General features: G+C 70.6%; 45 protein-coding genes and 1 pseudogene (2 of these 46 running past the window's edge). 26 read left to right on the plus strand and 20 right to left on the minus strand.

Annotated elements, in window-relative coordinates:
- From LG388_RS18265 to LG388_RS18285, 5 genes are all read left to right on the plus strand, one after another.
- Positions 1 to 658 carry the 3' portion of a D-glycerate dehydrogenase gene (locus tag LG388_RS18265; RefSeq protein WP_225784137.1) on the plus strand. It extends 260 nt beyond the left edge of the window, so only the last 658 of its 918 coding nucleotides appear in the window; the start codon falls outside the window, past its left edge; the stop codon is at positions 656 to 658.
- 23 nt (positions 659 to 681) lie between these two features.
- Positions 682 to 2,154 carry an NAD-dependent succinate-semialdehyde dehydrogenase gene (locus tag LG388_RS18270; RefSeq protein WP_225784138.1) on the plus strand — a complete coding sequence of 491 codons (1,473 nt, stop codon included), beginning with the start codon at positions 682 to 684 and terminating at the stop codon, positions 2,152 to 2,154.
- Positions 2,155 to 2,180: 26 nt separating this feature from the next.
- Positions 2,181 to 3,068: an NAD(P)-dependent oxidoreductase gene (locus tag LG388_RS18275; RefSeq protein ID WP_225784139.1), complete on the plus strand. Its 888-nt coding sequence runs from the start codon at positions 2,181 to 2,183 to the stop codon at positions 3,066 to 3,068.
- Positions 3,069 to 3,224: 156 nt separating this feature from the next.
- On the plus strand, positions 3,225 to 4,322 hold the full coding sequence (locus tag LG388_RS18280; RefSeq protein ID WP_225784140.1) for an isocitrate/isopropylmalate dehydrogenase family protein: 1,098 nt from the start codon (positions 3,225 to 3,227) through the stop codon (positions 4,320 to 4,322).
- Positions 4,323 to 4,352: 30 nt separating this feature from the next.
- Complete coding sequence (locus tag LG388_RS18285; RefSeq protein WP_225784141.1) at positions 4,353 to 5,318, plus strand: tripartite tricarboxylate transporter substrate binding protein; 966 nt, start codon at positions 4,353 to 4,355, stop codon at positions 5,316 to 5,318.
- A gap of 173 nt (positions 5,319 to 5,491) precedes the next feature.
- On the opposite strand, the gene LG388_RS18290 is transcribed toward LG388_RS18285, so the two are convergent.
- Entirely contained in the window at positions 5,492 to 7,999 is a 2,508-nt protein-coding gene (locus LG388_RS18290) for a penicillin acylase family protein (protein WP_225784142.1), read from the minus strand.
- A gap of 133 nt (positions 8,000 to 8,132) precedes the next feature.
- Between LG388_RS18290 and LG388_RS18295 the strand changes: the two genes are divergently transcribed.
- Complete coding sequence (locus LG388_RS18295; protein ID WP_225784143.1) at positions 8,133 to 9,221, plus strand: IS5 family transposase; 1,089 nt, start codon at positions 8,133 to 8,135, stop codon at positions 9,219 to 9,221.
- 301 nt (positions 9,222 to 9,522) lie between these two features.
- Here the strand turns inward: LG388_RS18295 and LG388_RS18300 are convergent, their stop codons facing one another.
- From LG388_RS18300 to LG388_RS18335, 8 genes and pseudogenes are all read right to left on the minus strand, one after another.
- Complete coding sequence (locus tag LG388_RS18300) at positions 9,523 to 9,813, minus strand: helix-turn-helix domain-containing protein (RefSeq protein WP_225784144.1); 291 nt, start codon at positions 9,811 to 9,813, stop codon at positions 9,523 to 9,525.
- Positions 9,814 to 9,866: 53 nt separating this feature from the next.
- Complete coding sequence (locus tag LG388_RS18305) at positions 9,867 to 10,334, minus strand: hypothetical protein (protein WP_225784145.1); 468 nt, start codon at positions 10,332 to 10,334, stop codon at positions 9,867 to 9,869.
- 182 nt (positions 10,335 to 10,516) lie between these two features.
- Positions 10,517 to 12,028: a tripartite tricarboxylate transporter permease gene (locus LG388_RS18310; RefSeq protein ID WP_225784146.1), complete on the minus strand. Its 1,512-nt coding sequence runs from the start codon at positions 12,026 to 12,028 to the stop codon at positions 10,517 to 10,519.
- A 34-nt stretch (positions 12,029 to 12,062) separates the two neighbouring features.
- Positions 12,063 to 12,548, minus strand: a complete 486-nt coding sequence (locus LG388_RS18315; protein ID WP_225784147.1) for a tripartite tricarboxylate transporter TctB family protein — start codon at positions 12,546 to 12,548, stop codon at positions 12,063 to 12,065.
- A 242-nt stretch (positions 12,549 to 12,790) separates the two neighbouring features.
- Positions 12,791 to 14,161, minus strand: a complete 1,371-nt coding sequence (locus tag LG388_RS18320; RefSeq protein WP_225784148.1) for a HAMP domain-containing sensor histidine kinase — start codon at positions 14,159 to 14,161, stop codon at positions 12,791 to 12,793.
- Positions 14,158 to 14,868: a response regulator transcription factor gene (locus LG388_RS18325; protein WP_225784423.1), complete on the minus strand. Its 711-nt coding sequence runs from the start codon at positions 14,866 to 14,868 to the stop codon at positions 14,158 to 14,160. Before LG388_RS18325 ends, LG388_RS18320 begins: the two co-directional genes overlap by 4 nt.
- Before the next feature lie 215 nt (positions 14,869 to 15,083).
- Positions 15,084 to 16,874 (minus strand): annotated as a pseudogene (gene recJ, locus LG388_RS18330) (single-stranded-DNA-specific exonuclease RecJ); the annotation flags it as partial.
- Positions 16,871 to 17,845, minus strand: coding sequence for a hypothetical protein (locus tag LG388_RS18335; protein ID WP_225784150.1), 975 nt, complete (start codon positions 17,843 to 17,845; stop codon positions 16,871 to 16,873). The pseudogene recJ and the gene LG388_RS18335, both read right to left, overlap by 4 nt.
- Before the next feature lie 99 nt (positions 17,846 to 17,944).
- Between LG388_RS18335 and LG388_RS18340 the strand changes: the two genes are divergently transcribed.
- From LG388_RS18340 to LG388_RS18360, 5 genes are all read left to right on the plus strand, one after another.
- Positions 17,945 to 19,201 (plus strand): lipoprotein-releasing ABC transporter permease subunit, encoded by a 1,257-nt coding sequence (locus tag LG388_RS18340; protein ID WP_225784151.1) that lies wholly within the window; start codon positions 17,945 to 17,947, stop codon positions 19,199 to 19,201.
- Between the two features lie 85 nt (positions 19,202 to 19,286).
- A complete protein-coding gene (lolD, locus tag LG388_RS18345) occupies positions 19,287 to 19,955 on the plus strand; it encodes a lipoprotein-releasing ABC transporter ATP-binding protein LolD (RefSeq protein ID WP_304956854.1) in 669 nt (222 codons plus the stop codon).
- Between the two features lie 290 nt (positions 19,956 to 20,245).
- Complete coding sequence (gene gdhA / locus LG388_RS18350) at positions 20,246 to 21,589, plus strand: NADP-specific glutamate dehydrogenase (protein WP_225784153.1); 1,344 nt, start codon at positions 20,246 to 20,248, stop codon at positions 21,587 to 21,589.
- A gap of 140 nt (positions 21,590 to 21,729) precedes the next feature.
- Positions 21,730 to 23,031 carry an amino acid deaminase gene (locus LG388_RS18355; protein ID WP_225784154.1) on the plus strand — a complete coding sequence of 434 codons (1,302 nt, stop codon included), beginning with the start codon at positions 21,730 to 21,732 and terminating at the stop codon, positions 23,029 to 23,031.
- A gap of 172 nt (positions 23,032 to 23,203) precedes the next feature.
- Entirely contained in the window at positions 23,204 to 23,599 is a 396-nt protein-coding gene (locus tag LG388_RS18360) for a nuclear transport factor 2 family protein (protein ID WP_225784155.1), read from the plus strand.
- A 10-nt stretch (positions 23,600 to 23,609) separates the two neighbouring features.
- Here the strand turns inward: LG388_RS18360 and LG388_RS18365 are convergent, their stop codons facing one another.
- From LG388_RS18365 to LG388_RS18385, 5 genes are all read right to left on the minus strand, one after another.
- Positions 23,610 to 24,368, minus strand: a complete 759-nt coding sequence (locus tag LG388_RS18365; protein ID WP_225784156.1) for an SDR family NAD(P)-dependent oxidoreductase — start codon at positions 24,366 to 24,368, stop codon at positions 23,610 to 23,612.
- A 185-nt stretch (positions 24,369 to 24,553) separates the two neighbouring features.
- Positions 24,554 to 25,600: a VWA domain-containing protein gene (locus LG388_RS18370; protein ID WP_225784157.1), complete on the minus strand. Its 1,047-nt coding sequence runs from the start codon at positions 25,598 to 25,600 to the stop codon at positions 24,554 to 24,556.
- On the minus strand, positions 25,597 to 26,646 hold the full coding sequence (locus LG388_RS18375) for a DUF58 domain-containing protein (RefSeq protein WP_225784158.1): 1,050 nt from the start codon (positions 26,644 to 26,646) through the stop codon (positions 25,597 to 25,599). The genes LG388_RS18370 and LG388_RS18375 overlap by 4 nt, the downstream gene beginning before the upstream one ends.
- Positions 26,647 to 26,661: 15 nt before the next feature.
- On the minus strand, positions 26,662 to 27,693 hold the full coding sequence (locus LG388_RS18380) for a MoxR family ATPase (RefSeq protein WP_225784424.1): 1,032 nt from the start codon (positions 27,691 to 27,693) through the stop codon (positions 26,662 to 26,664).
- 55 nt (positions 27,694 to 27,748) lie between these two features.
- A complete protein-coding gene (locus tag LG388_RS18385; protein ID WP_225784159.1) occupies positions 27,749 to 28,741 on the minus strand; it encodes a S1C family serine protease in 993 nt (330 codons plus the stop codon).
- Between the two features lie 106 nt (positions 28,742 to 28,847).
- Between LG388_RS18385 and LG388_RS18390 the strand changes: the two genes are divergently transcribed.
- The 8 genes from LG388_RS18390 to LG388_RS18425 all read left to right on the plus strand — a co-directional run bounded on the left by LG388_RS18390 (position 28,848) and on the right by LG388_RS18425 (position 43,822).
- Complete coding sequence (locus LG388_RS18390) at positions 28,848 to 29,732, plus strand: TatD family hydrolase (RefSeq protein WP_225784160.1); 885 nt, start codon at positions 28,848 to 28,850, stop codon at positions 29,730 to 29,732.
- A gap of 133 nt (positions 29,733 to 29,865) precedes the next feature.
- Positions 29,866 to 30,465, plus strand: a complete 600-nt coding sequence (locus LG388_RS18395) for a hypothetical protein (protein WP_225784161.1) — start codon at positions 29,866 to 29,868, stop codon at positions 30,463 to 30,465.
- Positions 30,466 to 30,747: 282 nt separating this feature from the next.
- The gene (locus tag LG388_RS18400; protein WP_225784162.1) at positions 30,748 to 38,364 is read left to right on the plus strand and encodes an ExeM/NucH family extracellular endonuclease; all 7,617 of its coding nucleotides are present in this window, start codon (positions 30,748 to 30,750) and stop codon (positions 38,362 to 38,364) included.
- A 135-nt stretch (positions 38,365 to 38,499) separates the two neighbouring features.
- Complete coding sequence (locus tag LG388_RS18405; protein WP_225784163.1) at positions 38,500 to 39,072, plus strand: DNA-deoxyinosine glycosylase; 573 nt, start codon at positions 38,500 to 38,502, stop codon at positions 39,070 to 39,072.
- Positions 39,072 to 39,869, plus strand: coding sequence for a spermidine synthase (locus tag LG388_RS18410; RefSeq protein WP_225784164.1), 798 nt, complete (start codon positions 39,072 to 39,074; stop codon positions 39,867 to 39,869). The genes LG388_RS18405 and LG388_RS18410 overlap by 1 nt, the downstream gene beginning before the upstream one ends.
- On the plus strand, positions 39,866 to 41,653 hold the full coding sequence (locus LG388_RS18415; protein WP_225784165.1) for a GspE/PulE family protein: 1,788 nt from the start codon (positions 39,866 to 39,868) through the stop codon (positions 41,651 to 41,653). The genes LG388_RS18410 and LG388_RS18415 overlap by 4 nt, the downstream gene beginning before the upstream one ends.
- A gap of 156 nt (positions 41,654 to 41,809) precedes the next feature.
- Positions 41,810 to 42,298, plus strand: a complete 489-nt coding sequence (locus tag LG388_RS18420) for a tripartite tricarboxylate transporter TctB family protein (RefSeq protein ID WP_225784166.1) — start codon at positions 41,810 to 41,812, stop codon at positions 42,296 to 42,298.
- Positions 42,299 to 42,310: 12 nt separating this feature from the next.
- Positions 42,311 to 43,822, plus strand: a complete 1,512-nt coding sequence (locus LG388_RS18425) for a tripartite tricarboxylate transporter permease (protein WP_225784167.1) — start codon at positions 42,311 to 42,313, stop codon at positions 43,820 to 43,822.
- A gap of 658 nt (positions 43,823 to 44,480) precedes the next feature.
- Here the strand turns inward: LG388_RS18425 and groL are convergent.
- The 3 genes from groL to LG388_RS18440 form a co-directional block, all read right to left on the minus strand.
- Entirely contained in the window at positions 44,481 to 46,127 is a 1,647-nt protein-coding gene (groL, locus tag LG388_RS18430) for a chaperonin GroEL (protein ID WP_225784168.1), read from the minus strand.
- Between the two features lie 50 nt (positions 46,128 to 46,177).
- On the minus strand, positions 46,178 to 46,468 hold the full coding sequence (locus LG388_RS18435) for a co-chaperone GroES (RefSeq protein WP_225784169.1): 291 nt from the start codon (positions 46,466 to 46,468) through the stop codon (positions 46,178 to 46,180).
- A gap of 217 nt (positions 46,469 to 46,685) precedes the next feature.
- Entirely contained in the window at positions 46,686 to 47,618 is a 933-nt protein-coding gene (locus tag LG388_RS18440; RefSeq protein ID WP_225784170.1) for a YihY/virulence factor BrkB family protein, read from the minus strand.
- A 401-nt stretch (positions 47,619 to 48,019) separates the two neighbouring features.
- Here LG388_RS18440 and gntA point away from each other — a divergent pair, with 401 nt between their 5' ends.
- From gntA to LG388_RS18475, 7 genes are all read left to right on the plus strand, one after another.
- The gene (gntA, locus tag LG388_RS18445) at positions 48,020 to 48,712 is read left to right on the plus strand and encodes a guanitoxin biosynthesis heme-dependent pre-guanitoxin N-hydroxylase GntA (protein WP_225784171.1); all 693 of its coding nucleotides are present in this window, start codon (positions 48,020 to 48,022) and stop codon (positions 48,710 to 48,712) included.
- Entirely contained in the window at positions 48,709 to 49,323 is a 615-nt protein-coding gene (locus LG388_RS18450) for a DUF1989 domain-containing protein (protein ID WP_225784172.1), read from the plus strand. Before gntA ends, LG388_RS18450 begins: the two co-directional genes overlap by 4 nt.
- The gene (locus tag LG388_RS18455) at positions 49,316 to 51,181 is read left to right on the plus strand and encodes an ATP-dependent DNA helicase RecQ (RefSeq protein ID WP_225784173.1); all 1,866 of its coding nucleotides are present in this window, start codon (positions 49,316 to 49,318) and stop codon (positions 51,179 to 51,181) included. Before LG388_RS18450 ends, LG388_RS18455 begins: the two co-directional genes overlap by 8 nt.
- 272 nt (positions 51,182 to 51,453) lie before the next feature.
- Positions 51,454 to 52,017: a DNA-3-methyladenine glycosylase gene (locus LG388_RS18460; RefSeq protein ID WP_370630196.1), complete on the plus strand. Its 564-nt coding sequence runs from the start codon at positions 51,454 to 51,456 to the stop codon at positions 52,015 to 52,017.
- Positions 52,014 to 52,670 carry a DUF72 domain-containing protein gene (locus tag LG388_RS18465; protein ID WP_225784175.1) on the plus strand — a complete coding sequence of 219 codons (657 nt, stop codon included), beginning with the start codon at positions 52,014 to 52,016 and terminating at the stop codon, positions 52,668 to 52,670. The genes LG388_RS18460 and LG388_RS18465 overlap by 4 nt, the downstream gene beginning before the upstream one ends.
- Positions 52,598 to 53,092, plus strand: coding sequence for a ferritin-like domain-containing protein (locus LG388_RS18470; protein WP_225784176.1), 495 nt, complete (start codon positions 52,598 to 52,600; stop codon positions 53,090 to 53,092). Before LG388_RS18465 ends, LG388_RS18470 begins: the two co-directional genes overlap by 73 nt.
- A 77-nt stretch (positions 53,093 to 53,169) precedes the next feature.
- Complete coding sequence (locus tag LG388_RS18475; protein ID WP_225784177.1) at positions 53,170 to 53,751, plus strand: DUF4142 domain-containing protein; 582 nt, start codon at positions 53,170 to 53,172, stop codon at positions 53,749 to 53,751.
- A 73-nt stretch (positions 53,752 to 53,824) separates the two neighbouring features.
- Here the strand turns inward: LG388_RS18475 and LG388_RS18480 are convergent, their stop codons facing one another.
- The 3 genes from LG388_RS18480 to ligD all read right to left on the minus strand — a co-directional run.
- Positions 53,825 to 54,637, minus strand: a complete 813-nt coding sequence (locus LG388_RS18480) for a DUF2243 domain-containing protein (RefSeq protein WP_225784178.1) — start codon at positions 54,635 to 54,637, stop codon at positions 53,825 to 53,827.
- Between the two features lie 2 nt (positions 54,638 to 54,639).
- On the minus strand, positions 54,640 to 55,056 hold the full coding sequence (locus LG388_RS18485) for a hypothetical protein (RefSeq protein WP_225784179.1): 417 nt from the start codon (positions 55,054 to 55,056) through the stop codon (positions 54,640 to 54,642).
- A 130-nt stretch (positions 55,057 to 55,186) separates the two neighbouring features.
- Positions 55,187 to 57,671, minus strand: the 3' portion of a protein-coding gene (gene ligD, locus LG388_RS18490) for a DNA ligase D (RefSeq protein WP_225784180.1). 47 nt of this gene lie beyond the right edge of the window; 2,485 of the gene's 2,532 nt are visible here — the last part of the coding sequence; its start codon lies beyond the right edge, outside the window; the stop codon is at positions 55,187 to 55,189.

Below are 57,671 nucleotides of genomic sequence, written 5' to 3' on the forward strand. Positions count from 1 at the left end.
CAGCGATGCCTGCGCGGAGATCGCGCTCATGCTGCTGCTCAATGCCTGCCGCCGCGGCTTCGAGGCCGACCGGCTGGTGCGCAGCGGGGCCTGGCAGGGCTGGGCGCCCACGCAACTGCTGGGCATGGGCCTGGTGGGCAAGCGCCTGGGCATCTTTGGCATGGGGCGCATCGGGCGTGCCATCGCGCAACGCGCGCAGGCCTTCGGCCTTGCGATCCACTACCACAACCGCTCGCGCCTGGAGCCCGTGCTGGAGGCTGGCGCCATCTATCACGCCACGCTGGAGGGGATGCTGGCGCAGAGCGACATCCTCATGATCGCGGCGCCCGGCGCGCCTTCGCTCAAGGGCACGTTCAACGCCGAACGGCTGGCCCTGCTGCCGCGCGGCGCCGTGGTGGTGAACATCTCGCGCGGCGATCTGGTCGACGACGCGGCGCTGATCGCTGCCCTGCAAAGCGGCCAGGTGCGCGGTGCGGGGCTGGACGTGTTCGCGAACGAGCCGCGCGTGCATCCCGGCTACCGCAGCCTCGACAACGTCTTTCTCTCCCCGCACATCGGCAGCGCCACGCACGAGACGCGCGATGCCATGGGCTGGCTGCTCATCGAGGGCATCGCCGCGCTGCAAAGCGGCGAGACACCCGACAACCTTCTTCGCTGATCTTTTTCCAACGAGCGCTTCTCATGAAACTGCAACATCCCGATCTCTTCCGCCAGCAATGCTTCGTGGGCGGCCGCTGGGTCGACGCCTCCGATGGCGCGACGCTGCCGGTGAGCAACCCGGCCGACGACAGTGTGATCGGCACCGTGCCGCGCCTGAGCGCCGAAGACGTGCGCGCCGCCGTGGATGCGGCCAACCGGGCCTTGCCGGCCTGGCGCAACACGGCCGCCAAGGAGCGCTCGCGCCTGATGCGCCGCTGGTTCGACCTGTGCATGGCGCACCAGGACGACCTGGGCCTGCTGCTCACGCTGGAGCAGGGAAAGCCGCTGGCCGAGGCCAAGGGCGAGATCGCCTACGGCGCCAGTTTCATCGAATGGTTCGCCGAAGAGGCCAAGCGCGTGTACGGCGACGTGATCCCGGCCGCGGCCATGGACCGCCGCATCGTGGTGCTCAAGCAGCCGGTGGGTGTGGTCGCGGCCATCACGCCGTGGAACTTCCCCAACGCGATGATCACGCGCAAGGCCGGCGCGGCGCTGGCGGCCGGCTGCACCATCGTCATCAAGCCGGCCTCGGCCACGCCCTACTCGGCACTGGCGCTGGCCCAGCTGGCGCAGGAGGCCGGCATCCCCGCCGGCGTGCTCAACGTGGTCACGGGCTCGGCTTCCACCGTGGGCGGCGAACTCACGGGCAACCCGGTCGTGCGCAAGCTGTCCTTCACGGGCTCGACCGAGATCGGCAAGAAGCTGATGGAGCAGTGCGCGGGCACGGTGAAGAAGGTGTCGATGGAACTGGGCGGCAACGCGCCCTTCATCGTCTTCGACGACGCGGACCTCGATGCGGCCGTGGCCGGCGTGATGGCCTCCAAGTTCCGCAACGCCGGCCAGACCTGCGTGTGCGCCAACCGCATCTTCGTGCAGACCGGCATCTACGAGCGCTTCACCGCCAAGCTCAAGCAGGCCGTGGAGGCCCAGGTGGTGGGCAACGGCCTGGAGCCCGGCGTGAACCTGGGCCCGCTGATCGACGACGCGGCCGTGGCCAAGGTGCGGGAGCACATCGACGACGCGGTGGCACTGGGCGCCAGCATCGTCACGGGCGGCCAGCCGCACCGGTTGGGTGGGCGCTTCTTCACGCCCACCATCCTGGCCGAGGTGTCGCCCAAGTCCAAGCTCATGCAGGAAGAGACCTTCGGCCCGGTGGCGCCGCTGATCCGCTTCGAGACCGACGAGGAGGCCGTGGCCATGGCCAACGACACGCCCTTCGGCCTGGCCGCGTACTTCTACACGCAGGACTACGCGCGCGCCTGGCAGGTGGCCGAGGCGCTGGAGGTGGGCATCGTCGGCCTCAACGAAGGCCTGATCTCGACCGAGCTGGCGCCCTTCGGCGGCATCAAGGAGTCGGGCGTGGGCCGCGAGGGCTCCAAGTACGGCGTGGACGACTACCTCGAGATCAAGTACGTGTGTGCCGGCGGGCTGGGCCAGGCGCTGGCGGGCCGCTGAACATTCATCCCATCACGGAGACAGACATGAAAGACAAGAAGATCGGCCTCATCGGCGTCGGACTCATGGGCCATGGCATCGCGAGCAACATCGTCAAGCACGGGCATGCGCTGGCGGTGCTGGAGCATGAAGGCAACCAGCCGCTGGATGCCTTGAAAGCCGCCGGCGTGCGCACTTTCACGACCGCGAAGGACCTTGCCGCGGCCGTGGATGTGCTGCTGCTGTGCGTGACGGGCTCGCCGCAGGTCGAGGCGGTGCTGCTCGGCGACGAGGGCGTGCTGCAGGGCATGCGCCCGGGCTCGGTGATCATCGACTGCTCCACCGCGATCCCGGCCTCGACCGAGCGGCTGGCGAAAGTGGTAGCCGAGGCCGGCGGACGCTTCATGGATGCGGCCATGACCCGCACGCCCAAGGAGGCGGCCGAAGGCCGGCTCAACCTGCTGGTGGGCGCCGACGAGGCGCTCTTCGCCGAATGCCGGCCGCTCCTGGCCTGCTTCGCCGAGAACATCACGCACTGCGGGCCGGTGGGTGCGGGGCACCGCATGAAGCTGCTGCACAACTACGTGTCGCTGGGCTCGGTGTCGCTGATCGCCGAAGCCGCGGCCTGCGCCCAGCGCGCGGGTGTCGCGCCCGAGGTCTTCGTCGACGTGCTGGCCAAGGGCGGCGGCGGTGGCACCGCGCTGGAGCGGCTCAAGCCCTTCCTGACCCAGCAAGACCCGAGCGGCCTGCGCTTCACGATGTCGAACGCGCTCAAGGACCTGGGCTACTACACCACCATGGCGCAGGACAGCCAGGCCGCGCGCACGATTGCGGAAGGCGTGCGCCAGACGCTGGCGCAGGCGGTCGACAGCACGGGCGGCCAGCGCCTGCTGCCTGAACTGGTCGCGGTGCTGGCCGCGCGCGACGCGGGCTGAGGGCGCCGCGCGGCAGCAGCTCGTTCCAGCACTGCCGCTTCCGGTCATTTCATCCCTCCCGTCCCTCCTGCCACGCGTGGCCCTCGCCGCCGCGCGGGCATTCCTCTTTTCCCCGCGCAGCCTGCAGGCTGCGTGCTCACCTGGAGAACCGGATTCATGTCCCTGTATCAAATCGCCACCATCGACGGTGACGGCATCGGACCCGAGGTGTGCCAGTCGGCCACCCGCATCCTGGCTGAAGCCTGCGGCAGCGACCTGTTGCACTTCACGCGCTGCGACGGCGGCGCCGCCCACTACGCGCGCACCGGCCATGTGCTGCCCGACGACACCTTCGCGCTGTGCCGCAAGTCGGCCGCCATCCTGCACGGCGCGGCCGGCCTGCCGGGCGTGACCTACCCCGACGGCACCGAGGTCGGCAACGACCTGCATCTGCAGCTGCGCTTCCGGCTCGACCTGTATGCCAACGTGCGGCCCGTGCGCCTGTGGCAGGGCGTGAAGTCGCCCCTGGCGGGCTGGCAGGCCGGCCAGATCGACTACGTGATCGTGCGCGAGAACACCGAGGGCCTGTATGCCAGCCGGGGCGGAGGCATCAACCTGCGCGGCGAGGTGGCGACCGACACCATCGTGGTGACGCGCAAGGGCGTGGAGCGCGTGGCGCGCTTCAGCTTCGGGCTCAGCCGCAAGCGCCACGGTGCGCCGCGCGACGGCAAGCGCCGCGTGACCGTCTGCGACAAGGCCAACATCCTGCGCAGCTACGCCTTCTTCCGCGCCGTCTGCGACGAGGTGGCGCGCGAGCATCCGGATGTGGAGATCGACTACGCCTATGCCGATGCGATGACCGTGCATCTGGTCAAGCGCCCCGACTTCTACGACGTGATCGTGGCCGAGAACATGTTCGGCGACATCATTTCCGACCTGGGCGCCGCCACCATCGGCGGCATGGGCCTGTCGCCGTCTGCCGAACTGGGCGAGCACCATGGCCTGTTCCAGGGCGCGCACGGCTCGGCCCCCGACATCGCGGGCCAGAACCTGGCCAGCCCGCTGGCCACCATCCTGTCGGGCACGCTGATGCTGCAGTGGCTGGCCGAGCGCCATGGCGACGATCGCCTGGCCGTGGCCGCGCGCCGCATCGAGACCGCCGTGGGCGAGGTGCTGGCACACGGCGACGCCGTGCCGCGCGACCTGGGCGGCACCGCCACCTGCACCGAAGTGACCGAGGCCGTGCTGCGCCGCCTGGACCGCGCCGCCGGCTGATTGCTTCCAAGAACACAAGGAGACATTGAGATGCGCAAGACGCTCACCCGGCTCGCCACTGCGGCCCTGTCCTTCTTCCTGCTGTCCGGGGCCCAGGCCGCCGGCCCCATCACGATGATCGTGACGGTGCCGCCCGGCGGCTCTTCCGATGCGCTGGCGCGGCTCACCGCGACGGCGCTCGGCGCCCGGCTCAACCAGTCCGTCGTGGTCGAGAACGTGACCGGCGCGGGTGGTCTGGTCGGCATGCAGCGCTTCCTCAAGGCCAAGGCCGATGGCAGCACGCTGCTGTTCATCAACCAGTCGCTCGCCATCCTGCCGCACCTGTACAAGCAGGCCGGCTACTCGGCCGTGAACGACGTGGCGCCCGTGGGCATCGTGGCCAAGGTGCCGATGGTGCTGTCGGTCAGCAATGCCAGCGGGGTGCAGGATCTGTCGGGCCTGATCGGCCGGATGAAGAGCACGCCGGGCGCGCTCAACTTCGGCTCCGGCGGTCCGGGCACCACCGCGCATTTCGCCGAGGCGCTGTTCATGCAGCAGGCCGGCGTGCAGGGGCAGCTGGTGCAGTACCGCGGGTCGGGACCGGCCTTGACCGATCTCATGGCCGGCACGATCCAGGCCGTGATCGACCAGACCGTGACCATGCTGCCGCTGCACAAGGACGGCCGCGTGCGCGCCCTGGCGGTGTCGGCCGCCGCGCGCGTGCCGCAAAGTCCGGATGTGCCCACCTTCGCCGAGGCCGGCCTGCCGGCCTTCGACCTGGCCATCTGGAACGGCGTCGTGGCGCCCAAGGGAACCCCGGCGGCCGAACTGCAGCGCCTCGAGCAGGCCCTGTCCGCGGCAGTCGCCGAGCCGGCCTTCAAGGCGCAGATCGAAAGCATGGGCGCGCAGGCGCCCTCCGCGCAGGAGAGCGGTTCGGGCCACTTCCGCCAGTTGATCCAGCAGGACGCGGGGCGTGTGGCCGATCTGGCCAAGACCGGGGTGTTCGTCGCCAACTGAGCCAACGGAGGGCAGCGCTCAGCGTGTGGCCCCACTGCGGCAGGCGGCTGCGCGTCGGGCGCGCGTGCTTCGACCGGTGGCAAACGCAGGCCCGCCGCCGAGACCCCTGGAGGCCATGGCGGCGGGCATGACGATGAAGAGGCCGGCAGGGCAGGCCGGCCAGGCGTCCGGGGCTACTCGCTCAACGAGGTGCTGCGCAGCGACGGATCGCCGGTGATTTCCGCTTCCGAGAACGGTACCTTGAGCCACTGCCCCTGGCTGTACGCCTTCGTGTAGTCGGCGTTGTGCGGCGAGGCCGGGTCGTCCGACTGCGAGAAGGTCAGGAAGGTGTGGGCATCGACACCGCCTTGGGGGAAGCGCACCACCTGCATGTAGCTGTTGCCGTTGGGGTTGGCGTCCATGCTGTAGCCGCCCTTGTCCAGCCGGTTTTCCGAGCATGCGATGGTGAAGTAGCCCGGGCCGCCGCAGCCGCCGTACAGCGGAATCTTCTGGCCGCCGCGGGTGGCGAACAGCAGGTCGCCGCGCCGGGCGTCGACGCCGAAGCCGCTGGCTTCCACGCGCGCGATGGCGGCGCCGAAGGCCTGCTGCAGCTCGGGGCCCGCCGTGCTCTTGAGCCCGCGCGGCGTGTGGATCGGATCGCTCGCGCTGAAGGGCACGCTGTACAGCGTGGCGGCCGGCAGCAGTGCGGCGCGGGCCCAGAATTCGTCCCACACATGCGAGCCACGGGCGTCGGCGGTGCCCGTGTTGTCCCAGGCCTGCAGCGCGGCGCAGGCGGGGCCGGTGTCGACGTTGCGGCCGATGGTTTCGCGGGTCTGCGGGTCCTTGTCGACGGCGATCTGCGGCGTGGCGCACACCAGCTTCAAGGCCTCTTCCTTGAACAGTTCGGCCGTGAGCACGCGGCTGTTGAGCACCATCCGCTTCACGACGTCCGCCGTGGCCCGGGTGCCGCCGTAGCCGTCCGTGCCCTGGAGGCGCTCCTGCGCCAGCAGGTTGCCCATGCGCGTGCGGAAGGTCACGGGTTCGGTGCCGGCCGGTCCGAAGATCTCGGGGAAGCCGGTGAGCGGCGCTTCAGGCTGGGCGAGCCAGTAGCTGTCGTTCATGTTGGCCACGTAGTCGTCGCGCAGCTGGCTCGGCATGCGCGCCGGACCGATCGCGCCCTTCTGCGCCGAGTCGGCATCGGTCTGCCAGTCGCATTCGCTGCGCGAGCCGTCGAAGATCGGCACGCGCGGGAAGCTGCTGCGCAGCAGGGCGCCGGCCGCCGTGGTGCAGCTGGCGGTCTGCGCCGGCGACACATTGGGCACCGCGCCGATGTCGGCATACCAGGCCTTCGGGGCGCCACGGCCGATGGCCACGGTGTTGACCCATGGAATGGCTGCTTCCTCGCGCTGGATCGCGATGAACTCGTCCAGCGACCGGGCCTGGTTCCATCGCATCCAGTTGCGGAAGGTGCGGTAGTTCTCGCCGTTGATGTCGCGGATCGCGAAGGCCGTGGTCTGGCTCCAGGCCAGCGCCGGGTTCAGCGTGCCCAGGTTGACCAGCGGGCCGTACTCCGACTTGTAGAGCGTTCGCGTGACGGGCGACAGGCTGCCGTCGCCCTGCCGCACCTTCACGGTGATGGAGGCGGCCTGCATCTTCACGGGAACGCCGTCGCGCAGGTAGCTGGTCGGCGTGCCGGGCGCCAGCTTCAGCTCGTACAGGCCGAAGCGGCGCGCGGTCGACACGGTGTGGCTCCACGCGACGTTGTCGTTGAAGCCGATCAGGATCACCGGGATGCCGAGGAAGGAGGTTCCGCTGACGTTGAGCTGGCCTGGAATGGTGAGTTGCGCCTGGTAGAAGCGGTCGGGCCCGCGCCAGTACCAGTGCGGGTTGCCGAACAGCAGCGGGCTGCCGTCGCCGGTGGCCGCGGTGCCGAAGCCGAACATGTTGCTGCCCACGCCTTCATGGCCGCCGACTTCGAAGTGCGGCGCGCGGGTGCGCGCGGCGGCGAACTGGAGGGCTGGCTTGCGTGCGCTGGTCCTGACGGGCGCCTGTGCCGCCGGCGCGACGGCACCGGCAATGGCGGCGAGGAAGTTGCTGTAGCCGCCGGCCAGGTTGGCGGCATACATGCGGCGGTAGATGTCCTCGGGGCTCACGGCCCGCACCCAGGGCTGCCCGGCACAGGCCGCATGCGCGCCCGCCTGGCCCTTGACCTCGCGCACGTAGCGGTTGTAGCCGGCGGCAAAACCGGCGACCAGCTCCTTCAGGTTCTCGGGCTGGGCCGCGACCATCTTCTGCACCACGTCGTCGGAGATCACGTGGCGGTGGAAGAAGTCGGACTCGATGTTCTTCGGCCGGCCGATGGTGCTGCTGGCCAGCAGCTGCGCGTCGGCGCCCAGGAACTCCGAACGCTCGCCGCGGTAGGTGAGGAAGGAATCGGCCATGGTGCAGAGGTTGTCCTGCGCCTGCGCATAGCCGTAGCCGTAGCCGGCGCCGGCCCAGTTGTCGGCCTTGATGTGCGGCACGCCCATGGCGGTGCGGCGGATTTCGGCCTTGTACTTGGCTTCGGCGGGCGGCTGGGGCAAGGCCGGGAATCCGCCGCCGCCTCCGCCGCCGCAGGCGCTCAGAAGGGCCGCGGTGCCGAGGGCGAGGGGCGCAAGGGAGGCGCGCGGCGGGATGCCGCGCGAGAGTCGGACGCTTCTCATGAACTGTTGTCTCCGGTGATGGCTCTCTTGTTGGAGCAGGCCGCAGCTTAGCAGGCCGTTGAAAAATCCCCTGCGAGCGTCCGCGTCGGCCGCTACGATCTGAAGCCATCCCGGAACAACTGCGACAAGAAAGATGAGAGGCAACCAAGACTTCCAGGGGGCGATGTTTAGCTACATCAGCCTTGAAGAAAGAGTGCCAGCGGCACACCCGCTGCGCAAGTTGCGCGCCGTGGTGGATGCGCTGCTGTCGAGCATGAACAGCGAGTTCGAAGCGGTGTACGCCCGCCGTGGCCGCCCCTCGGTGCCGCCGGAGATGCTGCTCAAGGCCTTGCTGCTGCAAATCCTGTTCTCCATCCGCAGCGAACGCCAGCTGGTCGAGGCGGTCAACTACAACCTGCTGTACCGCTGGTTCGTGGGCCTGAACATTGAAGACAAGGTCTGGGACCACTCCGCCTTCAGCGCCAACCGCGAACGCCTCTTCAACGAAGACCTGGCGCGCGCCTTCTTCGAGCGCGTCAAGCTCAGCGCCCAGTGGGGCCGGCTTGCCAGCGACGAACGCTTCAGCGTGGACGGCACGCTGATTGAGGCCTGGGCCTCGCACAAGAGTTTCAAACGCAAAGACGACGACAGCGGCACGCCACCCGGACGCAACCCCGAGGTGAACTTCAAAGGGCAGGAGCGCTGCAACGACACCCACGCCAGCACCACCGATGCCGATGCCCGGCTGTTCAAGAAGAGCGCGGGCGACAAATCTCGCCTGTGCCACATGGGGCACATCCTCATGGAGAACCGCAACGGGCTGATCGTGGATGTGGAGATCACACATGCCAGTGGCACCGCCGAGCGCGAGGCGGCGCTGGCGATGCTCAAACGCCGGGGAAACAAGAACAAGCGGGCCACGGTCGGGGCCGACAAAGGTTACGACAGCCAGGCCTTCATCAAGGGCTGCCGAAAGCTCAAAGTCACGCCACACGTGGCGGCCAAGGACAAGCACTCGGCGGTCGATGGCCGCATCCGGCGCCACGAGGGCTACAAGACCAGCCTCAAAGTGCGCAAGCGCATCGAGGAGGCCTTTGGCTGGATCAAGACAGTGGGTGGTCTGGCCAAGACCAAATTGATCGGTCAGGCCAAGCTCGCGGGCCAGGCGCTGCTGTGCTTTGCCACCTACAACCTGGTGCGCATGGGCAGTCTGGGCGGCTGGTGGGACGCGCATCATGCGTGAACCATGGGATACGTGCGCCCGGAACGGGCAAAACGGCCTGCAAACAGGCCGAAATGGCCGCTCCAATCGCTGCGCAGGCCAGTTTGGGCGATCCGTTTCTTCGAAATCCACGACCCTGGCGCGTTCGATGAGCATTTTTTCAACGGCCTGTTAGGCAACGCCGGGCGCCGCGACTTGTACGCAGCCGCTGACGTGCGGGCCAGCGGGGCGCGCCGGATTCGGTCGCCGCGTGGAAATACCGCGATGCCGAAGGCCGCACGCTTTTCCACGTTCAGCGCTTCGAGGACTGCGCTGAAGCGCTTCAGGCGCGGGAGGCCGTGTGGCCCCAGGCATGCGAGGCCTGGGCGTCGGCCGTCACGTGGACCTGGCTGGACAGGAAGGAGGGCGCCAGGCCGAAGTAGCGCTGGAAGGTCCGGCTCATGTGGGCGGCGTCGGCAAAACCGCTGTTGAGTGCCACCTCGGTCAGCTTGCGCGGCCGGGTGAACTGGTGCACCGTGAGCCGCACCTTGGTCCAGAGCGCATAGCGCTTGATCGACACGCCCACCTGCGCCGCGAACAGGTGCGCGAGCCGGTCGGGCGAGAGGCAGGCCACGGCCGACAGCTCGCGCAGCGGCGCCTAGCCAGCCCGGCTGCGCAGGGTGTCGATCACGCGCGCCACGCGGGGATCGAGCCGCGCCGTGGTGACCGGCCCTGGGTGACGCACTGGACCATGCCCCGGCTCAGCGCCTGTACCTGCTCGTCGGGCAGCGCGCCGTGCTGCACCGGCTCGAAGGCATCGCGCAGGCCGCCGAAGCAGCGCGCGTTCAAGGGCAGGATGCCCTGGCCGCCCAGGCGGGCGGACAGCATGCGGTACGCGCTGGAGGCGGGATCCAGATTGAGCGACAGCAGGCCGCAGCCTTCTACGTCGAGCCGGCGCGGCACATGCGCGCCGACCAGCGCCGCCGTGCAGCGCACCCGCGTGCCGTCAGCCGCCTGGAGCGTGAACGGATGTCCGCTCACCGACGCGAGCAGCGTCGTCGATGAACGCGCCGTCTGGCCCGAATGGATGGCGGGCGTGACATAGAGAAAGCTGTCGTCCCACAGATGCAGGAAGTTGCGCGCTGTTGTGCCCATGCTCGGTCACTCTGGTGATGCCTCGTGCCGCTGATGCTAAGGGCCGGGCGGCCGCGTTCCGCAGAGGGATTGCACCCAGGCCGCTGCGCAGCGCGAACGCGCCAGGATCGAGCTCGCGCACGGGGCGGCTCGATCCTGGCGCGCAGGGGTCACTCAGCGGCCGGTCTGGCAGGGGCGCGTGGCTACTCTTCGACGAACGCCTCTTCGCGCTTCGCCTTCACGGAAGGCAGCAGCACGATCACCAGCAGCAGCGCCGAGGCGATCAGCAGGCCGGCCGAGATCGGCCGCGTGACCAGCACGCTCCAGTCGCCGCGCGAGAGCAGCAGCGCGCGCCGCAGGTTCTCTTCCATCATCGGCCCCAGGATGAAGCCCAGCAGCAGCGGCGCCGGCTCGCACTTGAGCTTGAGGAAGGCATAGCCCACCACGCCGAAGATGGCGACCATCCACACGTCGAAGGTGTTGTTGTTCTCGGAGTACACGCCGATGGCGCAGAACAGCACGATGGCCGGGAACAGCCACTTGTAGGGGATGGTCAGCAGCTTGATCCAGATGCCGATCAGCGGCAGGTTGAGCACGATCAGCATCAGGTTGCCGATCCACATCGAGGCGATCAGGCCCCAGAACAGCTCGGGGTTGCTGGTCATCACCTGCGGGCCGGGCTGGATGTTGTGGATGGTCATCGCACCCACCATCAGCGCCATCACGGGGTTGGGCGGAATACCCAGCGTGAGCAGCGGGATGAAGGAGGTCTGCGCGCCGGCGTTGTTGGCCGACTCGGGGCCCGCCACGCCGCGGATGTTGCCCTTGCCGAAGGGCACTTCGCCCGGCTTGAGCTTGGTGCGCTTTTCCAGCGTGTACGACGCGAAGGAGGACAGCAGGGCGCCGCCGCCCGGCAGGATGCCCAGCGTGGAGCCCAGCGCGGTGCCGCGCAGCACGGCCGGCGTCATGCGCTTGAAGTCTTCCTTGGTCGGCATCAGGCCCGTGACCTTGGAGGTGAAGACTTCGCGCTCCTCTTCCTTGACCGCCAGGTTGCCGATGATTTCACCGTAGCCGAACACACCCATGGCGATGGCGATGAAGCCGATGCCGTCGGTCAGTTCGGGAATGTCGAAGCTGTAGCGGGCCACGCCCGAGTTCACGTCGGTGCCCACCAGGCCCAGGGCCAGGCCCAGCAGGATCATGGTGATGGCCTTGAGCAGCGAGCCCGAAGCCAGCACCACGGCGCCGATCAGGCCCAGGATCATGAGCGAGAAGTACTCGGCGGGGCCGAACTTGAAGGCCACTTCGGTCAGCGGCGGCGCGAAGGCGGCCAGGATCAGCGTGCCCACGCAGCCGGCGAAGAAGGAGCCCAGGCCGGCCGCGGCCAGTGCGGGCCCGGCCCGCCCGCGTCGCGCCATCTGGTAGCCGTCGATCACGGTGACGACCGAAGCCGATTCCCCGGGCAGGTTGACCAGAATGGCGGTGGTGGAGCCGCCGTACTGCGCCCCGTAGTAGATGCCGGCCAGCATGATGAGCGCCGACACGGGCGGCAGCGCATAGGTGGCGGGCAGCAGCATGGCGATGGTCGCCACGGGGCCGATGCCCGGCAGCACGCCGATCAGGGTGCCCAGCAGGCAGCCGACGAAGGCGTAGGCGAGGTTCTGGAAGGTGAACGCAACGCCGAAGCCGATGGAGAGGTTGTTGATGAGGTCCATGGGGCCTTGGAAATCCGATGTCTCTTTGCGGGGGTCAGGCGATGAAGGTCGGCCACACGGGGAACTGCAGCTTCAGTGCGACCACGAAGGCCAGGTAGCTGCCCACCGCGAGGATGGTGGCCAGCACCGCGGAAGCCTTGAAGCTGAACTTGTCGCCGGCCAGGCCCGCGATGAAGGTCAGCGCGTAGATGGCGACGATCAGGCCCATGGGCGGCAGGCCGATGCTGGGCAGCCCGCCCAGCAGCACGCCGAACATCAGGTTGGCGCCGATGATGAAGATCAGCGGTTTCCACGCGATCTTGCCGACCGGCTCGCCGTCGGCGGTTTCCACCGTCATGGCCTTGACGGTGATGGCCGCGCCCATGATGGCGATCAGAATCCCCACGATCAGCGGGAAGTAGCCCGGCCCCATGCGGGCGCCGCTGCCCACGTTGTAGGTGGTCGCGCCCCAGGCGAATGCCACGCCGAATGCACAGAAAAGGACGCCTGAAAAGAAGTCCCGCTCGCTTTTGATCTTCACCCTCTGCTCTCCTCGGATCGGTTGGGATGCAATGCGCGCCACGCCTGCGGCGGGCACGCGCCGGCACGCCATGAAACGTGCGCGGCCGATCGTAGGAAGGCTTCTCTTTTTGCTGGGTGACCAAAGCATTGCCGTTTGGCAATGTTCGCAACCCGCTCGGCCAGCCGTCAGGAAGGCGGTTGGCGCAGCGGCGCCGGGCCGGCCGCGGGCCCTGCGGCGCGCGGCCCCGTTCGGGGCCCCGGTCAACGCGGATCGAGCGGCAGCGCCACGCGCACGCGCAGCCCGGGGGCGGCGTTCTCGTAACGCAGCACGCCGCCGTGCAGCGCCACCACGGCCTGCACGCTGGCCAGGCCCAGGCCATGGCCCGGCCGCTCGGGCTGCAGGCGCAGGAAGCGCTCGCCCAGGCGTGCCAGGGCCTCGGGCGGCACGCCCGGGCCGTCGTCCTGCACGGTGAGCACCGCCTGGCCGTCCAGCCAGGCGGTGCGCAGTTCCACCGTGCAGCCGGGCCCGCCGTATTTCAGCGCGTTGTCCAGCAGGTTCGCCACCACGCCTGCCAGCAGGTCGCGGTCGCCCAGCACGGGCAGCGTGTCCTCGTGCGCCTGCCGCACGGTCGCGCCCAGGTCTTCGGCCACCGCGTCGTACAGCTCGGCCACGTCGGCCACCACCGCCTCCAGCGCCACGCGTGCGAAGCGCTGGCGCCGCGCGCCGGCCTCGGCTTCTGCGATCTGCAGCAGCTTCTCGAACACGCGGTTGAGCTCCTGCAGCTCGTCGATGGCGGCATGGATGGCGGCCTGCCGCTGCGGCGCGGGCACGTCGTCTGCACCCGCTTCGCGCAGGCGCGTGAGCACGCGCGTGAGCGGCGTGCGCAGGTTGTGCGCGATGGTGTCGGACACATGGCGCACGCCGTCCATCAGCGACTGGATGCGGTCCAGCATGGCGTTGATGTCGCGCTCCAGCAGCGCGAACTCGTCCTCCTGCCCGCTCGAGAGCCGCACGCGCTCGCGCAGGTCGCCGGCCGCGATGCGCGCCGCCGTGCGGCGCACGGCGCCCACGCTGCGCTCGATCTCCTGCCGGAACACGAAGATGCCGCCGGCCAGCAGCAGCATGGCGACCAGCGCGGCGGCGGCGCTGGCGCTGATGATCAGCTCCTCCAGCGCTTCCTGCTCGCCCAGGTCCTGGCCCACGACCAGTACATGGCCCTGCGGCAGCGCACGCACGATGATCCAGCCGCGCACGCTGCGGCCGTCGCGCAGCACGTAGCGCTGGCCGTCGGCGCCCGGCGGGGGCAGCGCGTCCAGGTTGCCGGCCAGCGGCGTGCCCTGCGCATCGGCCAGCAGCAGCAGTTCCTCGTCCGTGCTGCGGCCGTCGACCATGGCGCGGGCGATCGAATGCTTCACCGCCTCGACGCCTTCGTCCTCGAACTGCGCGGCGAGTTGCTGGGCCGTGGCGCTCACCTGGCGCGCCATGCGCTGGTGCAGCGTGCCCACGGTCTGCAAGTAGATGATGGCCAGCGCGGCCAGCATGGTGATGCCCACCAGCACCGCGTAATGCACCGCGAGCCGGAAGCCCATCGAGCGCCACAGCTGGCGCAGCAGGCCGGCCGGGCGGCTCACGCGGCGGCGTCCGCCGGCGCGCCGGGCCCGGGCGCGGCCAGCCGGTAGCCCACGCCGCGCACGGTGTGGATCAGCGAGGGCCCGCCACCGGCGTCGAGCTTGGCGCGCAGGCGGCTGACCTGCACGTCGATCACGTTGGTCTGCGGGTCGAACTGGTAGTCCCACACGGCTTCGAGCAGCATGGTGCGCGTGAGCACCTGGCCCGCGTGCAGCGCCAGGAAGGCCAGCAGGCGGAACTCGCGCGGCTGCAGCGCGATGGCGCGGCCCGCGCGCTCGGCCTTGCGCGCGGCCAGGTCCAGGCGCAGGTCGGCCACCTCGATCACGCGGATCTCGGGGCCCGGCCGCGAGCGGCGCACCAGCGCCTCGGCGCGCGCCGCCAGCTCGGAGAAGGCAAAGGGCTTGGTCAGGTAATCGTCGCCGCCGGCCTTGAGGCCGCGCACGCGCTCGTCGAGCGCGCTCAGGGCGCTGAGCACCAGCACCGGCGTCTTGCGGCCCAGTGCGCGCATGGTGGCCAGGATGGCCAGGCCGTCCACGCCGCCGGGCAGCATGCGGTCCAGGATCACGAGGTCCCAGGCCTCGTTCGTCGCGCGGCCGAGCGCCTCGGCGCCGTCGCGGCAGATCACGGCCACATGGCCCAGGCTGCGAAAGCCCTCGGCGATGTAGCGCGCGTTGTCGGCATCGTCCTCGATCACGAGGCAGCGCCACATGGCGGTGCCGCTGGCGCCGGTCAGGGAATCGTTCACGCAAGACCCTCGCCGCCGCCGGGCCGCCCCAAGGCGGCGAGCGCCCCCTTGGGGGGCAGCGGACCACGCGCAGCGGGGGAGCGTGGGGGCTCGAACTCGCCGCCGCCGGGCCGCCCCAAGGCGGCGAGCGCCCCCTCGGGGGGCAGCGGACCGCGCGCAGCGGGGGAGCGTGGGGGTTCTATCTCGGCGCCTTCGACCATCAGCTGCAGCCGGCGCTGACCCTGCCATTCGCTGGCGTCGAGCCTGAAAGCCAGCTTCACGCGCGGCGGCAGCGGCTCGCTGCGGCCGAACCAGATGCCGTCGATGGGCTGGCCGCCCAGCCGCAGCCTGAGCGACAGATGGCCCTGGCCCACCAGCCGCTGCGACACCACTTCCACCTCGTCGCTGAAGGTGGGCGGCGCGAAGCCCTGGCCCCAGACCTCGCGGTGCAGGGTGTCCACCAGGTCCACGCGCAGGTACTCGGGCGCCAGCGGGCCATCGGTGTCCAGCCGGCGCGTGAGCGTGGCGGCGTCCAGCCATTCGTCGGCCACTTCGGCAAAAGCGCGCGCGAAGGTGGCGAACTGCGCCTCGGGCACCGTGCAGCCGGCCGCCATCGCGTGGCCGCCGAAGCGCAGCAGCACGCCGGGGTGCCGCTTGGCGACCAGGTCCAGCGCGTCGCGCAGGTGAAAGCCCGGGATCGAGCGGCCCGATCCCTTGAGTTCGTGCCCGCGCCCCTCGGCGCCGCTGGCCGCGAAGACGAAGGTGGGGCGGTGGTACAGGTCCTTCAGGCGCGAGGCCACGATGCCGACCACGCCTTCGTGGAAATCGGGGTCGTAGACGGCGATGGCCGCGGGCGGCGCCTGCCCGGGCGGGAACAGTTCGCCGGCCAGTTGCAGGGCCTGTTCGCGCATGCCGTCTTCGATGCTGCGGCGCTCGCGGTTGATGGCGTCCAACAGGCGCGCCAGTTCGTCGGCGCGCGCAGCGTCGTCGGTCAGCAGGCATTCGATGCCCAGCGTCATGTCGGCCAGCCGGCCGGCGGCATTGATGCGCGGGCCCAGCGCGAAGCCGAAGTCGAAGGTGGTGGCCGCTTCGGGCTTGCGGCCGGCTACGCGCAACAGCGCGGCCATGCCCACCGGCATGGCGCCGGCGCGGATGCGGCGCAGGCCTTGCGCGACCAGGCGGCGGTTGTTCGCGTCCAGCTTCACCACGTCGGCCACGGTGCCGAGCGCGACCAGGGGCAGCAGCGTGTCGAGCTTGGGTTGCCGAATGGGCGCCCCCACGCTCCCCGCTTCGCGAGGTTCGCTGCCCCCCGAGGGGGCTGGCCCGCCTGGGGGCGGCCCGGCGGCGGGCCGGCTCTCATAAGCCCCTCGCGCGCGCAGTTCGGCGCGCAGCGCCAGCAGCACGTAGAACATCACGCCCACGCCCGCCAGGCATTTGCTGCCGAAGCCGCATTCAGGGTGGTTCGGGTTGACCAGCACCTCGGCCGCGGGCAGGGTGGGGCCGGGCAGGTGGTGGTCGGTCACGAGCACCTTCAGGCCCAGCGCCTGCGCATGGGCCACGCCCTCCACGCTGGCGATGCCGTTGTCCACGGTCACGAGCAGGTCGGCCCCCTGGGCGGCCACGCGCTCGGCGATGGTCGGCGTGAGGCCGTAGCCGTCCACCACGCGGTCGGGCACCAGGTAGCTGACCTGCGTGGCGCCCAGCAGGCGCAGGCCGCGCACGGCCACGGCGCAGGCGGTGGCGCCGTCGCAGTCATAGTCGGCCACGATGCAGATGCGCTGGTGCTGCGCGATGGCGTCGGCCAGCAGCACGGCGGCCTCGCGCGTGCCGCGCAGGCCGCTGGGCGGCAGCAGGCGGGCCAGGGCGTCGTCCAGGTCCTCACGGGTCTGTACGCCGCGGGCGGCGAACAGGCGGGCCAGCAGCGGATGCACGCCGGCCTGTTCCAGCGCCCAGGCGCTGCGCGGGGGCACCTCGCGCGCGACGATCCTCACAGCGCCTCCAGCACGGGGGCCACCTCGGGTCGGCGCAGCCGGCTGCGCAGCCAGGCGCCCAGGCCCCGCGGGCGGTTCTCCAGCCGCAGCGCGCTGCGTGCGCCGCACAGGGTCAGCGTGAGCGGCTGGCCGGCATCGGCCTGTGCGCACAGCGGGGCGAGCACCTGCGCGTCCAGCTGCGTCCAGCAGCGGGCCCAGCCGGCGCCGTCGTCCTGCAGGGCGCTTTCGCGCAGTTGCCCGGCCACGCGCGGCGTGGGCGCCAGTGGCTGCGCGGGGGCACGCCCTGTGCCGCTGAGCCAGAAGGAGTTGATGGGCACCATGCCGTGCGCGGCGCGGTCGTCGTTCACGCGGTGGGTGTACAGCAGCATCTGGATCTCGTTTTGCAGGCGGCGCAGCGGCCGGGCCGCGTCGCCCATCGGCAGCCAGGGCGCCAGCGGCTGGCCCACGGCGCGGTCCACCGAGGCCGTGGGCAGGTCCTGCAGCAGCGCGCCGCGCACCAGCCAGCGGCCGGGCTCGGGGGTGGCGAAAAGGGCGAGGCCGTCCTCTTCGAAGAAGGGCCGGGCGAGGGCCAGCAGCGCGTCGGATTCCTGCGCCGTGATGCCCATCTGCGGCGGATCGCCGAGCACGACTTCGCTCAGGCCCACCTGCCAGTGGCACAGGGTGAGCAGGCCCCAGCCCTGGCCTTCGGCCTGGGGCAGGCCCTGCGCCTCGGCCGCCAGGGCGGCCCAGGGCAGCAGGCCGTCGGCCACGGCCAGGCCGCGTGCGCGCGCCAGGGCGCGCTCGTGCGGCGGGCTCAGGGTGGATTCGTCCTGCGCGTCTTCCTGGGCGACGGCCAGGCGGGCGAGCAGCGCCTGCAGGTGCGGCAGGTCCAACTCGCGCAGCGCCATGCGGCAGGCCACGCCCGGGTGGCTGGCAAAGGGAATCAGCAGGTGCGGCGCCGCGGCGCCCACCGGCACGGTGGAAGAAGGCATGGGCCGATTGTCGGTGCCCGCGCAAGGCCGTTGGCGGCCCGGGCCTGCAGGCGCGATGACACAATCGGCCGCCCGCCTTCCGGGCGATCTCCACCCTCTATGCAACTCCCCTACGAACTGCAACTCGGCTGGCGCTACACGCGCGCGGGCCGGGCCACGCGGCGCAACGGCTTCATCAACTTCATCTCGGGCGTGTCCATGGCCGGCATCGCGCTGGGCGTGGCGGCGCTGATCATCGTGCTGTCGGTGATGAACGGCTTCCAGAAGGAAGTGCGCGACCGCATGCTGGGCGTGGTCTCGCACATCGAGATCTTTTCGCGCGACGGCCAGGCGCTGCCGGACCTGGACGTCATCGCGGCCGCGGCGCGCCGGAACCCCGAGGTGATGGGCGCGGCGCCCTTCATCGCCTCGCAGGCACTGATCGCGCGCGGCGAGGACATGAAGGGCGCGCTGGTGCGCGGCATCGTGCCGGCGCAGGAGCCGGAGGTCACCGATTTCTCGGGCACGGCCCAGAAAGGGGCGCTCGACAAGCTGGTGCCGGGCGAGTTCGGCATCGTGCTGGGCGGCGAACTGGCGCGCGCGCTGTTCGTGCGCGAGGGCGACCAGGTGACGCTGATCGCGCCGGGCGGCCAGGTCACGCCGGCCGGCGTGGTGCCGCGGCTCAAGTCCTTCACCGTGGTGGGCACTTTCGATTCGGGCCACTACGAATACGACTCGGCCCTGGCCATGATCCACGTGGAAGACGCGGCGCGCGTGTTCCGGCTCGAAGGGCCGACCGGCCTGCGGCTCAAGCTCAAGGACCTGAACCAGGCGCGCGAGGTGGCCGACGAGATGGCGCAGACGCTGCCGGGCCAGTTCCTGATCCGCGACTGGACGCGCCAGAACCGCACCTGGTTCGCGGCCGTGCAGGTGGAAAAGCGCATGATGTTCATCATCCTCACGCTGATCGTGGCGGTGGCGGCCTTCAACCTGGTGAGCACGCTGGTGATGACGGTGACCGACAAGCGCGCCGACATCGCCATCCTGCGCACCCTGGGCGCGAGCCCGCGCAGCATCATGGGCATCTTCGTGGTGCAGGGCGCGATGGTGGGGGTGATCGGCACCCTGGCCGGGCTGGGCCTGGGCCTGCTGGTGGCCTACAACGTGACCGAGATCGTTTCCTTCATCGAGAAGGCGCTCAACGCCAGCTTCCTGCCCAAGGACATCTACCTCATCAGCCGCATGCCCAGCGACCCGCAGCGCAGCGACATCCTGCCGATCACCGTCATCTCCCTGATCTTGGCTTTCGCCGCCACCCTGTATCCGAGCTGGCGCGCCAGCCGCGTGAACCCGGCGGAGGCGCTGCGCTATGAATGAGAGCCCCACGCTCCCCGCTTCGCGAGGTTCGCGGCCCTCCGAGGGGGCGCCCCCCGCCTTGGGGCGGCCCGGCGGTGGCGACACCGTGGTCCTGCAGGCCCGCGGCCTGACCAAGCGCTTCCACGAAGGCCGCATCGACCTGACGGTGCTCCACGGCGTGGACCTGGACGTGCGCGCCGGCGAGACGCTGGCCATCGTGGGCGCCTCGGGCTCGGGCAAGAGCACCCTGCTGCACCTGATGGGCGGGCTGGACGCGCCCACCTCGGGCGCCGTCACGCTCAAGGGCCAGGACTTCGCGCGGCTCCCTGCGGCCGAGCAGGGCCGGCTGCGCAACGCGCACCTGGGCTTCGTCTACCAGTTCCACCACCTGCTGCCGGAATTCAGCGCGCTGGACAACGTGGCCATGCCGCTGAAGATCCGCCGCATGGAGCCGCGCCGGGCCGCCGAATCCGCACGGGCCATGCTGGCGGCCGTGGGGCTGGCCGAGCGCTTGTCGCACCGCCCGGCCGAGTTGTCGGGCGGCGAGCGCCAGCGCGTGGCCATCGCGCGCGCGCTGGTGGCCCAGCCGGCCTGCGTGCTCGCCGACGAGCCCACCGGCAACCTGGACCGCAGCACCGCCGATGGCGTGTTCGCGCTGATGCTGCGCCTAGCGCGCGAGCAGGGCACGGCCTTCGTCATGGTCACGCACGACGACACGCTGGCCGCGCGCTGCGACCGCGTGCTGCGGCTCAACGCGGGGCGCCTCGCGGCCTGAGCGGCGGGGGCCGGCCCCGGCGCGCCGGCGGGGCACTTCTTTCCTCCTGCACCCCGTTTCGCCGCGCCCGGCGGCGGGCGGTGCCGTGCCTGCGGCCGGGCCGCGCGCGGGGGGGCGTTGCTGTGCCGCCGTGTTCGAGTCCCTCGGCAAAAAGGGAAGCGCCGTCCTTCCCGGAATGCGCCATGCCGGTGCAAATCCCCGGGGACATCATGTTTTTGGTGCATAACCTGCTGTGCGCCATGCATGACAATGCGCGGTTTTGGTCAATTACGCACTTTTTTGGAGATCGGATGAAGCACGGCAGCGCCCAAGACTTCCTGGCCCATGTGGCCCAACGCAACCCGGGGCAGCCGGAATACCTGCAAGCCGTGACCGAGGTGATCCAGAGCTTGTGGCCCTTCATCGCCGACCATCCCAGGTACCAGACCCAGGCGCTGCTCGAACGCCTGGTCGAACCCGAGCGCGCCATCAGCTTCCGCGTCTGCTGGACCGACGACCACGGCGAGGTGCAGGTCAACCGCGGCTACCGCATCCAGCACAGCCTGGCCATCGGCCCCTACAAGGGCGGCCTGCGCTTCCACCCCTCGGTCAACCTGTCGATCCTGAAGTTCCTGGCCTTCGAGCAGACCTTCAAGAACGCCCTGACCACGCTGCCCATGGGCGGCGGCAAGGGCGGCTCCGACTTCGACCCCAAGGGCAAGAGCCAGGGCGAGGTGATGCGCTTCTGCCAGGCCTTCGCGACCGAGCTGTTCCGCCACGTGGGCGCGTACACCGACGTGCCGGCGGGCGACATCGGCGTCGGCGGGCGTGAAGTGGGCTTCATGGCCGGCATGGTCAAGAAGCTGACCAACCGCGCCGACTGCGTGTTCACGGGCAAGGGCCTGAGCTTCGGCGGCTCGCTGATCCGCCCCGAGGCCACGGGTTACGGCAACGTCTATTTCGCGCAGGAAATGCTCAAGACCCGCGGCAAGAGCTTCGACGGCCTGCGCGTGTCCGTTTCCGGCGCGGGCAACGTGGCCCAGTACACCATCGAGAAGGCCCTGGCGCTGGGCGCCAAGGTGGTCACGGTGTCCGACTCCAGCGGCACGGTGGTCGACGAGGACGGCTTCACGACCGAGAAGCTGGCCGTGCTGATGGACGTGAAGAACCACCTCTATGGCCGCGTGAGCGACTATGCCGAACGCACGGGCACGAAGTTCATCGCCGGCGCCACGCCCTGGCACGTGCCGGTGGACGTGGCGCTGCCCAGCGCGACGCAGAACGAGCTGAACGCCGAGGACGCGAAGACGCTGGTCAAGAACGGCGTGGTTTGCGTGGCCGAGGGCGCCAACATGCCCTCGACCATCGAGGCGGTTCACGTCTTCGAGCAGGCGGGCGTGCTCTACGCACCGGGCAAGGCCAGCAACGCCGGCGGCGTCGCCACCTCGGGCCTGGAAATGAGCCAGAACGCCTCGCGCATCTCCTGGCCGCGCGAGGAAGTGGACGGCCGCCTGCTGCAGATCATGCAGAGTATCCATGCGTCCTGCCTGCAGTACGGCACGCGCGCCGACGGCCGCGTGAGCTACGTGGATGGCGCCAACGTCGCCGGCTTCGTGAAGGTGGCGGACGCGATGCTGGCGCAGGGCGTGGTCTGACCGCACGGTCCTGGCGCCGCCTTCCGGCCCGGCCCGGCGCCCGACGGCGCGCCGGGTCGGGCCCCAACCGCCCGCGAACAGAGGTGCCTGGGTTCGCGCAGCCAGCGGGGCGAGCGTGTTTTCGTGGCACGCTATGCCCCATGCCCGACACGAACTTCACCGACCCCCTGCTGCATCCGCCCCTGAAGGGTCTGCCCCTGCACAGCCCGCCGCTGCGCGTCAGCGAGGTGGGGGCGCAGGGCTGGAACCTGCTCGCCGACGATCTGCCTTTCCCTGTTGCGCTGCTCAAGCGCGACGCACTGGCGCACAACATCGCCTGGATGGCGGAACGGACCCGGTCCTGGGGCGTGGCGCTGGCGCCGCACGGCAAGACCACCCTGTCGCCGCAGCTCTTCGCGCGCCAGATCGCCGCGGGCGCCTGGGGCATCAGTTTCGGCAACGTCTTTCAGCTGGCGATGGGGGTGGCGGCGGGCGTGCGGCGCGCCATCATTGCGAACCAGGTGATCGGCGCGGCGGACCTGGCCGCGCTGCAGAGGCTGCTGCAGGCGCACGCCGACCTGCGCGTGCTGTTCCTGGTCGATTCACAGGCGCAGCTGGCGCAGATCGAAGCCTGGGCCGCGAAGCACCCGTTGGTGCGGCCTTTCGAGCTGCTGCTGGAGATCGGCTTCCACGGCGGCCGCACGGGCTGCCGCGACGAGGAAGAGGCGCTGGCCGTGGCGCGTGCCGTGCACGCCAGTCCGGCCGCGCAACTGGCCGGCATCGAATGCTACGAAGGCCTTTGGGCCCAGGGTGAGAGCGCGGCTGACACCGACTGGGTGAACACGCTCATGGACCGCGTGGATGCGGTGGCGCGCCAGTGCGTGCAGGAAGGCCTGTTCGCGCACGACGAAGTGATCGTGTCAGCCGGCGGCTCGGCCGTGTTCGATCTGGTGGCCGCACGCCTGCGACCGGCGCTGGGCCGACCGGTGCGGGGCGTGCTGCGCTCGGGCTGCTATATCACGCACGACCACGGCACCTACACGCGCATGCTGCAGGCGATGGCGCCGCGCCTGGGCTGTGATTGCGGCGACGCGCTGCGCCCGGCCCTGGAGGTGTGGGCGCTGGTGCAGTCCTGCCCCGAGCCGGGCCTGGCCATCGTGGGCGCGGGCAAGCGCGACCTGTCCTTCGACATGGGCCTGCCGATGCCCATCGCGCGTGCGGCGCCCGGCGCCCGCCAAGCCTGTGCAGCGCCTTCGGGCTGGCGCATCACGGGCCTCAACGACCAGCATGCCTACCTGCGCTGGGACGCGGCCGATCCCGCACTCGCTGCGCAGGCGCCCGTCGTGGGCGAGCGCGTCGGGCTGGGCATCTCGCACCCCTGCACCACCTTCGACAAGTGGCGCTGGATGCCGGTGGTGGACGACGGCTACGGCGTGCGCGACGCCATCAGCATCCACTTCTGAACCGCGCCGCCCCGCACCAGCCGGCACGGGCGGCGGCTGCGCGGCGCCGGATGATGCCGGCCTCTTCGGCTTGCGCAGGACACACGCACGACGCACATGACCTCACAGGTCATCGACCGGCGGCCGCGGCGCGGCGACCATGCGTGCACCTCAACGCACACAGGAGATCGCCATGACCGCCGCCACCGCCACCACCGCCGCCCCCGTCGACGCCCGCGCCCTTGCCAGCCACTACATTGCGCTGTGGAACGAGCCCGACGCCGCACGCCGCGCCGAGCTGCTGCGCAGCCACTGGTGCGAAGACGCCGCCTACACCGACCCGCTGGCCGCCGTGCGCGGCCACACGCAGATCAGCGCCCTGGTCGGTGCGGTCCAGGAACGCTACCCGGGCTTTCGCTTCACGCTGATCGGCACGCCCGACGCGCACGGCGAGCACCTGCGCTTCTCATGGACGCTCGGCCCGCAGGAGGCACGCGACCTGATCCAGGGCACCGACTTCGCCGACCTGCAGGGCGGCAAGCTGCGCCGCGTGACGGGCTTCCTGGACAAGGTGCCGGCAGGCGCCTGAGCGGTGCCGCTCAGGCCGCGATGGAGTAGCCGCCGTCCACCGGGATCGCGGTGCCGGTCACGAAGTCCGACGCGCTGCTGGCCAGGAACACGGCGGTGCCCGCGAGGTCCTTGGGCTGGCCCCAGCGGCCGGCCGCCGTGCGGGCGATCACGCGCTCGTTGAGCCCGGCCACCTGCGTGCGGGCGGCGTCCGTCAGCTCGGTGGCGATCCAGCCCGGCAGGATGGCATTGACCTGGATGCCATCCACCGCCCAGGACGCAGCCATGGCCTTGGTCAGCTGCACGATGCCGCCCTTGCTGGCGCCGTAGGCCGGCGCGTAGGGCGCGCCGAAGATGGACATCATCGAGCCGATGTTGATCACCTTGCCGCCCCCCGCGGCCTTGAGCAGCGGATGCGCGGCGCGGCTGCACAGGAAGGCGCTGGTGAGGTTGGTGTCCATCACCTGGTGCCATTCGGCCAGGGCCAGCTGGTCCACCGGCTTGCGCACCGTGGTGCCCGCGTTGTTCACCAGGATGTGCAGCGCGCCGCAGCGCGCGGCCACGGCCTCGAAAAGCTGCTGCACCGAGGCTTCGTCGGTCACGTCGGCGGCGATGGCGAAGCTGTCGCTGCCCGCGGCGCGCAGTTGCCGGACCGCGTCCTCGGACTTGGCCATGTTGCGCGCGGCCACCACCACGCGGGCGCCGGCCTGCGCCAGCCCCAGGGCCATGCCCAGCCCGATGCCGCCGTTGCCACCCGTGACCAGCGCCACCTTGCCTGTGAGATCGAACATGCGAGCCGTCTCCTTCCTCAAGAATCTGTCGTGAAAGATGTTCCTGTGCGCGGCCCGGGAAGGCCGCCGCGTCGAGCCGCGCTCCTCAGGCATGCACGCGCGCGCAGCGACGAGAAGCGAACGGGGCGTGCGCCGCGCTCGCGGTGCACGCCCCGATTCTTGCGCAAGCCAAGGGCCGGGCGCGGCTACAGGATCCGGTTGAACCACAGCAGCGACAGCCCGGCCGACAGCAGCGCGAGCAGGGCCGCGCCCAGCGCGAACAACGCCGAGATCTCGGTTTCCTTCTTCTCCACCGTCAGGCGCGAGCTGAGGGTTTCATAGACCTTCTTGAGGTCCGTCGCCGTGCCGGCGTAGAAGTACTCGGCGGCCGTGCTGGTGGCCACGGCCTTGAGGGTTTCCTCGTCCAGCCGCACGCGCATGGACCAGCCTTCGAAGCCGATGGTCTCGCCCGTCACGGTGCCCACCCCCACCGTGTAGACGCGCACGCCGCGGTCGGCGGCGGCCTTGGCCGCATCCATCGGGTCCACGCCCGTGGTGCGCTGGCCATCGGTCAGCATGATGATGGCGGCCGAGCTGTACGAGCCGGGCGGCACCGGTGCGGCCTCCGCCGGCCTGGGGCGCTGCGCCTGGTCGATGGGCACGCCCTGCAACTGCTGGCGCCCGGGCGGCCCGAAGCTGGTGATGTCGATGCCGGCATCCGGGAACAGCGTGGCCAGCGACACCACGATGGCATTGCCCGTGGCGGTGGCGCGCTGCAGCTGGAAGGAATCGATGGCGGCGTAGAGGTCTTCGCGGTGGGTGGTGGGCAGCTGCGCCACGTTGGCGCTGCCCGCGAAGGCCACCACGCCCACCTTCACGTGGCGCGGCAGGTCCTTGATGAAACCCTTGGCGGCTTCTTGCGCGGCCACCAAGCGGTTGGGCTTGACGTCCTCCGCGCGCATGCTGCCCGACACGTCCATCGCGAGGATGATGGTCTGCTGGTTGGACGGCAGCACCACCGAGGCCATGGGCCGCGCCGCCGCGATCAGCATGGCCGCGATGGCCAGCAGGAAAAGCAGCGGCGGCAGGTGGCGGCGCAGCGAATGGCCCGTGCCCAGGGCCTCGCGCACGATGGACAGGCTGGCATAGCGCACCGCCAGCTTCTTCTTGCGCCGCAGCAGCCAGACATAGAGCAGCAGCAACAGCGGCAGCACCGCCAGCAGCCAGAGGAACTGGGGCCAGAGAAAGCTCATGATGGGGCTCCTGCAGGGAGGGTCGCCGGGCCGCTCCGTCCGGTTCGCACGCGGCGCTTGCGAAGGTCCGAGAAGCGGACGATGGCCTGCACCAGGTCGTCTTCGGTCGACAGCTCGAGCGCGTCCACGCCGGCGCGGGCCAGGGCTTCGCGCAGCGCCGTCTCGCGGTCGGCGGCCAGGCGCGCGAAGCGGCGGCGAAAGCCCGCGTCATGCGTGTCGACCCACAGCTGCTCGCCGGTCTCCGCGTCGGTGAGTGGCACCAGGCCCAGGTCGGGCAGATCCAGCTCCAGCGGATCGAACAGGCGCACGGCCACCACTTCATGGCGCTGCGCCAGGCGGCCCAGCGGCTTTTCCCAGCCGGGTTCGCTGAGGAAGTCGGACACCACGAAGACCGTGGAACGCCGTGGCATCAGCGCCGCGGCGGCGTCCAGCAGGTCGGCCAGCTTCGTCATGCCGGCGGCGGCCGGCCCGGCCTTGGCCGCGCGCTTGTCCTCGGGCGCGCGCCGGCCCATCAGGTGCAGCAGGCGCAGCACGTGGGCGCGGCCGCTGCGCGGGGGCAGCACGGCTTCGAGGCTGTGGCCGTAGACCAGTGCGCCCACGCGGTTGCCGTGCCGCGTGAGCAGGCGCGCGAGCACGCCCACGAAACCGGCGGAGATGTCGCGCTTGGCCCGCGTGCCGGAGCCGAAGTCGACGGAGCGGCTCAGGTCGAGCACGAACCAGGCGGCCATCTCGCGGTCTTCGGTGAACACGCGCACGTGCGGCACCTGCTGGCGCGCCGTCACGTTCCAGTCGATGTGGCGCACGTCGTCGTGCAGCTGGTATTCGCGCAGGTCGGCCAGGTCCAGGCCGGTGCCGCGCATCAGCGTGCGGTAGTCGCCCTGCAGCAGGCCGTCCAGGCGGCGGATGACGGTCCATTCCAGCCGCCGCAGCAGGCGCTCGGCGCCGTCGGCCGCGGGCAGGGCGGGCGCGCCATCGTTGGCCGCCTCGGTCTGCACCGCGACTTCGGCGGCCGGGGCGGTGCGGGAGGATCGGCGCCACCACGTCATGGATGGTGCTCCCGTTCAGGCCGCCTGCCGTTCGTGTTCGAGCGGCCGCGGCGGCGCCGGCACGGCCCGCATGATGCGCTCGACCAGCGCGTCGGGCGTCAGGCCTTCCGACAGCCCTTCGTACGACAGCGTCACGCGGTGGCGCAGCACGTCGGGCACCAGGTCCGTCATGTCCTCGGGCAGGGCGTAGGTGCGGCCGCGCAGCAGGGCCAGCGCCCGCGCGCCTTCGGTCAGGTTGATGGTGGCGCGCGGGCTGGCGCCGTAGGTGATGAGCTGGCGCGTGTCCTTGAGGCCGAACCTCTCGGGCGTGCGCGTGGCCGACACCAGCTTCACGGCGTACTGGATCAGCGACGGGTCCACGTACACCTGCCGCGCCTGCTGCTGCAGGGCCGCGAGCTGCTCGGTGGTGGCGACGGGCGCGGCCTCCAGCTTGGCGCCGATCACGCGCTGCACGATGACGAACTCCTCCTCGTCGGTCGGGTAGTCCACCAGCACCTTCATCATGAAGCGGTCCACCTGCGCCTCGGGCAGGGGGTAGGTGCCTTCGGTCTCGATGGGGTTCTGCGTCGCCATCACCAGGAACGGCCGGGGCACCGGGTGCGTCTCGCCCGCGATGGTGACCTGCCGCTCCTGCATCACCTCGAGCAGCGCGCTTTGCACCTTGGCCGGCGCGCGGTTGATCTCGTCGGCCAGCAGCAGGTTGGCGAACACCGGACCCAGCGCGGTGGAGAACTCGCCGGTCTTCTGGTTGTAGATGCGCGTGCCTACCAGGTCGGCGGGCACCAGGTCGGGCGTGAACTGGATGCGCTTGAACTGGCCGCGCACCGTGTCGGCCAGCGTTTTCACGGTCAGCGTCTTGGCCAGGCCGGGCACGCCTTCGACCAGCAGGTGGCCGCCCGCCAGCATGGCCACCATCACGCGTTCGAGGAAGCGGTCCTGCCCCACCACCACGCGCTTGACCTGGTAGAGGATCTGCTCCATCAGCTCGGCCGTGGAGGCGGGCGTGGCGTGGGCGGCAAGGGGCGCGGCGGTCGGTGCGGTGTCCATGGTCATGCGCGGGTCCTGGTGGGCGGGGAGGGGGCAGGCGGCAGATGCGAAAGTGCTAGAAGGGCGGCGACCCGGCGGCCGAGGCCGCGTTCTCGATCGGCACCGCGAAGCCGATGCCGATGAAGGTGCGCTGCTGCGTCGGGTTGAGGATGGCGGTGACGATGCCCAGCACCTCGCCGTCCATGTTGACCAGCGGGCCGCCCGAATTGCCGGGGTTGGCCGCGGCATCGAACTGGATCAGGTTGCCCAGTTCCTGCTTGCCTTCGGGCGAACGGAAGGAGCGCTTGAGCCCCGACACCACGCCCGCCGATACCGAGGGCCCGATGCCGAAGGGAAAGCCGACCGCCACCACCTGGTCGCCGGGGCGCAGGTCGGCCGTGGAGCGCAGGGTCGCGGCGATCAGGTCGTCGGGCAGCTTCCTGGCCTGCAGCACGGCCAGGTCGTTTTCCGGCTGCGCGCCGGTCACGGTGGCGTCGGACTCGGTGCCGTCGTGGAAGGTGACCTTGATGCGCTCGGCGCCGGCGACCACGTGCAGGTTGGTCAGGATGGTGCCGTTGTCCACGATCACCACGCCCGTGCCCACGCCGCGCTCCTCGGGCTCGTGCGGCGCCGCTTCGGCCTCGGGCGCCTTGCCCTTGCCCAGGTTGCGGCCACGCTTTTCCTGCTTGGCGGCGGGCGTGTTCTTTTCCGGGCCGTAGCCCACCACCCGCACCAGCGAGGGGCCGATGGTCTCGGCCGCGCGCGCGGCCGGGGAGGGCAGGGTCTGCGTGGCCAGCGTGCGCAGCACGGCGGCGTCAATGTCCTTCTGGGTCAGCGCATGCGGGCTGTGCGTGGGCCACACCCAGGCCGCGCCCGCCGCCAGCGACAGGCTCAGCGCCAGCAGCACGGCGAAGCTGCCGCGGCCGGGCTGCCAGCGCGGCTTGCCGGCCGGCGCGGCGCCACTGTCGGCCGCCGCATCGGCCGGGGCGGCCTGCTGCCCGGTGGCGCCGGCGCCGGCCGCGGGCCGGACGGCCTGGGGAGAAGGGCTGTAGCGGACGGGCCTGCGCATGGATGCACCTCCGGCAAGAGCGTGGCAGGGAGCAAAAGCGATCCGGGAACGGGGTCACACTAGCACGCTTTGTGCCCCCTTGCATGTCATCGTGCATCATGACCGCATGAGCATCTTCGTCGATACACACTGTCACCTGGATGCGCCGGAGTTCGGCGACGAGGCGCCCGCCGTGCAGGCGCGGGCACGGCAGGCCGGCGTGGCGCTCGGTGTGATTCCGGCGGTGGGCGTTTTCAATTTCGAGGCCGTGCGCACGCTGGCGCACCGCCAGGGCGATGCCTATGCGCTGGGCATCCACCCGCTTTTCACGCCGAAGGCGCGGCCGGAAGACCTCGACACGCTGGCCGACGCCTTGCGCACGCATCAGGCCGACCCGCGGCTGGTGGCCCTCGGCGAGATCGGGCTGGACTTTTTCGCACCGGGGCTGGACGACGCCAAGCAGCAGCACTTCTTTCGCCGCCAGCTGGAGCTGGCGCGCGACTTCGAGCTGCCGGTGCTCATCCATGTGCGCCGCTCGGTGGACAAGGTGCTGCGGCAGCTGCGCGAGGTGGGGCGCGGCCAGCCGTGGCGTGGCATCGCCCATGCCTTCAACGGCAGCGCGCAACAGGCGGATGCCTGCCTTTCGCTGGGGCTGAAGCTGGGCTTCGGCGGTGCGGTGACCTTCGAGCGCGCGCTGCAGTTGCGGCGGCTGGCCGCCCAACTGCCGCTGGAGGCGCTGGTCCTGGAAACCGACGCCCCCGACATCCCCCCGCATTGGCTCTACCGCACGCAGGCCCAACGCGAGGCTGGCGAGCCCCAGGGCCGCAACGAGCCGGCCGAGCTGCCGCGCATCGCCCAGGTCATTGCCGAACTGCGCGGCGCCCGCGTGGATGACGTGGCGATCGCCACGGTGCGCAATGCGTGCGAGGCCATGCCCCGCTTGGCAGCCCTGCTGCCCGTTGACGGCGGTGGACCGGCCTCGCTGTACGCGCAGGGCCTACAGCAGCCGTAGGCCGACCGCGCGACCCGCAGGACGGCGCTCGACCCGCATGCTTTTGGTGTCATCCTTGGCGTGCGCTTCCTCGTTGGAGCGGGCACACGGCGACATTTCCGCGCCGAAGCCTTTGTCACACAGGAGAACCCACATGCAGAATGTTCACTCCCTTCTTTCCCTGCGCGCGGCCGCGGCGGCGGCTGTGTTCACGATGGCAGGCGTTGCACTGCCGGTCGTGGCACAGGACCGCTACCCCGCGGAAGCCACCAGCGTCGAGCAGGCGCGCGAGTTCGGCGCCAACACGGCCCATCGCGCCGAGCGCGGCGCTGAACGCGCCTGGGACGCCACCAAGGACACGACGCGCCGTGCCGTGAACGCCACCGAGCGCGGTGCCGAGCGCGCCTGGGATGCGACCAAGGACACCACCCGGCGTGCGGCCCACGCGACCGAACGTGGCGCCGAGAAGGCCTGGAACGCGACCCGCGACACCACCGAAAGGGCCGTCGACGCCACCAAGAGCGGCACGCGCAAGGCGGTGAACGCCACCGAGCGCGGCGGCAAGAAGGCCTGGAACGCCACCAAGGAAACCACGGGCAAGGCCGTGGACGCCACCCAGCGCGGCGCCAGGAAGGCCGGGGATGCCACCAGCAACGTCGCGCACAAGGCGGCCGACGGCATGCGTGCGACCGGCGACAAGATCGGCGAGAAGATTCCGGGCACGGCCCAGCATGAGGCCGCCGAGAAGCGCTGAGCACTGACGGCAAGGCAGGCCGGGCCTTGGCTCGGCGTGCCCCGCTTCCCGCAGCAAGGGGCGTCGCCTGAGTTTCAGGCGGCGCCCTTTTTTCATGGCTTTCTCGCTTTGCGCGGGGTCGCACGCCCCTGAGGCGCGTCGGCACGCGTTGCGCGTCACGCCCCTTTCACAAGCGCCTTCTACGCTGACCGGCTTTCCCTGTTCCGGGCACGGATCGATGCGTCTGCGCGTCTTGCGCACAGGCGTCGATCGATGCTCTCTGCGATCCAAGGACTTCCGTTCATGTCGACGACGTATCACAAGCTGCGCGAGGGCGCTTTCTCCCAGGACTGGTCGGACACCGGCCTGATCACGGTCAATGACAACTGGGACCGCGTGCCTTCCATCGTGGGTGACCGTGGCGATGACCTGGTTGCCACCACCGGGGCCGATCCCCGGACCGTGCTGAGCGCAGGCTCGATGGTGCTGGACGTCAATGCCAACCAGACGAATCCCGATACTTTTTCGACGGGCGGGGTGGCCGAATTCCATCTGGCGAATCCGGTGGTGGCGTTGCAGGGTTCGGGCACGGCGGACGCACCGAACCTGGTGATCCACCTCGACGCCACGGGGCGGCAGAACATCACCGTGAGCTACCTGCTGCGCGATCTGGATGGCAGCGCCGACGATGCCGTGCAGGCCGTGGCGCTCCAATACCGCATCGGGGAAATCGGAGACTTCATCAACGTCCCTTCCGCCTACGTCGCGGATGCCACCGCGGCCGGAAGCGCGACCCAGGTCACGGCGGTTTCCGCCGTGTTGCCGGCCGCCGTCAATGGCGCGGCACAGCTGCAGGTGCGCATCCTCACCACGAATGCCGCGGGCAACGACGAGTGGGTGGGCATCGACGACATCGTCGTCGACAGTGCCCCGGCTGCTGCCGCCACGCTGAGCTATGCCGGCGTGTTGCAGGAGTCCGCCGCCTTCGACGGCAGCATCGACCCGGACAGCCCCATCGTCATCACCTTGGCGGGCGACACCTTCGCCGGCAGCAACGGCGACGCGCTGGCGGCCAGCTTCGGCAACCTGCCCGACGGCCTTCAGGCGCAGCTCACGCGCACCGGCGACACCACGGCCGAGCTGCGCCTGGTGGGCACCGCGGGTTCACATGCCAATGCCGATGACGTGGCGAACCTCTCCGTCACGTTCCTGGACGCGGCCTTCTCGGGCGGCTCCGCGGCCGCCGTCGCGGGCGCCAGCCGCACCGACCTGCGCATCGACTTCGGCGACACGGGCGACGTGGGCAGCGTGCAGACCTTCACGCCCAACGCCGGCACGGCCTCGGGCAGTTCCGACGCGTCGACGGCCTATGCGCTCGATGCCAACTGGATGGTGGTGGGCGACGACGAAGCCAACGTGCTGCGCGTGTACCACCGCGAAGGCGGCGCGGCCGTGAAGGAATGGAATTTCGAGGCGCATGTCCAGGCCGGCGACGAGCTGGACCTGGAAGCCGGCACGCGCATCGGCGACACCTACTACTTCACCGGCTCGCACAGCAACAAGAAGAGCGGCGCCGAGCACGACAGCCGCGAATACCTCTTCGCCGTGCAGATCGAAGGCACGGGGGCCGATACGCAGTTCACCTACCTGGGCAAGCACGGCGGGCTGGAGCAGCAGCTGGCGGCGTGGGACGCCGCCAACGGCCACGGCCTGGGCGCCCACCACTTCGGCTTCGCAGCCTCCTCGGCCAGCGGCGTGGTGCCCGAGGGCACGAACGGCTTTTCCATCGAAGGCCTGGCGGCCTCGGCCGACGGCAGCCGGCTGCTGCTGGGCTTTCGCGCGCCGCAGGCCTCCACCGGCACGCGCGACAAGGCCGTGGTCGTGGAAGTGGGCCTGGACGGGCTGTTCGGCGCCGAGGGCGGCACGGCCACGCCGACCTTCGCCGCAGTGCACGAACTGAACCTCGGCGGGCGCGGCATCCGCTCCATCGAGCAGGCCGCGGATGGCAGCGGCTACCTGATCCTGGCCGGCCCGTCCGGCTCGGCCAGCGCCGAGGTCACGCATGACTTCCGCCTGTTCCGCTGGGACGGCGTGAGCGAGACGCCGCAGGAACTGGACGTGGACCTGGACGTGTTGCGCGACGGCACGGGCGGCAGCTTCGAAACCCTCGTCGACGTGCGCAGCACCGGGCAGGGCACCTTCGTCCAGCTGCTGCAGGACAACGGCGACACGGTGTGGCCCGGCAAGAGCGCGGTGTCCAAGGACCTGCCCGCCGACCAGCAGCAGTTCGTCGGCCACTGGGTGCAGATCGGCGCTGAGGTGGACAACAGCACCGGCGGCCCGGCGCTCAAGGCCACCAGCCCGGCGGACGACGCCGGCAACGTGGCCGTGGGCGCCCACCTGGTGCTCAAGTTCGACGAAGGCGTGAAGGCCGGCGCCGGCCGCTTCGTGCTCCGCGACAGCGAGGGCGGGCTGGTGGAGGCCATCGACGCCGGCGACACCGCGCGGGTGAAGTTCGACTTCAACACGGTCACTATCGATCCGTCCGTCACGCTGCAAGGCAACACGGGCTATTACGTGGAGACCGAAGGCGCGGCCGTGACCGATCACTACGGCAACGTGTGGGCCGGGCTGGCCGGCCCGACGGCCTTCAATTTCACGACCTTCGATGCCTCGGCCGCCCCGGCGACCCTGCTGATCACCGAGGTCAACTCGAACGGGGGCCCGGCCGACTTCTTCGAGATCTACAACCACGGCAGCGAGGCCATCGACCTGAGCGGCTGGACCTGGAACGACAGCAAGCAGGAGGCCGCCGACGCCGCCACGCTGCCCGATGGCACGGTGCTGCCGCCCGGTGGCCGCCTGGTGGTGGTGAGCGACGACGCGCTGACGCCGGAAGCCTTCCGCGCCGCCTGGGGCCTGGACGGCAGCGTCGCCGTGGTGGTCACGGCCGGCCCGGGCCTGGGCGCCGGCGACGGCGTGGCGCTGCTCAACCCCGCCGGCCAGCTGGCGGCGGCCCTCAACTACGGCAACGCCACCTTCACGGCCGGCGGCGTCAGCGTGGCGCCGGCCATCCTGAGCGGCGGCGCCGGCATCACGGCGACGGCCCATGCGGGAGCGGCGGCGGGCGGCGTGGGCACGGCCTCGATGGTGTGGGACGGCCTGTCGGTCACCGCACCCACCTACACCGCGGCGGTCGCGGGGCAGAACGGCGCGCATGCCACGGTGAGCGGCGGCGCGGGTGTGGGCTCGCCCGGGGTGGCGGCCAAGCCCAGCGTGCTGATCACCGAAGTCAACTCCAACGCAGGCGTCGACTTCTTCGAGCTGTACAACCACGGTTCGACCGCCCTCGACCTGACGGGCTGGAAGTGGGACGACGACTCCGCCAACTTCAAGGATGCGGCGGCCGTGTCCTTCCCGGCCGGCACCACGCTGGCAGCGGGCGAGAAGCTGATCGTCATCGTCGGCACCGACGTGGCGGGCTTTCGCGCCGGCTGGGGCGGCCTGCCGGAGTCGGTGCAGGTCGTCGGCGTGAGCAGCAACCCCGGCCTGGGCGGCAGCGATGCCGTGGTGGTCTTCGATGCCCATGGCAGCGTGGCTGCCGCGCTCAGCTACAAGCCCACCGGCACCCACCTCACGGCCAGCGATGGGACGGTGATCGCGCCGCTGGTGCGCGCCGACGGCCAGGCCACGGCCAGCGGGCATGCGGGCGTGGCGGTGGGCGCGACGGCCACCGTGTCCGCGGTGTGGGACGGCGTCTCCGTCACCGACCCGAAATACCAGGCGGCCGTGGCCGGCCAGGACGGTGCCTTCGCCAGCAGCGTGGGCGTGGGTTCGCCCGGCGTGGTCGGCGCCACGGGGCCTGCCGTGGGGGCTGCGCCGAACTATTCGCAGGCCTTCAACGACGCGGCCGGCTTCGCCGAGTTCACGAAGTTCAGCAAGGACCCGGATGTCGCGAACGCGTGGTACTTCAGCGCCAGCCAGCAGGCGGCGGAAGTCAACGGCTTCGGCGACGCGGCGCCGGCCGACGACTGGCTGATCTCCAAGGCCTTCAACCTGAACGGCACCGCGGTCGAGTTCCTGAGCTTCCGCACCTGGACCAACTTCACCGACGCGGGCATCGCGCAGCCGCTCACACTCAAGTACTCCACCGACTACAGCGGCTCGGGCGACCCGTCGCAGGCCACCTGGACGGAACTGAGCTTCACCGCATCGCCGCGCGCCAGCCAGGCCTGGACGGACTCCGGCCTGATCGACCTGTCGGAGATCAGCGGCACGAACGTGCATTTCGCGTTCCAGTACCAGTCGTCCGGCACCACGGCCAGCACCTCCTCGTCGTGGCGCCTGGACGACTTCAGGATCGACAGCCATGCCACGCCGGTGATTTCCATCGCCGCCACCGATGCCGACAAGGCCGAGGGCGACACGGGCAGCACGGCCTTCACCTTCACCGTGACGCGGGCCGGCAGCGACCTGCAGGCCGAGACCGTGGACTGGAGCGTCCAGGGTTCGGGCACCCACGCGGCCGATGCGGCCGACTTCGGCGGGGCGCTGCCTTCGGGCACGGTGCACTTCGCGGCCGGCCAGAAGACGGCCACGATCACGGTGCAGGGGATGGCGGATACGCGGACCGAGACCGACGAGACCTTCACCGTCACGCTGGGCACCCCTTCGGCCGGCAGCACGGTCATCCATGGCGGCAGCGCCACGGGCACCATCCGCAACGACGACGGCCTGAGCATCACCCGGATCGGTGAGATCCAGGGCGAGGTGACCGACGTGGCCGGCATCGCCGCGAACTCGGCGATGCATGGCCAGAAGGTGATCATCGAGGGCACGCTCACCGGCTATGCGCCGGGCCTGAGTGGCTTCTACGTGCAGGACGAAGGCGATGGCAATGCCAACACCTCGGACGGCATCTTCGTGTACTTCGGCAACAACGTGGCGATCAAGGAACTGGTCGCGGCCAGCGCCCCAGGCTACCAGGTGCGCGTGGAAGGCACGGTGGGCAACTACAAGGGGCAGACCCAGCTGAGCGGCACCGTCACCTACACGGTGCTGGACAGCACGGGCACGGCGCTGCCCGCACCGGTGCAGATCAAGCTGCCCGTGCAGGACATGCTGGCCTGGGAGGCCGTGGAAGGCATGTTGGTGGAAGTCAGCTCGGGCACCGAGGGCGGCTCGCTGGTCGTCACCGACAACTACAACTACGGCCGCTATGGGCAGGCGACGCTCACCTCCGATGACCTGCAGAAGCTGTTCACGGAAGAGAACGCGCCGGACAAGGCGGGCTTCGATGCGCACAACGCGCAGCTGAAGCTGGACCAGATCATCCTGGACGACGGCGTGGGCGCGCAGAACCCGGTCTCCGGCCTGGTGGGCCGCAACGGCGAAGCGCTGTCGGCCAGCAATCCGCTGCGTGCCGGCGACGCCACCGACAAGATCGTCGGCATCGTCGACCAGTTCTTCGGCGCCACGAACACCGACGCCAGCAGCGCCAGCAACGCGCACCCGCAGGCCGCGGCGCACGAGACCACCTACCGCATCCAGCCCGTGGTGGAGACGCCGGTTTTCACCGGGGCACCGCGCCCGACGGCGGACGACATCCCGGACGCGATCCAGAACGCCGAGATCAAGGTCGCTTCGGCCAACGTGCTGAACTACTTCAACACGCTGGGCACGGCGCAATTCACCACCTCGGCCGGCAACACCATGGCGGGGCGCGGGGCCAGCAATGCGGCCGAGTTCACGCGCCAGCAGGACAAGATCGTCGAAAGCCTGCTGGGCCTGGATGCCGACGTGATCGGCCTGATGGAGATCCAGAACAACGGCTTCGGCGAGGGCAGTGCGCTGGACGCCCTGGTCAAGGCGCTCAACGCGAAGGCCGGCGGCGACGTCTACACCTACGTGGGTGCGCCCGACCACGGCGCCGGCAGCGATGCCATCACCGTGGCGGTCATCTACAAGAAGGACAAGGTCGCGCCGGTGGGCACGACGGCATCGCCCGATGCTTCGTATGACGCCTTCTACGAGCTGGGCAATCGCGTGCCGGTGGCGCAGACCTTCGAGTCGCTGGCCAGCGGCGAGAAGTTCACGGTGGTGGTGAACCACTTCAAGAGCAAGAGCAGCGGCACCGCCGCCCAAGGGCAGGACCAGGGCGACGGGCAGGGCGCCAGCTACCTGGCCCGCGAGAAGGCGGCCGCCCAGCTGCTGGAATGGCTGGGCACCCAGCCCACGGGCGAAGCCGATCCCGACACCCTGCTGCTGGGGGACTTCAATGCCTACAGCCAGGAGAAGACGGTCAGCGACCTGGTGGCGGGCGGCTACGAGAAGATCTCGACGGGCTATTCCTATTCCTTCGACGGCCTGTGGGGCTCCCTGGACCATGTGTTCGCCAGCGACGCCTTGCAGGACAGCGGCCAGGTCGCCGGCGTGTACAAGTGGGCGATCAATGCGCAAGAGCCGGTGGTGCTGGACTACAACACCGACTTTCCCAAGCCCGCGGACAGCTATGCGCCGGACGCTTATCGCTCCAGCGACCACAACCCGATCCTCGTGGGCCTGAATCTGGGCGCGCCGACGCCCACCCCGACGCCGACGCCGACGCCCACACCGACGCCGACGCCCACACCGACACCGACACCGACACCGACCCCCACGCCTGGACAGCAGATCGTCGGTTCGAATGCCGGGGAGATGCTGCAGGGCGGTGCGGGCAACGACCGCATCGACGGCGGCGCGGGCCTGGACTGGGTGCGCAGCGAAGGCGCGCGGGAGGCGCACCAGATCGCGCGGCAGGCCGACGGCAGCTGGCTGCTGGAAAGCGATGCCGGCGGCCGCGACAGGCTGGTCGACGTGGAGCGCGTGCTCTTCGACGACGGTGCCGTGGCGCTGGATCTGCAGGACGGCGGCCAGGCCGCGCTGGCGGCCCGCCTGATCGGCGTGGTGGCCGGACCCGAGGCCGTGAAGGACCCGGCCCTGGTGGGAGAAGTGCTGGGCTACCTGGACGCGCTGGGCGAGGACGGCTTCCTGCGCGTGCTGGACGAACTGGGCGTGATCGCGGCGCAGGCCGGCGGCTCGGATTCGGCGTCGCTGCTCACGCTGCTGCACACCCATGTGACGGGCCGCGCCCCCGACACCGCCGAACTGCAGCAGATGGTCGAGCTGCAGCAGGCCCTGGGGCTGGACACGGCGGGCACCATTGCGTGGGCCGCACGCCTGCCGCAGACCGCCGCGCGCATCGGCCTCGAAGCACTGGCCACCGAGGGGCTGGCTTTCCAGCGCTTCGATGGCCTGCTGCTGGGCAGCGCGCAGGACGACCGCCTGAGCGCCGTGGCCAATGGCCAGCGGATCGATGGCCGCGAAGGCCTGGACACCTTCGTCTACGAGGGCGAGCGCGGCGACTATGTCATCGAGCGCCAGGCCGATGGCTCCTACACGGTGCAGGCCCGCCAGGGCGGCACCCTCGACCACCTGTGGAATGTGGAGCGCATCGAGTTCGCCGACGCCAGGGTGGCGCTGGACCTGGTGCCAGGCCGGGCCGGCGACGCGCTGAAGCTGCTGCAGGCGCTCGGCGGTGACGCGGCCCTGGAGAACGCCGACTGGGTGGCGCAAGCCGTTCGCCAGGTGGATGCGCTGGGCCTGGCCGGCGCGGCCCAGGCCGTGGTGGACGCGGGGGTGGCGGCTCATTTCGCCGGCGGCGCGTCGCTCGAAGCGCTGCTGGCCCAGGTGGCCGCCAATGTCACCGGCGCGGCCCTGTCGGCGGACGAGCTGCAGTGGCACCTTGACTTTGCCGAGGCGCGGGGCATGGACGCTGCGGACGTGCTCGCGTTCGCTGCCGAGCTGCCGATCACGGCGCAGCGCGTGGATCTGGTGGGTCTGGCCCAGCAAGGCGTGGCCTACGAGATGTGGGAGGCCTGATCCTCTTCAGGCCCTGCACGGCCGGGTGCTACGGCGACGCCTGAGTGTCGCCGCAGCCCGACCCGGCGCCGCGGCCGGCTTCGCTGCCGGCCGCGGCGTTCTGTCTTGGCCTTGCGCCAGCGCGCGGCAGCGACAATGGCGACCGTGTCTGTGCCCCTTTCCCCCGTCCTCGCGTCCGCCGCAGCTCCCGCGCCGGAGGGCGGCCCCTGCGTGCTTCAGGGCCTCGCGCCCGTGGCCGGCCCCGGCACCGTGCTGCTGATCCTGGGCAGCTTCCCGGGCGTGCGCTCGCTGCAGCTGCAGCAGTACTACGCCCATCCGCAGAACCAGTTCTGGAAGATCCTGCAGGCGCTGTGGCCGCAGCATCCGCTGCCCGGGGCTTCGCAGCCCGGCGGCTACGCCGCGCGCTGCCGCTGGCTGCTGGACCGCGGCCTGGGCCTGTGGGACGTGTATGCCCGCTGCACGCGCAGCGGCAGCCTGGACAGCGCGATCCGCGACGCCGTGCCCAACGACATTGCCGGCCTGAAGCTGCCGCGCCTGAAAGCCGTGGCGCACAACGGCGGCGAGAGCTTCCGTCACGCGCGCCACACGGCGCAGCTGGGGGTGCCCGTGCACCGGTTGCCTTCCACCAGCCCCGCGAACGCGAGCTGGACCTTCGAGCGCAAGCTCGGTGCGTGGCGTGCCGTCGTGGCCGAACAGGGGCTGCTCTGATGGCGGCCCCGCGTCAACCGGGCAAGAACGGCAAGGCCCGTGCCGCTGCAGCCCCTGCCGAGTTGCCCGAAGTCAATTTCTCCGACTGGGGCGATCGCCGCTACCTGCACCTGGGCACGGAATGGGTGCAGGGCTCGATGCGGCTCGACGCGCCGGACGAGATCGACCTCGAGTACGTGCAGCGCATGATGGCCTGGCTGCTGTTCGTGGAGCCGGCCTCGGTCGCGCGGCGCCACGCCATGCAGCTGGGGCTGGGCGCGGCGGCGCTCACCAAGTTCAGCCGCAAGCGCCTGCGCATGCGCACCACGGCCATCGAACTGAACCCGCAGGTGCTGGCGGCCTGCCGCGGCTGGTTCAAGCTGCCCGCGGACGATGGGAAGCTGCGGGTCGTGATCGCGGACGCGGCCGAAGAGATACGCAGGACCGAATGGCAGGGCAGCGTCGATGCCCTGCAGGTGGACCTGTACGACCATGAGGCCGCGGCCCCGGTGCTGGACAGCGCCGATTTCTACGCCGATTGCCGGGCGCTGCTGACCGAGGACGGCTGCATGACGGTCAACCTCTTCGGCCGCTCCTCGAGCTACGAGCGCAGCCTGGAGAAGATCGCCGAGGCCTTCGGCGCCGAGGCCCTGTGGGCCTTCAAGCCCACGCGCGAAGGCAACACGGTGGTGCTGGCGCAGCGCACGCCGGCGCGCCCCCGGCGCGACAAGCTGGCCGACCAGGCCGAGGCCGTGCAGGCGCGCTGGGGCCTGCCGGCGCCCAAATGGCTGCGCGTCTTCAAATCCCTGGCACCATGACGGGCGTGAATCCCCCGTCCTCCACCGCCCCGGCCTATGAAGGCCCGCTGCAGCTGCGCGTGCTGATCGAATGGCTGGCGCGCGACGGCGTGATCTCGCCTGCCGAGGCGCAACGCACGCTGATGCGCTGCGCCCAGGTCGAAAGCCGTCAGCCGCCGCTGGTGCGGCTGGCCAACGTGGCGATGGCGCGGGAAGCGGACGGCAAGCCGCTGGACCTGGAACAGCTGGCGCAATGGCTGGCGCGCCGCGCCGGCCTGGACTACCTGCGCATCGATCCGCTCAAGGTGGACGTGGCCAAGGTCTCGGAGACCATGAGCGCGGGCTATGCGGAGCGGCACAAGGTGCTGCCGGTGCAGGTGACGAACGCCGAGGTGGTGGTGGCCACGGCCGAGCCCTTCCTCACCGACTGGGTGGGCGAGGTGGAGCGCCAGTCGCGCCGCAGCGTGCGCCGCGTGGTCGCCAACCCCAGCGACATCCAGCGCTACACGGCCGAGTTCTTCGCGCTCGCCAAGTCGGTGCGCGCGGCGCAGAAGGCGGGCTCGGGCAGCAGCGCGGCCAATTTCGAACAGCTGGTCGAGCTGGGCCGCAGCAACAAGCAGCTCGACGCCAACGACCAGAGCGTGGTGCAGCTGGTGGACTGGCTGTGGCAGTACGCCTTCGACCAGCGCGCTTCCGACATCCACCTGGAGCCGCGCCGCGAGCAGGGCGTGGCGCGCTTTCGCATCGACGGCGTGCTGCATCCGGCCTACCAGCTGCCGCTGGGCGTGCTGGCCGCCATGATCTCGCGCATCAAGCTGCTGGGCCGCATGGACGTGGTCGAGAAGCGCCGCCCGCTGGACGGCCGCATCAAGACGCGCAATCCGCGCGGGGACGAGGTGGAAATGCGCCTGTCCACGCTGCCCACGGCCTTTGGCGAGAAGATGGTGATGCGCATCTTCGACCCCGACAACGCCGTCAAGGACCTCGACGCGCTGGGCTTTCCGCCACAGGACGCGAAGCGCTGGGAAGAACTGGTCGCGCGGCCGCACGGCATCGTGCTCGTCACCGGCCCCACGGGCTCGGGCAAGACGACGACGCTGTACTCCACGCTCAAGCGCGTGGCGACCGAGGAGGTGAACGTCAGCACGGTGGAGGACCCGATCGAGATGATCGAGCCGGCCTTCAACCAGACGCAGGTGCAGCCGCAGCTGGACTTCGGCTTCACCGAAGGCCTGCGCGCGCTGATGCGGCAGGACCCGGACATCATCATGGTGGGCGAGATCCGCGACCTGGACACGGCCGAGATGGCGGTGCAGGCCGCGCTCACGGGCCACCTGGTCTTCAGCACGCTGCACACCAACGACGCGCCCAGCGCCACCACGCGCCTGATGGAGCTGGGCGTGCCGGCCTACCTCATCAACGCCACGCTGCTGGGCGTGCTGGCGCAACGGCTGGTGCGCACCTTGTGCCCGGCCTGCAAGGTGCCCGACGAAAGCGTCACCCACGAGACACTCGCCGAGGCCGTCAAGCCCTGGACCCTCACCGGCCGCGTGAGCGCCTACCGTGCCGTGGGCTGCGTCGATTGCCGCATGACCGGCTACCGCGGGCGCATGGGGCTGTACGAACTGCTCACCGTGTCCGAAGCCTTCAAGGGCCTGTTGAACAAGGCGCCGAGCATCGATGCCCTGCGCCGCCAGGGCGTGAGCGACGGCATGCGCCCCCTGCGCCTGGCCGGCGTGCTGCGCGTGGCCGAAGGCCTGACCACGCTGGAAGAAGTGTTCAGCGCCACCCCGCCCCTGGAATAGGCGCGCGGCGCATCCGCAGCGCGCACACGCACCGCCCTGGTGCGCGATGCCGCGTGCGCAGGGTTAACCCTGTGTAACGATTAGGTGGAATCCACATCGATCCTGACGGGCGGCTGACCAAGAATCCGCCGGTTCCTATTTCTCAGGAGTTCGTTCGTGAAAATCAAAAGTCAGAAGGACTTTTTCGCGGGCCTGATGTTCACGCTGGTCGGTGCGGGTTTCGCCTGGGGCGCGACCACCTACAACGTGGGCACCGGCGCGCGCATGGGTCCGGGCTACTTTCCCCTGATGCTGGGCATCCTGCTGGCCATTCTGGGCCTCATCGTCATCTTCACCTCGCTGGCCGTGGAGACGGTGGACGGTGAACCGGTGGGCAAGATCGCATGGAAGCCGCTGTTCTTCATCATCACCGCCAACCTCGTGTTCGGCGTGCTGCTGGGCGGCCTGCCGAGCATCGGCCTGCCGGCCATGGGCCTGATCATCGCGATCTATGCGCTGGTCATCATCGCCGGCCTCGCCGGGCCCACGCATTCGCTCAAGTTGTCGCTGGTGCTGGCCACCGTCCTGGCGGTGGGCAGCTATCTCGCATTCATCGTCGGCCTGAAACTGCAGTTCCAGGTCTGGCCGACTTTCATCACCGGTTGAGGTCGCGCTGACATGGATCTGATCACCAACCTCTCGATCGGCTTCGGCGCGGCTTTCACGCTGCAGAACCTGATCTATGCCTTCATCGGCTGTCTGCTGGGCACCCTGATCGGCGTGCTGCCGGGCATCGGCTCCGTGGCGACCATCGCCATGCTGCTGCCCGCCACCTACGCGCTGCCGCCCATCGCCGCGCTGATCATGCTGGCCGGCATCTACTACGGCTCGCAGTACGGCGGCTCCACCACCGCCATCCTGGTCAATCTCCCGGGCGAGTCCGCCTCGGTCGTCACCGTGATCGACGGGCACGCGATGGCCAAGAACGGACGGGCCGGACCGGCGCTGGCCGCGGCCGGGCTGGGTTCCTTCTTCGCCGGCTGCGTGGGCACGCTGATCCTGGCGGCCTTCGCGCCGCCGCTGACCGAAGTGGCTTTCAAGTTCGGGCCGGCCGAGTACTTCTCGCTCATGGTCCTGGGCCTGATCGGCGCCGTGGTGCTGGCTTCGGGCTCGCTGCTCAAGGCCATCTGCATGATCGTGCTGGGCCTGCTGCTGGGGCTGGTGGGCACCGACGTGAACTCGGGCGTGGCCCGCTACAGCTTCGACATTCCGGAGCTGACCGACGGCATCGGCTTCATCGCCATCGCCATGGGCGTGTTCGGTTATGGCGAGATCATCTCCAACCTGGCCAAGCCGGAGGAAGAGCGCGAGATCTTCACCGCCAAGGTGCAGGGCCTGTGGCCCACGGCAGAGGATTTCAGGCGCATGACGCCCGCCGTGCTGCGCGGCACGGCGCTGGGCTCCACGCTGGGCATCCTGCCCGGCGGCGGCGCGCTGCTGTCGTCCTTTGCGGCCTACACGCTGGAGAAAAAGCTCAAGCCCAAGGCCGGCGAAGTGCCCTTCGGCAAGGGCAACATCCGCGGCGTGGCCGGCCCCGAGGCCGCCAACAACGCCGGTGCGCAGACCTCCTTCATTCCGCTGCTCACGCTGGGCATTCCGCCCAACCCCGTGATGGCGCTGATGGTGGGCGCGATGACCATCCACAACATCCAGCCCGGCCCGCAGGTGATGACCAGCAACCCCGAGCTGTTCTGGGGCCTGATCGCCTCGATGTGGATCGGCAACCTGATGCTGATCATTCTGAACATGCCGCTGATCGGCATGTGGATCAAGCTGCTGTCGATCCCCTACCGCTGGCTGTTCCCGGCCATCGTGCTGTTCTGCGCCATCGGTGTGTACTCCACGAACAACAACACCTGGGACATCTGGATGGTCGCCATCTTCGGCGTGGTGGGCTACGCCTTCATCAAGCTGGGCTGCGAACCCGCGCCGCTGCTGCTGGGCTTCATCCTGGGGCCGATGATGGAGGAGAACCTGCGGCGGGCGCTGCTGCTGTCGCGCGGCGACTGGAGCGTGCTGGTCACGCGGCCGATCTCGCTGGGCCTGCTGATCGCCGCGGCGCTGCTGATCGTGATCGTGCTGCTGCCCTCGGTGAAATCCAAACGGGAAGAGGCTTTCGTCGAGGAGTGATCCGCGACCGGACCCCGGCCGGCGCCCTGGCGCCGGGCCCGGCCCCTCAAGAAGCACCTTCGGGTGCTTTTTTCATGGGCGCATGTCCGGCGGTCGGTGGCGAAAGGGCCGGGGCGACGGCGAAAGGTCCGCCCGAATGCATCAGCGCGCCGTCGAGCCCTGCCGGCGCCGGTACGTCGTCATGAATGGCTTTGCGTTGCCGTGTTCCAGTCTGGCGCGGACCGCTGGCTGTGGTCCTGTCGGACGCAAGGCTGCAGCGGCTGGGGCTGCGGCTGCGGTGTGCCGGCAGCGCGCAGCGTTGGGTTCCCGTGCGCAGGGCGGCCACGGACCCGCGGCCCGACCATGCACGTACCGGCGAGCGCGCCGATCGGCCGTGCATGCGGCCTCGCCAGGGGCGGCCGGCATGGCTTGCGGCGAGACCATCGGCGGCCGGGCCGTGGGCATGGCAGGCCGACAAAAACGGCCGCGCACGGAAGATGCCCGGGCGGGCCGCCGAGCGCCTCGGCTTCTGCGCGTTCTTGCCGCCCGCCCCAAAACGACAGGGCCCGGTGCAAGCGCACCGGGCCCTGGTGTTGGTCGCGGAAGCTCCGCGGGAGGGACGCCCGCTCCGCAGAGCGGGCCGGTCCGGAGCGCATCGCTGCGCCCCGGGCCAAGGGCATTACATGCCCATGTCGCCCATGCCGCCCATGCCGCCGGGCATGCCGCCCGCTGCAGGTGCGTCGTCCTTCGGCGCTTCGGCGACCATGGCTTCGGTCGTCAGCAGCAGCGAAGCCACGGAAGCGGCGTTCTGCAGAGCCGTGCGGGTCACCTTGGTCGGGTCCAGGATGCCCAGCTCCAGCATGTCGCCGTAGGTGTCGTTGGAGGCGTTGAAGCCGAAGTTGCCCTTGCCTTCCAGCACCTTGTTCACCACCACCGAGGGCTCGCCGCCGGCGTTGGACACGATCTCGCGCAGGGGCGCTTCGATGGCCTTGAGCACCAGCTTGATGCCGGCTTCCTGGTCGACGTTGTCACCCTTGATCTTGTCGCCCACGGCTTGCTTGGCGCGCAGCAGGGCCACGCCGCCACCGGCCACCACGCCTTCTTCCACTGCCGCGCGGGTGGCGTGCAGGGCGTCTTCGACGCGGGCCTTCTTTTCCTTCATCTCGACTTCGGTGGCCGCGCCGACCTTGATCACGGCCACGCCGCCGGCCAGCTTGGCCACGCGCTCTTGCAGCTTCTCGCGGTCGTAGTCGCTGGTGGCTTCCTCGATCTGCACGCGGATCTGCTTCACGCGGGCTTCGATGTCGGCTGCAGCGCCGGCGCCGTCGATGATGGTGGTGTTTTCCTTGCCCACTTCGATGCGCTTGGCCTGGCCCAGGTCGGCCAGGGTCACCTTCTCGAGGGTCAGGCCCACTTCTTCGGCGATGACCTTGCCGCCCGTCAGGATGGCGATGTCTTCCAGCATGGCCTTGCGGCGGTCGCCGAAGCCAGGCGCCTTGACGGCCACGACCTTCAGGATGCCGCGGATGGTGTTCACCACCAGGGTCGCCAGGGCTTCGCCTTCGACTTCCTCGGCAATGATCAGCAGCGGACGGCCGGCCTTGGCCACCTGCTCCAGCGTGGGCAGCAGGTCACGGATGTTGCTGATCTTCTTGTCGAACAGCAGCACGAACGGGTTCTCGAGGATCGCGCTCTGCTTGTCGGGGTTGTTGATGAAGTAGGGCGAGAGGTAGCCGCGGTCGAACTGCATGCCTTCGACGACGTCCAGTTCGCTGTCCAGCGACTTGCCGTCTTCGACGGTGATCACGCCTTCCTTGCCGACCTTGTCCATCGCGTCAGCGATGATCTTGCCGATGGTTTCGTCGCTGTTGGCCGAAATCGAACCAACCTGGGCGATTTCCTTGGAGGTGGTGGTGGCCTTGGAAGCCTTCTTCAGCTCTTCCACCAGGGCGGCGACGGCCTTGTCGATGCCGCGCTTGAGGTCCATGGGGTTCAGGCCGGCGGCCACGTACTTGCTGCCTTCGCGCACGATGGCCTGGGCCAGCACGGTGGCGGTGGTGGTGCCGTCACCGGCGTTGTCGCTGGTCTTGGAGGCCACTTCCTTCACGAGCTGGGCGCCCATGTTCTGCAGCTTGTCCTTGAGTTCGATTTCCTTGGCGACCGACACGCCGTCCTTGGTCACCGTGGGGGCGCCGAAGGAGCGCTCGAGCACCACGTTGCGGCCCTTGGGGCCCAGGGTCACCTTGACCGCGTTGGCCAGGATGTTCACGCCTTCAACCATGCGTGCGCGGGCTTCGCCGCCGAAGACTACGTCTTTTGCTGCCATTTTCAATTAACTCCGAAATTCTTTGAAAGGGGTCTGCTCAGGGAGAAGGCTTACTTCTCGACGACCGCGAACAGGTCGTCTTCCTTCATCACCAGCAGTTCGTCGCCATCGACCTTGACGGTCTGGCCCGAGTACTTGCCGAACAGCACGCGGTCACCGACCTTGACCGTCAGGGCCGTGAGTTCGCCCTTGTCGTTGCGCTTGCCCGGCCCGATGGCCAGGACTTCACCCTGATCGGGCTTCTCGGCGGCGGCGTCGGGGATCACGATGCCCGAAGCGGTCTTGGTTTCGCTGTCAATGCGCTTGACGATCACACGATCGGCCAGAGGACGAAGTTTCAATTGAATCTCCTGGTTGGTTGGTTGGGTTGGCGGGAGAGCGGCGGCAAAGCCGGCGCCCACATTCCTGAGACGGGAGCGCCTCGATTGTTAGCACTCGTCGTCATCGAGTGCTAATGATAGTGGTATTTGATGACGATTCAAGGGCGGCGCGCAGCCGCGCGTTGCGGCACGGCTGCCGCCCCGCCGGAGCGCGCCCCGGCCCGGTGCCGACGGCCCTTCAGCGCGTCTCAGGAGCCTCGTGCGCCGATCGCTCCCGGTGCCACAGCACGGCATTGATCTCGGCGCCGAAGATCAGGGTGGTGGCGCTCACGTAGAGGAAGACGAGCATCGCCACCACGCCCGCGAAGCTGCCGTACACCAGCGCCAGCTTGCCGGCCGTGGCGAGCGTCATCGAGAAGAACACGGCCGCCGCCACCCACAGCGCGGCGCCGACGACCGCCCCCGGCAGCACGGTGCGCAGCCGCTGGCGGTGGTCCGGGAGCCAGCCGTACATCGTGGTGTAGAGGGCGGTCAGCACCACGAAGGCGAGGAAATAGCGGATGCCGTCGCGCAGCCACAGCACCTCCCGCGTGCGGCCGAAGTGGGTGGCCAGGAATTCCCACACGTAGGGCATGATGATCACGGTGCTGAAGGTCATCCAGGTGCCCAGGCCGACGACGATGGTGAAGACCGTCACCTTGATGCGCGCCTTCCAGAAGGGCAGCCCGCGCTCGATGCCGTAGGCGCGGTTGAGGGCCGACCGCACGGCCTGGAAGCCCGAGGACGCGGTCCAGACCGTGGCGAGCCCGCCGATGGCCAGCAGCGCCTGGTTGCGCTGCGCGAGCACCTGGTCGACCACGGGCTGCAGCGCGCTGCGCACCAGCGCCGGCGCGTACTCCATCAGGCGGTTCGCCAGCGAGGCGGCGTCGCCGGGCTCGCCGACGAAGCCCGCCGCCGACGACAGCAGGATCAGCATCGGGAACATCGCCAGCGTGATCGAGAAGGCCAGGCTGCCGGCCTGGTTGGCGCTCTGGTGGAAGATGTAGTTGCGTACGGCGCCCGCCAGCACGGCCACACCGGGCAGGGCGCGCAGGCGGCGCGCGAGCGCCGAGCGGTGCCGGGCCAGCCCTTCGATGAACTTCACGACGTGCGGCGCGGGCGTCGCGCGCAAGGGCAGGGGAGGGCTCGGCGCCTCATGGCTCGGCGGTGGGCGGCGCCCCGGCCGTCGATGCGGGCCGCAGGGCCGCGACGCGCGTCCGCGCGGTCCGAGGTCCGTCGCCCCTTGCCGATGCGTTTGGCTGTGCCATGCCTGGACTGTGCAGCACCCGCCGTGCCAGCCGGCGTAGGAAAGGGGCGAGGGTTGCGGGGGCCGCATGACGCCGGCGGCCTCGGTGCGCCCGGCGTCCCATCCGCGCCAGCCGCAGCGGCAGACGCTTCGTCCAATGACGTGTGGGACACGCGCCGTCCTGCGCGCCGCCCGTGCCGTCCTACGCCCGCGCTGCCCGCGCCTGACGCATTTCTCGGCTGCCCGGGCAATGGCCGGCCCGCGCCCGCGGCGCCAGATTGCAGGGTATGACGCCAACGTCTTCCGACCCTGACAGCACTTCGCGCAGCCCCGTGGAGCAAGCCCGGGCTTTCGTGGCAGATCCTCGATTCCCCTGCGTGGGAGCCAAGTCCGCGCTGAACAAGGACCGCCTGCAGGCACGCAGCTTCGGCCGGCTGGGCAGCCCGCAGGCCACCCGGGCACTGCACACCGCCCTGCGGGACTTCGGCCGCCAGCACCCCGACCCCGGCGCGGCGCCGGTGAGCTTCATGGCCCTGTTCGACGCCGAGCCGATGGACGAACGCGCCTTCGAGCAGCGCCTGTGGCAGCAACTGCAGGCCCTGCACGCGGCGGACCGTGCCGCCGGCTGCGGCTGGGCCGCAGGCGTGAGCGCAGACCCGGCGCAGCGCCATTTCTCCTTCAGCGTGGGCGGCCGCGCCTTCTTCGTGGTGGGCCTACACCCCGGGGCCTCGCGCCTGGCGCGCCGCATGCCCTTGCCCTGCCTGGTCTTCAACTTCCATGAGCAGTTCGAGGCCCTCAAGGCCTCGGGCAAGTACGCCAGCCTGCAGAAGGCGATCCGTGCGCGCGACCTCGCGCTGCAGGGCTCGATCAACCCGGTGCTCGCGCGCTTCGGCGAAGCCTCCGAAGCACGCCAGTATTCCGGCCGCGCCGTCGAGGCCGGCTGGCAATGCCCCTTCCATTCCCTGCACGAGACACGATGAGCGACCTGCATCCCGGCCCCTGCCGCATCCCGCCGCAATCCGGCACCGCCTTCCTGCTGCGCGCCAGCGAGATCCTGCGCATCTACGACCCGATGGGTGAACAGGTGGCGGACCTGTTCGCCTTCAAGCAGGACGACCATGCCTGCAGCCTGTCCTCCGGCCGCACCATCGACTACGCGTCGAAGATCTACCTGAGCACGGGGGACCGGCTCTATGCCAACGACAGCCGGCCCATGTTCCGCATCCTCGACGACAAGGTGGGGCGGCATGACTTCCTGCTCACGCCCTGCAGCCAGGAAATGTTCGAGATCCTCTACCAGCACCGGGGCCACCACCCGAGCTGCTTCGAGAACCTCTGCCGCGCCTTCGAGCCCTTCGGCATCCGGCCCGAGCAGATCCACACCACCTTCAACGTGTTCATGAACGTGGAGGTGGACGCCCAGGGCCTCGTGCGCGTGAAGCCGCCGCGCTCGCGCGCGGGCGACTACATCGAACTGCGGGCCGAGATGAACCTGGTGTGCGCGCTCACGGCCTGCTCGGCCGAGAACTCCAACAACGGCAGCTTCAAGCCCATCGACTACGAGATCATCCGCAGGCCCTGCAATGACTGAACCCGCATCCTGCGAACCCGAACCCGCCGCGGCGGCTGTCCTGCTGGACGAAGCGCGCCGTCTGGCCCGCGAGCTGTTCGGCCATGCGAGCCTGCGCCCGGGCCAGCAGAAGGTGGTGGCGCGCGTGCTCGGGGGCGAGCCGCTCCTGGCCATCATGCCCACGGGCGCGGGCAAATCGCTGTGCTACCAGTTGCCGGCGCTGCTGCTGGAAGGGCGCACGGTGGTGGTGTCGCCGCTGATCGCGCTCATGAAGGACCAGTGCGAGAAGCTGAACGCACGCGGCGTGGGGGCGGTGCAGTTCAACAGCCAGTGCTCGGCGCAGGAGCTGGCGCAGGCCGAGCAACTGCTGGCCGAGGGGGCCGCGCGGCTGGTCTTCACCACGCCTGAACGCCTGGCCGACGAAGCCTTCCTCGAGCTGCTGGCCCGCGGCCGCACCGCCCTGCTGGTGGTGGACGAGGCGCACTGCATCTCGCAATGGGGCCACGATTTCCGGCCGGCCTTCCTGGACATCGGCCGCTGCGCGAAACGCCTGGGTTCGCCGCCCGTGCTGGCGCTCACGGCCACGGCCAATGAGGCGGTGGCCGCGGAGATCATGGACAGGCTGGGCATTGCGCCCGAAGGCCTGGTGCGGACCGGCACCTTCCGGCCCAACCTGCGCTACGGCGTGCAGACCTTTGCCAGTGAAGCCGACAAGCAGGCCCGTGCGCGCCAGCTGCTGGCGCAGTGGACGGGCAGCGGCATCGTGTACGCGGCGACCGTGAAGGCCGCCGCCGAGCTGCATGCCGCGCTGCAGGCCGACGGCCTGAGCGTAGGCCTGTACCACGGCCGGCTCGGCGCCCTGCAGCGCCGCCAGGCGCAGGACGACTTCATGCAGGGTCGCACCCGCATCATGGTGGCCACCCACGCCTTCGGCCTGGGCATCGACAAGCCCGACATCCGCTTCGTGCTGCACTACCAGATGCCGGCCAGCCTGGAGAGCTACTACCAGGAATCGGGCCGCGCGGGCCGGGACGGCCGGCCGGCCGACTGCGTGCTGCTGTACTGCCGGCGCGACAAGGCCGTGCAGCAGTTCTTCCTGGCCGGCAGCGTGCCCGAGCCGCGCGACCTGGAGGCGTTGCATGCGCGCCTGCAGGAGGCGCCGCCCGAGGGCGAGGGCTGGTCCGAGCCGCAACTGCGCGGCGCCCTCGGCATGCCCGCGGCCCGCCTGCGCGCCGCGCTGACGCTGATGCGCCAGCATGCGCTGGTGCGCCGGTGCCGCGACGGGGCATGGCGCCGGCGCGGCCGGGCGCTGACGGCGCGGCGGGCCCAGGCGCTGGTGGCGGCCGAGCGCGCGCGGCGCGACCGCGAACAGCAGGCGCTGGAGCGCATGACCTACTACGCGTCGAGCGGCGTGTGCCGCTGGTCGCTGCTGCTCGATGCCTTCGGCCGCGAGGAGGCCATGCAACGCTGCGGCGTGTGCGACAACTGCCAGCGCATGGCGGCGCTGGAGGCAGCGCAGGCGCGCGAGGGGTGGCCAACTGCGCTGCAGCCACCACGGCCGGCCCCGGCGGCAGCGGATGATCCGGCGGGAGCGCCGGGCGCGGCCGAATCCCCGGCCGAAGCCGCAGCCCGGCCCGTCGAAGTGCGCTTCCAGCCCGACGACCAAGTGCGCGTGCAGAAGTACGGCCGGGGCCGCGTGGTGGGCGAAGACGCGGCAGGCGTGACCGTGGCCTTCGCGGACGGCTCGCAGCGCTGCTTCCTGCGCGAATTCGTGCAGCCCGCGCGGGCGGCACGAACGAAGGCGCCGATTGCCTCGACGGGTGCGCTGGGCCTGCCGCCGGCGGCGGCCGCGCTGCCGTTGCCGGCTGGCGCCGCGTAGCGCAGGGGAGTGGAGGGCAGGGAATTGGCAGCGCTGCCACCCGCGGGTCGGAAAGCGCAGCGGGCGCGCAGGCGCAAAGGCGCGAAGGCAAGAAGACGCGGTGGCTGAAGCCATGAACGGCGCGCGCGGTCATTCGCCCCTGTGCACGCACGTAGGACGCTTCACCCGGTGTGCCCTGCATGGGCGCTGGCGGCCGGGCGGCGGCCCTTCCGGTGCGCGCGCAGGCGGCCGCGCCACTTGCCGCGCAAGCGGGCCTGCGCAGAATGGACTGCATGCATCGACTCGCAGGCATCGACTTCAGTGACGACTCGGTGGCCGTCGCGCGGGCGCTCATCGGCGTGCAGGTGTTCGTGGATGGCGTGGGCGGGCGCATCGTCGAAACCGAGGCCTACGACGCCGACGACCCGGCCTCGCACAGCTTCAGCGGCCCCTCGCTGCGCAACGCCACCATGTTCGGCCCGCCTGCACACGTGTACGTCTACCGCTCCTATGGCATCCACTGGTGCATGAATTTCGTCTGCCGCGAGGCGGGCCATGGCGCCGGGGTGCTGATCCGCGCGATCGAGCCGCTGCAGGGGCTGGACGCCATGCGCGCGCGCCGCGGGCTGGTGGACGAACGCCTGCTGTGCGCCGGGCCGGGGCGCGTGGGCCAGGCGCTGGGCATCGACCGCTCCTTCGACGGCCGTGCGCTGGACGGGCCGCCCTTCCTGCTGTGGCCGCCGGAGGGCGCGCCCCCGGTCGTGGCGGGGCCGCGCATCGGCATCTCCAAGGCTGTCGATCAACCCTGGCGCTTCGGGCTGGCCGGCTCGCGCTACCTCAGCCGGCGTTTCGCATGAACGCGGACGATCCGCCGCTGCGCATCGGCACCGCGGCCTGGTCCATTCCGCGTGCCGTGGCCGCCTCCTTCCCGGGTGAAGGCACGCACCTGGCCCGCTATGCGCGGGTGCTGAACTGCGCCGAGATCAACAGCTCCTTCTACCGCCATCACCGGCCCGAGGTCTACGCGCGCTGGGCCGCCCAGACGCCGCCGGGCTTTCGCTTCGCGGTGAAGCTGCCGCGCCAGGTCACGCATGTGCAGCGGCTGCGTGCGGCCCGCGCGCCGTTGAAGCGCTTCCTCGACGAAGCCGCGGGCCTGGGCGACCGGCTGGGCGTGCTGCTGGTGCAGCTGCCGCCCTCGCAGCCCTTCGAGGCGCGGCCGGTGCGCACCTTCTTCGGCGTGCTGGCCGAGCTGTTCGACGGGCCGGTGGTGTGCGAACCGCGCCATGCCAGCTGGTTCGCGCCCGCGGCCGATCGCCTGCTGACGCGCCATTTTTTCCGGTCGCACGCCGCGCAGCGCCCGGCGCCTACACACCGGCGCCCGGGCTGTCCTCAGCCTCCAAGGCTCCCCTTCCTCCCACCCTTTCCCAGGAGCCCTTCATGCCCATCAAAGCCATTCCCGAACTCTTCGTTCATGAGCTGTCCGACACCTACAGCGCCGAGAAGCAGATGACGCGCTCGCTGCCCAAGATGGCCAAGGCCGCGACCGACCCCGAGCTGGCCGCGGCCTTCGAGGCGCATCTGGAGGAAACGCGCGGCCAGGTGGCGCGCATCGAGGAACTGGCCGAGGCCGCGGGCCTCAAGCTCAAGCGCATCAAGTGCGAAGGCATGGCCGGCCTCATCGAGGAGGCGACCTCGATGATGGACCAAGTGCAGGAAGGCCCGGTGCTGGACGCCGCCCTCATCGGCGCCGCGCAGAAGGCCGAGCACTACGAGATCGCCAGCTACACCTCGCTGATCCTGATGGCCAAGAAGCTGGGCCTGGCCCAGGCCGTGCCGCTGCTGCAGGAAACGCTGCAGGAAGAGCAGGCCACCGACCAGAAGCTCAGCGTGCTGGCCGAGGCGGCGCAGATCGAACAGGCGCAGCAGGCCTGAGGGCCACCGTTGCGCGCGCACACGCCGCCGGCGCGGCGGGGTGCGCCGCCTCCTCCTTCATTCGCCCGGAGCGTTTGATGACCCGTCTTCCGATCCCCCGACCCGCGCTGCTGGCCCGCCGGCCTTTGCTGCAGCTGATGCTGGCCGGCGCCCTGCCCATGCCCTGGGCCCGGAGCGCCGAGCCCGAGCGCGGCGAGGGCAACCCGGCCTATTCCTCGCGCGACCCGCGTCTGAGCGACAGCGACCGCGTGTTCATGCGCAGCGTCTCGGGGCTGCTGATCCGCATGCGCCAGGCCGGCGAAATGGGGCGCGAGCAGGCGCGGCAGGCCAAACTGCGCCACTTTTCGCAGAAGCTCAGCCGCCAGTCCGATGCGCTGTTCACGGGCCTGCGCCGTCTGTCGGAGCAGACCCGCACGCCCGTGCCGCTGGACATGTCGGACCAGGCGGCCCAGCAGCTGCGTGCGCTGGAGCCCCGGCGCAAGGAGGCCTTCGACGCCCCGTTCATGGCGCTGCTTGCCGACTGGATGGCCGAGGAGCTGAACGTGCTGGGCGACGCCACCGAGCGCTCGGAGAACGAGCGCGTGCTGCAATGGGCGCGCGACGCCCTGCGCACGCGCCTGGCGCTGAGCCGCGAGCTGGAACGGCTGCGCAAGGCCTGAAGAAGAAGCGCGCCGTCAGCCAGGTCGCCAGGTCAGCCGGGTCCGCCCGGCGCGGCGCCTGCAGCCTCAGGGCTCAAGCCGCGCCGCCGCGCGTCCATGACGCGCAGCCCAGCGACAGGCCCGAAGGGCCCACCCAGAGCGCGCCAGCGCGGTAGAGCGAGGCGGCGCGCGCCTCGGGCGGCAGGGCCACGGCCCACACGCCGCCTGCGGCATCGCTGCCGATCACGCGCGCATCGGCTTGCGCCAGGGCCTGGAAGGCCTGCGCCGCGCTGACGCCGGGCGCGAACACCACCAGCGTCTGGCCGGCGTCCGCCGGTGGCAGCGCGGCCCAGCCGCCGGCCCCGAGGGCCGCCAGGCCCAGCACCGCCGAGGCGGCCCGCGCGCGACGACCGCCATCGTCATCGCCGTCGCCGCGGCCGGCGCTGTCCGCCGTCCGCAGCCAGTGCCAGCCGGCGAGCAGCGGCACCAGGCCGAACACCGCGAACCAGAGCAGGTCCCACACCAGCGGCTCGGCCGCATCCATCTTCACGCGATGGATGCCCAGCAGCCAGTGCGAGAGCACCGCGTCCAGCAGGTGCCAGGTGCCGAAACCCAGGGCGGCGGCGCCCGCCACGCGGCGCGCACTGCCGGCCGCGGCCATCGCGCCGCGCGCGCGCCACAGAAGCACCAGCGCCGCGGCGGCGACCGCGTACATCAGCGCATGGAACAGGCCATCGGCCAGGATCTGCAGGCGCAGGTCCCGCACGCCTTCCACGGCCGACAGCAGGTGGTGCCACTGCAGGATCTGGTGCAGCAGGATGCCGTCGAAGAAGCCGCCCAGCGCCAAGCCCAGCAGGCCTGCGGCCCAGGCCAGCCGCCGCGGCGCGCCCCTGTCCGCCGTTGCCATGCTCAGGGCCGCTGCGCTGGGGCGGGGCTCTGGGATTTCGCGGGCTCGGTAGCCCGGCCCGTGGCGCCGGTCTCGCCGCCGTCGCCGCGCCCGCCCTGCGGATGGCGGCCGCTCAGCCCGCCCGCGGTGCCCGAGCCCGGCGTGCGCGTGTGGCCGCTGCGCGCGGCCGGGTTGTCGGGGTTGGTGGCCGCGCCGCCGGGCTGCGGCACGGCGCGCTGCTGGTCGTTGGGGGCATCTTTCGCCGTGGGCGAGCGCGTCGCGGGCGGCTTGGCGGCCTGGCCGCGCACGTCGGGGCGGGCGCTGCCGGCTTCGTTGCCCGTGGGCTGTGCGAAGGCGGCGCAGGCGGCCAGGGCGAGGCAGGCGGCCAGGGCCCGGCGGCCGATCGGCGCGCGGGGCGGCCTGGGGAGGGTGGAAGTCATGGCGTCTCCGGCTAAAGAGGGCAGCGTTGCGCGCCGCGCCCGGGCCGCATGTAGGAAGAGCCGCCGTGCGGCCGCCATCGCCGCCGCCGGTGCCACTGCCGCGGCCCGCCCGGGCGCGACAGGCCCGCACTCAGGCGCCGCTGCCCCGGGCCGGGCCCCCGTAGCCCAGGCGCTTCATGGCCGTGCCGAGGGAGACCGCCGCCTTGTCGTAGCCTTCCCAGGGCGCGTTGCCCTGGCGCAATCGCTGGTCCACGCTCTGCACCGTCCAGTGCGCGCCGCTGCGCAGCTCGCCCAGTTCCTTCCAGGCCACGGGCACCGAGATGCCCATGCCCGGCCGCGCGCGGGCCGACCAGGCGCTCACGGTGGTGGCGCCCCAGCCGTTGCGCAGGTAGTCGACGAAGATCTTGCCGATGCGGTTCTTGGGGCCGCTCTTGGCCACGAAACGCTGCGGGATGGTGCGGGCCAGGTGCTGCACCACGGCCTGCGAGAAGCCCTTGACCGTGTCCCAGTCGTGCAGGCGCTTGATGGGCACCACCACGTGCAGGCCCTTGCCGCCGCTGGTCTTGAGGAAGGCCGGCAGCCCCAGCTCCTGCAGCATCACCTGCACCAGGTGCGCGGCTTCCTGCACCTGCTCCCACGCCACGCCTTCGCCCGGGTCCAGGTCGAAGGTCATGCGGTCGGGGCGGTGGATGCGGTCCTTGCGTGCGTTCCAGGTGTGCAGCTCCACCATGTTCATCTGCGCCGCGGCCAGCAGGCCTTCAGGCTGGGCCACTTCCAGCAGCGGCGGGTGGCCGGCATAGAGGGCCGGGTCCAGCTGCAGCACGCCGTCCATGGCGCCCGTGTCCAGGTGCTTCTGGAAGAACAGCTCGCCCTTCACGCCCTCGGGCGCGCGCACCAGGGCCACGGGCCGCGCCTTCAGGTGCGGCATCAGCAGCGGCGCGACCTTGGCGTAGTAGCGCACCAGGTCGATCTTGGTCAGGCCCGTGGAGGGGTCGATCACGCGCCGCGCGTTGGACACGCGCAGCGTGCTGGGCAGTTCGGCGGCGCCTTCGTCGGTGGCGGCATCGGTGGGCGCGGCGGTGTTCAGGTGCACGGGTTTTTCCTGGACGATGGCGCGCGCCGGCTTGTCGTCGCGCAGGCCATGGAAGACGGAATGGCGGATGCGGTTCTCCTTCGTCCATTCGGCAAAGGAGACTTCGGCCAGCAGGCGCGGCTCCACCCAGTGCGCCTTGCGGCCGATGCTGCGCGGGTGGGCGAAGGGGCTGCGGTCCGTGGCCAGCGCGTCGAGCTTGCCGCGCAGCTCGGCCAGCGTGCGCTGGTTGAAGCCCGTGCCCACGTTGCCCGCGTACTGCAGGCTGCCGTCGGGCGCATGCACGCCCAGCAGCAGCGAGCCGATGCCCGTGCGCGAGCCCTGCGGGTCGGTGAAGCCGCCGATCACGAACTCCTGCCGGTGGCTGCACTTGAGCTTGATCCAGTCCGCATTGCGGCGCGAGGCATAGGGCGCCGACTTGCGCTTGCCGATCACGCCCTCGAAGCCCAGTTTGCAGGCCGAGGCCACCAGGTCGCCCGGGCGCGCCTCGAAGGCTTCACTGAAGCGCACCCGGTCGGTGGGCGAGCCGGCCACCACCGCGCGCAGCAGCTCGCGCCGCTCGACCACGGGCAGCGCGCGCAGGTCGCGCCCGTCGGCATAGGGCATGTCGAAGAAGTAATAGACCAGGTCCTTCGTGCTCGCGCCGTCGAAGGCGTTCTGCAGGGCCTGGAAATCGGGCGTGCCCTGCGCATCCAGCATCAGCACCTCGCCGTCCAGCCAGCCCGAGCGCAGCGGCAGCTGCGCCACGGCCTCGGCGAGCACAGGCATGCGCGCGGTCCAGTCGTTGCCGTTGCGCGTGAAGAGCTGCACGCGGCCGTCGTCGACGCGCGCGAGCAGCCGGTAGCCGTCGAACTTCAGCTCCCAGAGCCATTCCGACACGTCGCGCGGCGGGCCGTCGACCAGCGTGGCCAGCTGGGGCGAGAAGGCGGCGGGCAGGGGCGCCTTGCCGGCCTGGCGCTGATGGCGCGCGGCTTCCTGCACCGAAGCGCGCGCCTGGCGCGGGCGCGACGGCGCGGCGACCGGCGGCAGCTGCGCCACGCTGTCGGGCATCTCGTCGACCACGCTGAAATCGGCCGCCGGGCGCTCCAGACCGTCTTGCTCCTTGATCAGCAGCCAGGGCGGCTGCTTCTCGTCGCCGCGGCCGTGCATGCGCACCAGCGTCCAGTGGCCCCGCAGCTTGTGGCCGTGCAGTTCGAACTTGAGCTTGCCCTGGCGCCAGCCCTCGGCCGCATCGCCCACGGGCACCCACCAGCCGCGGTCCCAGATGATGACCTTGCCCGCGCCGTACTGGCCGGGCGGGATCTGGCCCTCGAAGCGGTTATAGGAGATCGGGTGGTCTTCCACCTGCACGGCCATGCGCTTGTCCGCGGGGTCGAAGCTCGGGCCCTTGGGCACGGCCCAGCTCTTCATCGTGCCGTCGATCTCCAGCCGCAGGTCGTAGTGCAGGCGGCTGGCCCAGTGCTTCTGGATCACGTACTGCAGCGCGCCCTGGCCCGGCTCGCCGCCTTCTGCGGGCTCGGGCGTG

Origin of the sequence: Xenophilus sp. Marseille-Q4582 (genome assembly GCF_916700565.1) — a bacterium.
Classification (GTDB): domain Bacteria; phylum Pseudomonadota; class Gammaproteobacteria; order Burkholderiales; family Burkholderiaceae_C; genus Xenophilus.

Excerpts from the sequence above, each read along its gene's own strand:
- LG388_RS18270 (WP_225784138.1), top strand. The coding sequence starts at position 682 with ATGAAACTGCAACATCCCGATCTCTTCCGCCAGCAATGCTTCGTGGGC.
- LG388_RS18275 (WP_225784139.1), top strand. The coding sequence starts at position 2,181 with ATGAAAGACAAGAAGATCGGCCTCATCGGCGTCGGACTCATGGGCCAT.
- LG388_RS18280 (WP_225784140.1), top strand. The coding sequence starts at position 3,225 with ATGTCCCTGTATCAAATCGCCACCATCGACGGTGACGGCATCGGACCC.
- LG388_RS18285 (WP_225784141.1), top strand. The coding sequence starts at position 4,353 with ATGCGCAAGACGCTCACCCGGCTCGCCACTGCGGCCCTGTCCTTCTTC.
- LG388_RS18290 (WP_225784142.1), bottom strand. The coding sequence starts at position 7,999 with ATGAGAAGCGTCCGACTCTCGCGCGGCATCCCGCCGCGCGCCTCCCTT.
- LG388_RS18295 (WP_225784143.1), top strand. The coding sequence starts at position 8,133 with ATGAGAGGCAACCAAGACTTCCAGGGGGCGATGTTTAGCTACATCAGC.
- LG388_RS18305 (WP_225784145.1), bottom strand. The coding sequence starts at position 10,334 with ATGGGCACAACAGCGCGCAACTTCCTGCATCTGTGGGACGACAGCTTT.
- LG388_RS18310 (WP_225784146.1), bottom strand. The coding sequence starts at position 12,028 with ATGGACCTCATCAACAACCTCTCCATCGGCTTCGGCGTTGCGTTCACC.
- LG388_RS18325 (WP_225784423.1), bottom strand. The coding sequence starts at position 14,868 with ATGTGGCGCTGCCTCGTGATCGAGGACGATGCCGACAACGCGCGCTAC.
- LG388_RS18335 (WP_225784150.1), bottom strand. The coding sequence starts at position 17,845 with ATGCCTTCTTCCACCGTGCCGGTGGGCGCCGCGGCGCCGCACCTGCTG.
- LG388_RS18340 (WP_225784151.1), top strand. The coding sequence starts at position 17,945 with ATGCAACTCCCCTACGAACTGCAACTCGGCTGGCGCTACACGCGCGCG.
- gdhA (WP_225784153.1), top strand. The coding sequence starts at position 20,246 with ATGAAGCACGGCAGCGCCCAAGACTTCCTGGCCCATGTGGCCCAACGC.
- LG388_RS18355 (WP_225784154.1), top strand. The coding sequence starts at position 21,730 with ATGCCCGACACGAACTTCACCGACCCCCTGCTGCATCCGCCCCTGAAG.
- LG388_RS18360 (WP_225784155.1), top strand. The coding sequence starts at position 23,204 with ATGACCGCCGCCACCGCCACCACCGCCGCCCCCGTCGACGCCCGCGCC.
- LG388_RS18365 (WP_225784156.1), bottom strand. The coding sequence starts at position 24,368 with ATGTTCGATCTCACAGGCAAGGTGGCGCTGGTCACGGGTGGCAACGGC.
- LG388_RS18370 (WP_225784157.1), bottom strand. The coding sequence starts at position 25,600 with ATGAGCTTTCTCTGGCCCCAGTTCCTCTGGCTGCTGGCGGTGCTGCCG.
- LG388_RS18375 (WP_225784158.1), bottom strand. The coding sequence starts at position 26,646 with ATGACGTGGTGGCGCCGATCCTCCCGCACCGCCCCGGCCGCCGAAGTC.
- LG388_RS18380 (WP_225784424.1), bottom strand. The coding sequence starts at position 27,693 with ATGGACACCGCACCGACCGCCGCGCCCCTTGCCGCCCACGCCACGCCC.
- LG388_RS18385 (WP_225784159.1), bottom strand. The coding sequence starts at position 28,741 with ATGCGCAGGCCCGTCCGCTACAGCCCTTCTCCCCAGGCCGTCCGGCCC.
- LG388_RS18390 (WP_225784160.1), top strand. The coding sequence starts at position 28,848 with ATGAGCATCTTCGTCGATACACACTGTCACCTGGATGCGCCGGAGTTC.
- LG388_RS18395 (WP_225784161.1), top strand. The coding sequence starts at position 29,866 with ATGCAGAATGTTCACTCCCTTCTTTCCCTGCGCGCGGCCGCGGCGGCG.
- LG388_RS18400 (WP_225784162.1), top strand. The coding sequence starts at position 30,748 with ATGTCGACGACGTATCACAAGCTGCGCGAGGGCGCTTTCTCCCAGGAC.
- LG388_RS18405 (WP_225784163.1), top strand. The coding sequence starts at position 38,500 with ATGGCGACCGTGTCTGTGCCCCTTTCCCCCGTCCTCGCGTCCGCCGCA.
- LG388_RS18410 (WP_225784164.1), top strand. The coding sequence starts at position 39,072 with ATGGCGGCCCCGCGTCAACCGGGCAAGAACGGCAAGGCCCGTGCCGCT.
- LG388_RS18415 (WP_225784165.1), top strand. The coding sequence starts at position 39,866 with ATGACGGGCGTGAATCCCCCGTCCTCCACCGCCCCGGCCTATGAAGGC.
- LG388_RS18425 (WP_225784167.1), top strand. The coding sequence starts at position 42,311 with ATGGATCTGATCACCAACCTCTCGATCGGCTTCGGCGCGGCTTTCACG.
- groL (WP_225784168.1), bottom strand. The coding sequence starts at position 46,127 with ATGGCAGCAAAAGACGTAGTCTTCGGCGGCGAAGCCCGCGCACGCATG.
- gntA (WP_225784171.1), top strand. The coding sequence starts at position 48,020 with ATGACGCCAACGTCTTCCGACCCTGACAGCACTTCGCGCAGCCCCGTG.
- LG388_RS18450 (WP_225784172.1), top strand. The coding sequence starts at position 48,709 with ATGAGCGACCTGCATCCCGGCCCCTGCCGCATCCCGCCGCAATCCGGC.
- LG388_RS18455 (WP_225784173.1), top strand. The coding sequence starts at position 49,316 with ATGACTGAACCCGCATCCTGCGAACCCGAACCCGCCGCGGCGGCTGTC.
- LG388_RS18460 (WP_370630196.1), top strand. The coding sequence starts at position 51,454 with ATGCATCGACTCGCAGGCATCGACTTCAGTGACGACTCGGTGGCCGTC.
- LG388_RS18465 (WP_225784175.1), top strand. The coding sequence starts at position 52,014 with ATGAACGCGGACGATCCGCCGCTGCGCATCGGCACCGCGGCCTGGTCC.
- LG388_RS18470 (WP_225784176.1), top strand. The coding sequence starts at position 52,598 with ATGCCCATCAAAGCCATTCCCGAACTCTTCGTTCATGAGCTGTCCGAC.
- LG388_RS18475 (WP_225784177.1), top strand. The coding sequence starts at position 53,170 with ATGACCCGTCTTCCGATCCCCCGACCCGCGCTGCTGGCCCGCCGGCCT.
- LG388_RS18480 (WP_225784178.1), bottom strand. The coding sequence starts at position 54,637 with ATGGCAACGGCGGACAGGGGCGCGCCGCGGCGGCTGGCCTGGGCCGCA.
- LG388_RS18485 (WP_225784179.1), bottom strand. The coding sequence starts at position 55,056 with ATGACTTCCACCCTCCCCAGGCCGCCCCGCGCGCCGATCGGCCGCCGG.